The organism is Mycobacterium sp. (genome assembly GCF_052143115.1).
Lineage (GTDB): Bacteria > Actinomycetota > Actinomycetes > Mycobacteriales > Mycobacteriaceae > Mycobacterium.
Window position 1 is genome coordinate 1 of record NZ_JBKQTQ010000282.1, and the last position, 55302, is coordinate 55302.

Annotated in this window: 60 protein-coding genes and 2 pseudogenes (1 of these 62 only partly in view); 40 read left to right on the forward strand and 22 right to left on the reverse strand. The window is 65.7% G+C overall.

The features are described 5' to 3' along the window. On the forward strand, window positions 1–399 hold a 399-nt coding region (locus ACLQI9_RS27370; protein WP_442392428.1), incomplete at its 5' end, for an MMPL family transporter. Window positions 400–461: 62 nt separating this feature from the next. Here the strand turns inward: ACLQI9_RS27370 and ACLQI9_RS27375 are convergent. The 4 genes from ACLQI9_RS27375 to ACLQI9_RS27390 all read right to left on the reverse strand — a co-directional run bounded on the left by ACLQI9_RS27375 (window position 462) and on the right by ACLQI9_RS27390 (window position 4337). Beyond that, window positions 462–863 carry a nuclear transport factor 2 family protein gene (locus ACLQI9_RS27375; RefSeq protein WP_424075999.1) on the reverse strand — a complete coding sequence of 134 codons (402 nt, stop codon included), beginning with the start codon at window positions 861–863 and terminating at the stop codon, window positions 462–464. Continuing rightward, on the reverse strand, window positions 812–1273 hold the full coding sequence (locus tag ACLQI9_RS27380; RefSeq protein WP_424076000.1) for a DUF5078 domain-containing protein: 462 nt from the start codon (window positions 1271–1273) through the stop codon (window positions 812–814). Before ACLQI9_RS27380 ends, ACLQI9_RS27375 begins: the two co-directional genes overlap by 52 nt. A gap of 65 nt (window positions 1274–1338) precedes the next feature. Further along, window positions 1339–2262, reverse strand: coding sequence for a crotonase/enoyl-CoA hydratase family protein (locus ACLQI9_RS27385; protein ID WP_424076001.1), 924 nt, complete (start codon window positions 2260–2262; stop codon window positions 1339–1341). Between the two features lie 32 nt (window positions 2263–2294). Then, window positions 2295–4337 (reverse strand): prolyl oligopeptidase family serine peptidase, encoded by a 2043-nt coding sequence (locus tag ACLQI9_RS27390; protein ID WP_424076002.1) that lies wholly within the window; start codon window positions 4335–4337, stop codon window positions 2295–2297. Window positions 4338–4411: 74 nt separating this feature from the next. On the opposite strand from ACLQI9_RS27390, the gene exaC reads away from it, so the two are divergent. The 6 genes from exaC to ACLQI9_RS27420 are packed head-to-tail and all read left to right on the forward strand — an operon-like array spanning window position 4412 to window position 8968. Continuing rightward, on the forward strand, window positions 4412–5935 hold the full coding sequence (exaC, locus tag ACLQI9_RS27395; protein ID WP_442392429.1) for an acetaldehyde dehydrogenase ExaC: 1524 nt from the start codon (window positions 4412–4414) through the stop codon (window positions 5933–5935). Next, window positions 5935–6417 (forward strand): DUF779 domain-containing protein, encoded by a 483-nt coding sequence (locus ACLQI9_RS27400; RefSeq protein ID WP_424076004.1) that lies wholly within the window; start codon window positions 5935–5937, stop codon window positions 6415–6417. Before exaC ends, ACLQI9_RS27400 begins: the two co-directional genes overlap by 1 nt. A 21-nt stretch (window positions 6418–6438) precedes the next feature. Then, a complete protein-coding gene (locus ACLQI9_RS27405; RefSeq protein ID WP_424076005.1) occupies window positions 6439–6717 on the forward strand; it encodes a putative holin in 279 nt (92 codons plus the stop codon). After that, complete coding sequence (locus ACLQI9_RS27410) at window positions 6707–7246, forward strand: hypothetical protein (RefSeq protein WP_424076025.1); 540 nt, start codon at window positions 6707–6709, stop codon at window positions 7244–7246. Before ACLQI9_RS27405 ends, ACLQI9_RS27410 begins: the two co-directional genes overlap by 11 nt. A 34-nt stretch (window positions 7247–7280) precedes the next feature. Further along, window positions 7281–8684: a dihydrolipoyl dehydrogenase gene (gene lpdA / locus ACLQI9_RS27415; RefSeq protein ID WP_442392430.1), complete on the forward strand. Its 1404-nt coding sequence runs from the start codon at window positions 7281–7283 to the stop codon at window positions 8682–8684. Between the two features lie 8 nt (window positions 8685–8692). After that, entirely contained in the window at window positions 8693–8968 is a 276-nt protein-coding gene (locus ACLQI9_RS27420) for a hypothetical protein (RefSeq protein ID WP_424076007.1), read from the forward strand. 3 nt (window positions 8969–8971) lie between these two features. Here the strand turns inward: ACLQI9_RS27420 and ACLQI9_RS27425 are convergent, their stop codons facing one another. Both ACLQI9_RS27425 and ramB read right to left on the reverse strand, forming a co-directional pair. Then, window positions 8972–9538 carry a carboxymuconolactone decarboxylase family protein gene (locus ACLQI9_RS27425; protein ID WP_424076008.1) on the reverse strand — a complete coding sequence of 189 codons (567 nt, stop codon included), beginning with the start codon at window positions 9536–9538 and terminating at the stop codon, window positions 8972–8974. Continuing rightward, complete coding sequence (ramB, locus tag ACLQI9_RS27430; RefSeq protein WP_442392431.1) at window positions 9535–10950, reverse strand: acetate metabolism transcriptional regulator RamB; 1416 nt, start codon at window positions 10948–10950, stop codon at window positions 9535–9537. Before ramB ends, ACLQI9_RS27425 begins: the two co-directional genes overlap by 4 nt. A gap of 141 nt (window positions 10951–11091) precedes the next feature. On the opposite strand from ramB, the gene ACLQI9_RS27435 reads away from it, so the two are divergent. The 4 genes and pseudogenes from ACLQI9_RS27435 (at window position 11092) to ACLQI9_RS27450 (ending at window position 15438) form a co-directional block, all read left to right on the forward strand. Continuing rightward, on the forward strand, window positions 11092–11895 hold the full coding sequence (locus ACLQI9_RS27435; RefSeq protein ID WP_424076010.1) for an acyl-ACP thioesterase domain-containing protein: 804 nt from the start codon (window positions 11092–11094) through the stop codon (window positions 11893–11895). A 268-nt stretch (window positions 11896–12163) separates the two neighbouring features. Then, entirely contained in the window at window positions 12164–13450 is a 1287-nt protein-coding gene (aceA, locus tag ACLQI9_RS27440; protein WP_442392432.1) for an isocitrate lyase, read from the forward strand. 103 nt (window positions 13451–13553) lie between these two features. Continuing rightward, window positions 13554–14435 (forward strand): 3-hydroxybutyryl-CoA dehydrogenase, encoded by an 882-nt coding sequence (locus ACLQI9_RS27445; protein WP_442385331.1) that lies wholly within the window; start codon window positions 13554–13556, stop codon window positions 14433–14435. A 141-nt stretch (window positions 14436–14576) separates the two neighbouring features. Further along, window positions 14577–15438 (forward strand): annotated as a pseudogene (locus tag ACLQI9_RS27450) (cyclopropane mycolic acid synthase family methyltransferase). A gap of 12 nt (window positions 15439–15450) precedes the next feature. Here the strand turns inward: ACLQI9_RS27450 and ACLQI9_RS27455 are convergent. Next, window positions 15451–16365 (reverse strand): cyclopropane mycolic acid synthase family methyltransferase, encoded by a 915-nt coding sequence (locus tag ACLQI9_RS27455; protein WP_442385333.1) that lies wholly within the window; start codon window positions 16363–16365, stop codon window positions 15451–15453. Window positions 16366–16541: 176 nt separating this feature from the next. On the opposite strand from ACLQI9_RS27455, the gene kasB reads away from it, so the two are divergent. Both kasB and ACLQI9_RS27465 read left to right on the forward strand, forming a co-directional pair. Beyond that, window positions 16542–17792: a 3-oxoacyl-ACP synthase KasB gene (kasB, locus tag ACLQI9_RS27460; protein ID WP_442392433.1), complete on the forward strand. Its 1251-nt coding sequence runs from the start codon at window positions 16542–16544 to the stop codon at window positions 17790–17792. 395 nt (window positions 17793–18187) lie between these two features. Continuing rightward, window positions 18188–19048, forward strand: coding sequence for a cyclopropane mycolic acid synthase family methyltransferase (locus tag ACLQI9_RS27465; protein ID WP_442385337.1), 861 nt, complete (start codon window positions 18188–18190; stop codon window positions 19046–19048). Window positions 19049–19140: 92 nt separating this feature from the next. Here the strand turns inward: ACLQI9_RS27465 and ACLQI9_RS27470 are convergent, their stop codons facing one another. Together ACLQI9_RS27470 and ACLQI9_RS27475 are read right to left on the reverse strand one after the other, a co-directional pair. Next, window positions 19141–20202, reverse strand: coding sequence for a prenyltransferase (locus ACLQI9_RS27470; protein WP_442385339.1), 1062 nt, complete (start codon window positions 20200–20202; stop codon window positions 19141–19143). A gap of 2 nt (window positions 20203–20204) precedes the next feature. Then, on the reverse strand, window positions 20205–20906 hold the full coding sequence (locus ACLQI9_RS27475) for a TetR/AcrR family transcriptional regulator (RefSeq protein ID WP_442392434.1): 702 nt from the start codon (window positions 20904–20906) through the stop codon (window positions 20205–20207). Between the two features lie 222 nt (window positions 20907–21128). On the opposite strand from ACLQI9_RS27475, the gene ACLQI9_RS27480 reads away from it, so the two are divergent. From ACLQI9_RS27480 to deoC, 6 genes are all read left to right on the forward strand, one after another. Then, window positions 21129–22520 (forward strand): DUF445 domain-containing protein, encoded by a 1392-nt coding sequence (locus ACLQI9_RS27480; RefSeq protein ID WP_442385387.1) that lies wholly within the window; start codon window positions 21129–21131, stop codon window positions 22518–22520. A gap of 83 nt (window positions 22521–22603) precedes the next feature. Then, window positions 22604–22996 carry a helix-turn-helix domain-containing protein gene (locus ACLQI9_RS27485; protein WP_424080347.1) on the forward strand — a complete coding sequence of 131 codons (393 nt, stop codon included), beginning with the start codon at window positions 22604–22606 and terminating at the stop codon, window positions 22994–22996. A 79-nt stretch (window positions 22997–23075) separates the two neighbouring features. Beyond that, complete coding sequence (gene hbhA / locus ACLQI9_RS27490) at window positions 23076–23651, forward strand: heparin-binding hemagglutinin HbhA (protein ID WP_442392435.1); 576 nt, start codon at window positions 23076–23078, stop codon at window positions 23649–23651. Between the two features lie 132 nt (window positions 23652–23783). Continuing rightward, window positions 23784–24047: a DUF2516 family protein gene (locus tag ACLQI9_RS27495; protein ID WP_442385389.1), complete on the forward strand. Its 264-nt coding sequence runs from the start codon at window positions 23784–23786 to the stop codon at window positions 24045–24047. Window positions 24048–24051: 4 nt separating this feature from the next. Continuing rightward, window positions 24052–24492, forward strand: coding sequence for a DUF2599 domain-containing protein (locus ACLQI9_RS27500; protein ID WP_442385345.1), 441 nt, complete (start codon window positions 24052–24054; stop codon window positions 24490–24492). After that, window positions 24492–25163, forward strand: a complete 672-nt coding sequence (gene deoC, locus ACLQI9_RS27505; protein WP_442385347.1) for a deoxyribose-phosphate aldolase — start codon at window positions 24492–24494, stop codon at window positions 25161–25163. Before ACLQI9_RS27500 ends, deoC begins: the two co-directional genes overlap by 1 nt. Window positions 25164–25231: 68 nt before the next feature. Here the strand turns inward: deoC and ACLQI9_RS27510 are convergent, their stop codons facing one another. Genes ACLQI9_RS27510 through ACLQI9_RS27520 form a run of 3 tightly spaced genes read right to left on the reverse strand, consistent with a single transcriptional unit; the run spans window position 25232 to window position 28179 of the window. Continuing rightward, window positions 25232–26323 (reverse strand): LmeA family phospholipid-binding protein, encoded by a 1092-nt coding sequence (locus ACLQI9_RS27510; RefSeq protein WP_442385349.1) that lies wholly within the window; start codon window positions 26321–26323, stop codon window positions 25232–25234. Between the two features lie 15 nt (window positions 26324–26338). After that, the gene (locus ACLQI9_RS27515; RefSeq protein ID WP_442385351.1) at window positions 26339–27346 is read right to left on the reverse strand and encodes an LmeA family phospholipid-binding protein; all 1008 of its coding nucleotides are present in this window, start codon (window positions 27344–27346) and stop codon (window positions 26339–26341) included. Further along, the gene (locus tag ACLQI9_RS27520) at window positions 27343–28179 is read right to left on the reverse strand and encodes a carbon-nitrogen hydrolase family protein (protein ID WP_442392436.1); all 837 of its coding nucleotides are present in this window, start codon (window positions 28177–28179) and stop codon (window positions 27343–27345) included. The genes ACLQI9_RS27515 and ACLQI9_RS27520 overlap by 4 nt, the downstream gene beginning before the upstream one ends. A 113-nt stretch (window positions 28180–28292) precedes the next feature. Between ACLQI9_RS27520 and ACLQI9_RS27525 the strand changes: the two genes are divergently transcribed. After that, a complete protein-coding gene (locus ACLQI9_RS27525; protein WP_442385355.1) occupies window positions 28293–28805 on the forward strand; it encodes an SRPBCC family protein in 513 nt (170 codons plus the stop codon). Between the two features lie 11 nt (window positions 28806–28816). Here the strand turns inward: ACLQI9_RS27525 and ACLQI9_RS27530 are convergent, their stop codons facing one another. Next, window positions 28817–29341, reverse strand: a complete 525-nt coding sequence (locus ACLQI9_RS27530) for a DUF2505 domain-containing protein (protein WP_442385357.1) — start codon at window positions 29339–29341, stop codon at window positions 28817–28819. Between the two features lie 26 nt (window positions 29342–29367). Here ACLQI9_RS27530 and ACLQI9_RS27535 point away from each other — a divergent pair, with 26 nt between their 5' ends. Next, entirely contained in the window at window positions 29368–30444 is a 1077-nt protein-coding gene (locus tag ACLQI9_RS27535) for a UDP-N-acetylmuramate dehydrogenase (protein ID WP_442385359.1), read from the forward strand. Between the two features lie 15 nt (window positions 30445–30459). Further along, a complete protein-coding gene (locus ACLQI9_RS27540) occupies window positions 30460–31803 on the forward strand; it encodes a L,D-transpeptidase (protein WP_442385361.1) in 1344 nt (447 codons plus the stop codon). Here ACLQI9_RS27540 and ACLQI9_RS27545 read toward each other — a convergent pair. Further along, on the reverse strand, window positions 31781–32521 hold the full coding sequence (locus ACLQI9_RS27545) for an SDR family NAD(P)-dependent oxidoreductase (RefSeq protein WP_442385363.1): 741 nt from the start codon (window positions 32519–32521) through the stop codon (window positions 31781–31783). The two genes, ACLQI9_RS27540 and ACLQI9_RS27545, sit on opposite strands and share 23 nt — an antisense overlap. Before the next feature lie 190 nt (window positions 32522–32711). On the opposite strand from ACLQI9_RS27545, the gene ACLQI9_RS27550 reads away from it, so the two are divergent. From ACLQI9_RS27550 to ACLQI9_RS27560, 3 genes are all read left to right on the forward strand, one after another. Beyond that, complete coding sequence (locus ACLQI9_RS27550; RefSeq protein ID WP_442392437.1) at window positions 32712–34019, forward strand: ROK family protein; 1308 nt, start codon at window positions 32712–32714, stop codon at window positions 34017–34019. Between the two features lie 46 nt (window positions 34020–34065). Beyond that, window positions 34066–35409 (forward strand): D-inositol-3-phosphate glycosyltransferase, encoded by a 1344-nt coding sequence (mshA, locus tag ACLQI9_RS27555; protein ID WP_442392438.1) that lies wholly within the window; start codon window positions 34066–34068, stop codon window positions 35407–35409. Window positions 35410–35497: 88 nt separating this feature from the next. Next, window positions 35498–36007, forward strand: a complete 510-nt coding sequence (locus tag ACLQI9_RS27560; protein WP_442392445.1) for a YbjN domain-containing protein — start codon at window positions 35498–35500, stop codon at window positions 36005–36007. Here ACLQI9_RS27560 and ACLQI9_RS27565 read toward each other — a convergent pair. The 3 genes from ACLQI9_RS27565 to ACLQI9_RS27575 are packed head-to-tail and all read right to left on the reverse strand — an operon-like array spanning window position 36004 to window position 38461. Then, the gene (locus tag ACLQI9_RS27565; RefSeq protein ID WP_442392439.1) at window positions 36004–36789 is read right to left on the reverse strand and encodes a TetR/AcrR family transcriptional regulator; all 786 of its coding nucleotides are present in this window, start codon (window positions 36787–36789) and stop codon (window positions 36004–36006) included. The two genes, ACLQI9_RS27560 and ACLQI9_RS27565, sit on opposite strands and share 4 nt — an antisense overlap. A 20-nt stretch (window positions 36790–36809) precedes the next feature. Next, on the reverse strand, window positions 36810–37202 hold the full coding sequence (locus tag ACLQI9_RS27570) for a nitroreductase family deazaflavin-dependent oxidoreductase (protein ID WP_442392440.1): 393 nt from the start codon (window positions 37200–37202) through the stop codon (window positions 36810–36812). Between the two features lie 5 nt (window positions 37203–37207). Beyond that, window positions 37208–38461 (reverse strand): FAD-dependent oxidoreductase, encoded by a 1254-nt coding sequence (locus ACLQI9_RS27575; protein WP_442392441.1) that lies wholly within the window; start codon window positions 38459–38461, stop codon window positions 37208–37210. Window positions 38462–38605: 144 nt separating this feature from the next. Between ACLQI9_RS27575 and ACLQI9_RS27580 the strand changes: the two genes are divergently transcribed. From ACLQI9_RS27580 to regX, 3 genes are all read left to right on the forward strand, one after another. After that, window positions 38606–39358, forward strand: coding sequence for a phosphoglyceromutase (locus ACLQI9_RS27580; protein ID WP_442385377.1), 753 nt, complete (start codon window positions 38606–38608; stop codon window positions 39356–39358). Between the two features lie 130 nt (window positions 39359–39488). Next, entirely contained in the window at window positions 39489–40715 is a 1227-nt protein-coding gene (locus tag ACLQI9_RS27585) for a sensor histidine kinase (protein WP_442385379.1), read from the forward strand. Between the two features lie 84 nt (window positions 40716–40799). Further along, the gene (gene regX / locus ACLQI9_RS27590; protein WP_442385381.1) at window positions 40800–41483 is read left to right on the forward strand and encodes a two-component sensory transduction protein RegX; all 684 of its coding nucleotides are present in this window, start codon (window positions 40800–40802) and stop codon (window positions 41481–41483) included. Between the two features lie 16 nt (window positions 41484–41499). On the opposite strand, the gene ACLQI9_RS27595 is transcribed toward regX, so the two are convergent. Beyond that, entirely contained in the window at window positions 41500–42405 is a 906-nt protein-coding gene (locus ACLQI9_RS27595) for a DUF445 domain-containing protein (RefSeq protein WP_442385383.1), read from the reverse strand. A gap of 35 nt (window positions 42406–42440) precedes the next feature. On the opposite strand from ACLQI9_RS27595, the gene ACLQI9_RS27600 reads away from it, so the two are divergent. Beyond that, a complete protein-coding gene (locus ACLQI9_RS27600) occupies window positions 42441–42896 on the forward strand; it encodes an oxygenase MpaB family protein (RefSeq protein WP_442385391.1) in 456 nt (151 codons plus the stop codon). Window positions 42897–42931: 35 nt separating this feature from the next. Here ACLQI9_RS27600 and ACLQI9_RS27605 read toward each other — a convergent pair whose 3' ends face one another. After that, complete coding sequence (locus ACLQI9_RS27605) at window positions 42932–43726, reverse strand: hypothetical protein (protein WP_442385385.1); 795 nt, start codon at window positions 43724–43726, stop codon at window positions 42932–42934. A 221-nt stretch (window positions 43727–43947) separates the two neighbouring features. Here ACLQI9_RS27605 and ACLQI9_RS27610 point away from each other — a divergent pair, with 221 nt between their 5' ends. From ACLQI9_RS27610 to ACLQI9_RS27650, 9 genes are all read left to right on the forward strand, one after another. Beyond that, window positions 43948–44967 carry a Ppx/GppA phosphatase family protein gene (locus ACLQI9_RS27610; protein WP_442379676.1) on the forward strand — a complete coding sequence of 340 codons (1020 nt, stop codon included), beginning with the start codon at window positions 43948–43950 and terminating at the stop codon, window positions 44965–44967. Next, a complete protein-coding gene (locus ACLQI9_RS27615; RefSeq protein WP_442392442.1) occupies window positions 44964–45968 on the forward strand; it encodes a hypothetical protein in 1005 nt (334 codons plus the stop codon). Before ACLQI9_RS27610 ends, ACLQI9_RS27615 begins: the two co-directional genes overlap by 4 nt. An 18-nt stretch (window positions 45969–45986) precedes the next feature. Next, window positions 45987–46829 carry a sugar phosphate isomerase/epimerase family protein gene (locus ACLQI9_RS27620; protein ID WP_442379680.1) on the forward strand — a complete coding sequence of 281 codons (843 nt, stop codon included), beginning with the start codon at window positions 45987–45989 and terminating at the stop codon, window positions 46827–46829. A gap of 25 nt (window positions 46830–46854) precedes the next feature. Continuing rightward, entirely contained in the window at window positions 46855–47715 is an 861-nt protein-coding gene (locus ACLQI9_RS27625; protein WP_442392443.1) for a thioesterase family protein, read from the forward strand. 144 nt (window positions 47716–47859) lie between these two features. Next, entirely contained in the window at window positions 47860–48735 is an 876-nt protein-coding gene (gene proC / locus ACLQI9_RS27630) for a pyrroline-5-carboxylate reductase (protein ID WP_442379682.1), read from the forward strand. 138 nt (window positions 48736–48873) lie between these two features. Next, entirely contained in the window at window positions 48874–49110 is a 237-nt protein-coding gene (locus ACLQI9_RS27635) for a cell division/environmental response transcriptional regulator (protein ID WP_442379683.1), read from the forward strand. 213 nt (window positions 49111–49323) lie between these two features. Beyond that, window positions 49324–49425 carry a 30S ribosomal protein bS22 gene (locus ACLQI9_RS27640; protein WP_003402602.1) on the forward strand — a complete coding sequence of 34 codons (102 nt, stop codon included), beginning with the start codon at window positions 49324–49326 and terminating at the stop codon, window positions 49423–49425. A 146-nt stretch (window positions 49426–49571) separates the two neighbouring features. After that, complete coding sequence (locus ACLQI9_RS27645; RefSeq protein ID WP_442379713.1) at window positions 49572–50630, forward strand: SDR family oxidoreductase; 1059 nt, start codon at window positions 49572–49574, stop codon at window positions 50628–50630. Between the two features lie 22 nt (window positions 50631–50652). After that, window positions 50653–51720, forward strand: a complete 1068-nt coding sequence (locus tag ACLQI9_RS27650) for a lysophospholipid acyltransferase family protein (RefSeq protein WP_442379685.1) — start codon at window positions 50653–50655, stop codon at window positions 51718–51720. Window positions 51721–51724: 4 nt separating this feature from the next. Here ACLQI9_RS27650 and ACLQI9_RS27655 read toward each other — a convergent pair. From ACLQI9_RS27655 to ACLQI9_RS27665, 3 genes and pseudogenes are all read right to left on the reverse strand, one after another. Continuing rightward, a pseudogene (locus tag ACLQI9_RS27655) lies at window positions 51725–52597 on the reverse strand (cyclopropane mycolic acid synthase family methyltransferase). Beyond that, a complete protein-coding gene (locus ACLQI9_RS27660; RefSeq protein ID WP_442379689.1) occupies window positions 52594–53145 on the reverse strand; it encodes an FAS1-like dehydratase domain-containing protein in 552 nt (183 codons plus the stop codon). The pseudogene ACLQI9_RS27655 and the gene ACLQI9_RS27660 overlap by 4 nt, the downstream one beginning before the upstream one ends. A 42-nt stretch (window positions 53146–53187) precedes the next feature. Beyond that, window positions 53188–54090 carry an HAD family hydrolase gene (locus tag ACLQI9_RS27665; protein WP_442390681.1) on the reverse strand — a complete coding sequence of 301 codons (903 nt, stop codon included), beginning with the start codon at window positions 54088–54090 and terminating at the stop codon, window positions 53188–53190. Between the two features lie 118 nt (window positions 54091–54208). On the opposite strand from ACLQI9_RS27665, the gene ACLQI9_RS27670 reads away from it, so the two are divergent. Together ACLQI9_RS27670 and ACLQI9_RS27675 are read left to right on the forward strand one after the other, a co-directional pair. Then, window positions 54209–54472 carry a glutaredoxin family protein gene (locus tag ACLQI9_RS27670; RefSeq protein WP_442392444.1) on the forward strand — a complete coding sequence of 88 codons (264 nt, stop codon included), beginning with the start codon at window positions 54209–54211 and terminating at the stop codon, window positions 54470–54472. A 107-nt stretch (window positions 54473–54579) separates the two neighbouring features. Next, window positions 54580–55302, forward strand: the 5' portion of a protein-coding gene (locus ACLQI9_RS27675) for a glutamyl-tRNA reductase (protein WP_442379693.1). The gene runs 642 nt beyond the window's last position; 723 of the gene's 1365 nt are visible here — the first part of the coding sequence; the start codon lies at window positions 54580–54582; its stop codon lies off the right edge, out of view.

Here is a 55302-nt window from a genome sequence, read left to right on the forward strand (position 1 = left end):
GCCGGAATAAAGACCGGAATCATCCGGTCGATGGCCGGCACCGGCGCCGTGGTGACGTCTGCCGGTCAGGTGTTCGCCGCCACCATGTCGACGTTTGCGATCAGCCCGCTGCGGGTCATGGGGCAGGTGGGTACCACCATCGCTTTGGGTCTCCTGTTCGACACGTTGATCGTGCGCTCGTTCATGATGCCGTCCGTCGCTGCGCTGATGGGGCGCTGGTTCTGGTGGCCTCAAAAAGTGCGCACTCGCCCCGCCAGCGGGCTACTTCGACCGTTCGGGCCGCGCCCCGTGGTTCGCGCGCTGCTGCTGCCGCCGGAATACGGCGGCACATATCGCAATGGCGAAGCGTCCGCTTCGGCCAGCACGGATCGGTTCCCGGCGAGCGCGCCGCACTACTGACGGCGGGTGAGGAATAGGTTGGGAGAATCCATCAGCAATCTGAGTTGTTACAGATTCGGCGATCAGGTTCGGTAGGTCCCGTGACCTTCGATCACCAGGCCGTCGTCGAATCGCAGCACCTCACTGACCAGACCGTCGTCTTGGTTGCGGTAGGCGATGACGACGGTGTCGATGCCTTGGTAGACACCTTCGACGGTGAACCGGAGATCCGGGCTGCGTGACAGGGCCACGGTCCAGTAGTGGCGCAGGGCCTGTTTGCCACGAACGACGCCATGGGTGTCCGGTAGGAGCCGGGCGGCCACCGGCGAGGTGAAGACGACGTCATCGTGGAAGTGCTCGAGCACGGCCTCCACGTCGTGCGCGTTCCACGCCGCAACCCACTGCCGGCTGAAGGCAATCGGATCGAGCGGGATCAGGCAGTCCAGTCCCAGACCGACATGTCGCCCTTGGGGTACTGCTCGCACACGTCGGTGGCCTTGGCGACGACACCCTTGTTGTTGAAGAAGATCTTCGCCCAGTTACCCCAGTGCGTTGCCATCTGCTCGTAGTAGATGTTCGTCGCGGTGTCCTCGGAGTACTGCCTGCGGCCGGCGGAGTCCAGGGAGTAGAACCAGTGGATGCGGTCGATCGCGCCCTGCTGGATGTCCGCTGGCCGGTTGTGGAAGTCGATCATGTACCGCTGGTAGTAGATCGGGCTGGTGTCCCTGGCGGCGGCCAGGTACTGCTCCGCGTCGCAGGTGGTTGCGATCTGCCGACGCGGAATCGGAAAGTCTTCCGTGGAATCGGCCACGGCGGTCTTCGGGAAAACCGCAGCAGCGAGGGCGAGGGAAAGAAAAACAGCGCCTGCACGCAGGCTGTTACTAAGCCGAGACATAGTGTTCACCGTAACACTTTCAGGGCCCGGATGGGCCGCCGGGGCGATATTCGTAGTCCATCTCACTATCCGTCGCTATCAGGCACGATGACGTGTGTGGGATCCGGCCGCAGCTCCGGTGGGGCCTGGCTGTAGTCCCCGAACGGGCCGTCGCGGCGCGCGACCGCGGCGCGAGCACCTTGGGTTTGCGCGGTGCGGATGAAGTCGAGCGCCTCGGGGGTATTGCGCATCAGGCCGTCGACAATGCCGCCCAGCATCTGGGTGGACGCCAGGCCCATGTTCTCGTAGGCCTGGTTGACGATCAGCTTTTGCGCGCGCAACTGGGACATCGGAATCTGGGATAGCTCGGCCGCGATCTCGGCGACGCGCGCTTCGAGGCGCTCGAACGGCACCGCCTCGTTGATCAGCTCGATCTCGGCGGCCTGCACGCCGGTCAGCGGCCGGCCGGTCAGCGCGTGCCACTTGGCCTTGGCGAGGCTCAGCCGGTACATCCACATGCCGGTCAGATAGGCCCCCCACATCCGGCTGTACGGGGTGCCGATCACGGCGTCGGTGCTGGCGATCACGATATCGGCGCACAGCGCGTAGTCGCTGCCTCCCCCGACACACCAGCCGTGCAACTGGGCGATCACCGGTTTGGTGGCCCGCCAGATCGCCATGAACTTCTGATGTGGTCCCGTCGGGGCGGTAACCATCGCGAAATCCTTGCCCGGATCCCACTGCCCGTCGGTGTTCATATAGTCATCCCACTGCTGGAAGCCGTCGCCGAAGTCGTAGCCGGCGCAGAACGCGCGACCGGCGCCGCGCAACACGATGACCTTGATGTCGTTGTCGCGCTCGGCCAGCCCGATCGCCGCCTCGATCTCGTCGGGCATGGGCGGGACGATGGTGTTGAGCTGCTCCGGACGGTTCAAGGTGATGGTGGCGACCGGACCGGCCGTGGTGTAAAGCAGCGTTTCGAATTGAGGTGTCGGCTTGGGACTAGACATAGCCGAAGCGAAGCCGCCACCCGACTCGGGTGTCAAGTGCCGGCCAGCATCCGCCATAGGAACGAGTTACTCAGCGCCGACTTGAAGGCGAGCTGTTCGTTATCCGCCGCGCCGGCGTGGCCGCCCTCGATGTTCTCGTAGAGCCAGACCCGATAACCCGCCGCTTCCAGGGCCGCCGTCATCTTGCGGGCGTGGCCTGGATGCACCCGGTCGTCGCGGGTGGACGTGCTGAACAGGACCGGCGGGTACTGCCGGCCGGTCGAAATGTTTTGGTACGGCGAGTATTCCGAAATGAACTTCCACTCGTCGGGATTGTCCGGGTCGCCGTATTCGGCCACCCAGGAGGCGCCGGCCAGCAGCAGGTGGTAACGCTTCATGTCCAGCAGCGGCACGTCGCAGACCAGCGCACCGAATTTCTCCGGATATTTGGTCAGCATGATGCCCATCAGCAGGCCGCCGTTGCTGCCGCCCCGAGCGCCGAGCTGCGCGACGGTGGTGATGCCGCGGTTGACCAAATCGTCGGCCACCGCGGCGAAGTCCTCTGCCACCTTGTGCCGGCCCTCGCGCACCGTCTGGGTGTGCCAGCTCGGCCCGTACTCGCCACCGCCGCGGATATTGGCCAGCACGTAGGTGCCCCCGCGGGCCAGCCACAACCGGCCCAGCACACCGCTGTAACTCGGCGTGTAGGACGTCTCGAACCCGCCGTAGCCGTAGAGCAGGGTGGGGCCCGGCCCCCTGGAATCACCGACGCCATCGGGCCGTACGACAAAGTAGGGGATCGAGGTGCCGTCCTTGGAGGCGACGAAATGCTGTGTGACGGTGATATTTTCGGCGTCGAAGAAGGCCGGCGCGGATTTGATCTGGTCCAGTTGTCCGTCACCCGTGCCGCGCATCAACCGCGACGGCGTCTCGAATCCGCTGGAATCGAGGAAGAATTCGTCGCCGGTGTCATCGGCCGAGACGATGACGGTGTTGGTGGCGTCCGGGATGCCCGGCACCGGCGCGCGCTGCCAACTGCCGGGTGTGACGATCTCGACGCGGCTGGCCACGTCGGCCAGTGTCACCATCAGCAGGCGGTCCCGGGTCCACGCATAGTGGTTCAGCGCGGTGTGCTCGTCTGGCTCGAACACCACCTGCAATTCCGCTGTGCCGGCGAGGAATTCGTCATGGTTGGCGGCCAGCAGCGAGCCCGCGGGGTAAGTGGCGCCACCGACGGTCCAATCACTGCGCAGCTCGATCAAGATGCACTCGCGGTGCAGCGACACACCGGCGTCGGTGGGTGCGTCGATGCGAGTCAGCTCCGAGCCCCGCAGCTCGTACAGCTCGTCGTTCCAGAAGTCGATGGCCCGTCCCACCACGGTTCGCTCGAAGCCCGGTGTGCGATCCACCGACACGAAGGCTCGCACCTCGGAGCGTTGCACCTCGAACACGGTCTCCGCGTCGGCCAACGGTGTGCCGCGACGCCAACGCTTGATCAGCCGCGGATAGCCCGATTCGGTCAGCGAGTCGGCGCCGAAGTCGGTGCCCACCAGCACGGTGTCCGGGTCGGCCCAGGCTACTTGCGACTTGGCCTCTGCCAGCTCGAACCCGCCGACCACGAATTCGCGTGTCTGCATGTCGAATTCACGCCAGACGGCCGCGTCCGAGCCGCCCGGGGACAGGACGACCAGCGCTCGCGTCAGATCAGGTTCGAGGACGTTGGCGCCGCCCCATACCCATTTTTGATCGTCAGCTCGACCGAGTTCATCGACATCTATCAGCACATCCCACTCGGGGGAGTCGGCGCGGTAGCTGTCCAGCGTGGTGCGTCGCCACAGCCCGCGAGGGTTGGTGGCATCGCGCCAAAAGTTGTAGAGGTATTCGCCGCGGCGGGTCACATACGGAATGCGGGCATCGGTGTCGAGCACCTCAAGTGCCTCGGCGCGCATCTGTTCGAACAGCGCACCGCCGAACTCCGCCAGCGTCGGATCGTTGTGGGCGCGCACCCAATCCAGTGCCTTGTCGTCGGTGACTTCTTCTAGCCACAGGTACGGGTCTTGGGGCGCCTCAGGGGTCCGGGAAGGCTTGGAAGGCATGGAAGCCATTGTGCGGGCGACGGTAGTGTGAGATGTATTACATCGATTGACGACTAAATCCGAGGAGCCGAGCCATGACTGTTTTCGCACGTCCGGGTTCCGCCGGGGCACTGATGTCCTACGAATCGCGATACGACAATTTCATCGGCGGCGAGTGGGTGGCACCTGCCAAGGGGCTGTACTTCGAGAACCCGACCCCGGTGACCGGCCAGACATTCTGCGAAGTGGCGCGCTCCGACGAGGCCGACGTCGACGAGGCGCTCGACGCCGCGCACGCCGCGGCGCAGGCGTGGGGCAAGACCGCCCCGGCCGAGCGCGCGTCGATCCTGAACAAGATCGCCGACCGCATCGAAGAAAACACCGAAGCGCTGGCGGTGGCCGAGGTCTGGGACAACGGCAAACCGGTCCGGGAGGCGCTGGCCGCCGACATCCCGCTGGCCGCCGACCATTTCCGGTATTTCGCCGCGGCGATCCGCGCCCAGGAGGGTTCGCTGAGCCAGATCGACGAGGACACCGTCGCCTATCACTTCCACGAACCGCTCGGGGTGGTGGCACAGATCATCCCGTGGAACTTCCCGATCCTGATGGGCGCATGGAAACTGGCGCCCGCGCTGGCTGCCGGCAACACGGTAGTTCTCAAACCCGCCGAGCAGACGCCGGCCTCGATCCTGTACCTGATGTCGCTGATCGGCGACCTGCTGCCGGCCGGGGTGGTCAACGTCGTCAGCGGTTTCGGCGTGGAAGCCGGCAAGCCGCTGGCATCCAGCGATCGCATCGCCAAGGTCTCGTTCACCGGGGAAACCACGACCGGGCGACTTATCATGCAATACGCGTCGCACAACCTGATCCCGGTCACCCTCGAACTCGGCGGCAAGAGCCCCAACATCTTCTTCTCCGACGTGATGGCGGCCAACGACGACTTCCAGGACAAGGCGCTGGAAGGGTTCACCATGTTCGCCCTCAACCAGGGTGAGGTGTGCACCTGCCCGTCGCGCAGCCTGATCCAGTCCGACATCCATGACGAGTTCCTGGAACTGGCGGCGATCCGTACCAAGGCCGTCCGGCAGGGCGACCCGCTGGACATCGCGACCATGCTGGGTTCCCAGGCATCCAACGACCAGCTGGAAAAGATCTTGTCCTACATCGAAATCGGCAAGGAAGAGGGCGCCAAGCTGATCACCGGCGGCGAGCGCGCCGAGCTGGGTGGCGACCTGTCCGGCGGCTACTACGTGCAGCCGACGATCTTTGCCGGCAACAACAAGATGCGCATCTTCCAGGAGGAGATCTTCGGCCCCGTCGTTGCCGTCACGTCCTTTACCGACTACCCCGACGCGATGGGCATCGCCAACGACACCCTCTACGGTCTGGGCGCGGGCGTGTGGAGCCGCGACGGCAACACCGCCTACCGCGCCGGCCGCGACATCAAGGCCGGCCGGGTGTGGGTCAACTGCTACCACGTGTACCCGCCGCACGCGGCGTTCGGCGGCTACAAGCAATCCGGTTTCGGCCGGGAGACCCACAAGATGGCGCTCGACCACTACCAGCAGACGAAGAACCTGCTGGTGTCCTACGCCGACAAGGCGCAGGGCTTCTTCTGATGAGCGCTCCGGCCGGTGCGGTTATCACCGTCGCCGCCGCCGAATTGCTGACCCGACTGCAGGACCGCCACGGCCCGGTGATGTTCCACCAGTCCGGCGGCTGCTGCGACGGATCATCGCCGATGTGCTACCCGCTCGGGGACTTCTTGGTCGGCGACCGCGATGTGCTGCTCGGTGTCCTCAATGTGGGCAACGTGGGCCCGAAAGACTCAGCGGGCGTGCCGGTGTGGATCTCCGGTCCGCAATATCAGGTCTGGAAGCACACCCAGCTCGTCATCGACGTAGTGCCGGGCCGCGGTGGCGGGTTCAGCCTGGAGGCCCCCGAGGGCGTCCGGTTCCTCAGCCGTGGCCGGGTCTTTACCGATGCCGAAAAAGCGCTGATAGAGGCCGTGCCGGTGATCACCGGCGCCGCCTATGAGCGTGGCGAACGGCCATCGAATCGTGGCCAGGTTGTAGCCGACAACGCGCCAGGAACGTGCTGATGCCGCAGTAAGGTCGCGAGGGTGATTCCACTTCCGCGCGCCTGGCTGCTGGCCAGCGCCATGCTGATCGGCAGCGCGGTGGGGCTGTTGGCGGGAGTGGCATCCACCGCGCTGTTGCATGGGCGCGTCCGCCCGGACGTCGCCATCGCGCTGGTGGTCGGGATTCCCAGCGTCATCGGGGTGGTGTCGATCCTGCTTTCCGGGCGCCGCTGGGTCACGATGCTGGGCGCGTTCTTGCTTGCGCTGGCGCCCGGCTGGTTGGGGGTGCTAGTTGCCCTTCGGGTGGTCTCTGGTGGCTGATAAGGATCTCGATTCCGACCCGGGAACCGCGGCGTTCGTGCCCGATTTTGACGATACGGGTGAGGACTCGGTGCCCTTCGTGCCCAACTTTGACGACACCGGCTCGCAGCCGTTGCCACGGGTCACGGAGTCGACGCCGAAGGACGAGCCCGAGCACGAATCGGAAGGCGAATCGAGCGCCGCGCCCGTCGCCGTGCCCGGCCGATACCAGTACGTGAAGTGGTGGAAGCTGTTGCTGGTGCTCCTCGGCGTGTGGTTCGCCGCGGCGGAGGTGGGGCTGAGTCTGTTCTATTGGTGGTATCACACGGTCGACAAGACGGCGGCGGTGTACATGGTCCTGGTCTACGTCGTCGCGTGTGTCGTCGCGGGCGTGATACTGGCGATGGTCCAGGGCCGGCCGATGATGTCGGCGCTGGCGCTCGGGGTGATGTCGGGGCCGTTTGCGTCCGTTGCCGCGGCGGCGCCGCTCTACGGCTACTACTACTGCGAGCGGGTGGGCCACTGCCTGGGCGGCCTCATTCCCTATTGAGCTTCCCGGCTACCCGGCCATTAGGGTAGTGCGCGTGACCCACTATGACGTCGTCGTCCTTGGAGCAGGTCCCGGCGGATACGTCGCCGCTATCCGCGCCGCGCAGCTCGGCCTGAACACCGCGGTCGTCGAACCGAAGTACTGGGGCGGAGTCTGCCTCAACGTCGGCTGCATCCCGTCCAAGGCACTGCTGCGCAACGCCGAACTGGCCCACATCTTCACCAAGGAAGCCAAGACTTTTGGCATCAGCGGCGACGCGACTTTCGACTACGGGGCCGCCTTCGACCGCAGCCGCAAGGTGGCCGAAGGCCGCGTCGCCGGCGTGCATTTCCTGATGAAGAAGAACAAGATCACCGAGATCGATGGCTACGGCAGATTCACCGACCCGCGCACGCTGGCCGTCGAACTCAATGACGGTGGAACCGAGACGGTCACGGTCGACAACGTGATCATCGCGACCGGCAGCAGCACCCGACTGGTTCCGGGCACCTCGCTGTCGGAAAACGTGGTCACCTACGAGGAACAGATCCTGTCGCGGGAGCTGCCGGAATCGATCATCATCGCTGGCGCGGGGGCCATCGGCATGGAGTTCGGCTACGTGCTGAAGAACTACGGCGTCGACGTGACCATCGTGGAATTCCTGCCGCGCGCGCTGCCCAACGAGGACGCCGAGGTGTCCAAGGAGATCGAGAAACAGTTCAAGAAGCTTGGTGTCAAAATCCTCACCGGAACCAAGGTGGAGTCCATCACCGACAGCGGCTCCGAAGGCTCCGGAGTCACCGTGGTGGTGAGCAAGGACGGCAACGCGCAGGAGCTCAAGGCCGATAAGGTGTTGCAGGCCATCGGGTTCGCACCCAACGTCGAGGGCTACGGACTGGATAAAGCCGGCGTCGCGCTAACCGAGCGCAAAGCCATCGGCATCACCGACTACATGCGCACCAACGTCGACCACATCTACGCCATCGGCGACGTCACCGGGCTGCTGCAGCTGGCACATGTCGCCGAGGCCCAAGGCGTGGTAGCAGCCGAAACCATCGCCGGCGCAGAGACGTTGGCGCTCGGCGACTATCGGATGTTGCCCCGCGCGACGTTCTGCCAGCCCAACGTCGCCAGCTTCGGGCTCACCGAAGAGCAAGCCCGCGACGAAGGTTACGACGTCGTGGTGGCCAAGTTTCCGTTCACCGCCAACGCCAAAGCGCACGGCGTCGGCGATCCCAGTGGTTTCGTCAAGCTCGTCGCCGACGCCAAATACGGCGAGCTGCTGGGTGGGCACCTGATCGGCCACGACGTCTCCGAGCTGCTGCCGGAGCTCACGCTGGCGCAGAAATGGGACCTGACCGCCAACGAGCTGGCCCGCAATGTGCACACCCATCCGACGATGTCCGAGGCGCTGCAGGAATGCTTCCACGGCCTGATCGGCCACATGATCAACTTCTGAACCGGCAGATGAAGACCAGCGACAGCATTGTGAGTGCCATCGGCGGCGTCGTCGTCGGTTATGTGCTGTGGCTGATTGCCATTTCGATCGGAGACGACGTCACGACCGTGAGCCGGTGGAGCCTGTTGGTGTTGCTGGGGTCGGCCGTGCTGGCGGTCTGTGCGGGGGTGTGGGGCTGGTCGATGCGCCGGCGCGGCAAATATGCCGGGGCGGCGTTTGCGTTCAGCCTGCCGATACTTCCGGTGCTGCTGACGCTGGCCGTGCTGACCAATCTCTACATCTGACGATCACCGCGGGTTGTCCAGCGGTATCTCGAGCGCGGACATCGTCGCGGCCAGCCCATCGTATTGACTTGCAAGCAAACAGAATTCGATCAGTTGGCGCCGATCCAGGTGGCTGGCCAGCTGCTGCCAGGTCGCGTCGGTGATCGTGCGGTCCGTGACGAACTCATCCGTGGCCTTCAGCAGCGTCTGTTGCCGGTCGGTGAGGGCCCCGGGACCCGCTTCGGAACCGGCTGCAGCGTCCGGCCAAGCGAAAATCGCGGCCTGCGTGTCGGCGTCCAGACCCGCCTTGCGCGCCATCCGCCGATGGTGCTGCAGCTCGTATTCGCAGGCGCGCAGATGTCCGACGCGCAGAATCACCAACTCGGTATCGACCGTGGGCAGTCGCCCCCGCAGCAGCCGGCCGCTGTAGATCGACCAGGTCCAGAACAGCAGCTGGCGCTGACCCAACGTGGTGAACAGATGCATCTCCGGCGCCCGCACCTGACGTGCGGCCAGCTTCGCGAGCACCCAGTTGACCGGACCCAGTTCGCGGAAACGGCCCGACGGGATACGGCCTTGCGGGGCGCTCACGGTTGCTTCACCAGATACGGGGACACGGTGCTGCGGTGCTCGTCGATATCGAGGGCGCGTCCCAAGGCGGGGAACGCCCGCTGGGGACACTTGTCCCGTTCGCAGACACGGCAACCCGCGCCGATCGGTGTCGCGATATCGCCTGACAAGTCGAGTCCTTCCGAGTAGGCGAGCCGGTGGGCGTGGCGAAGTTCGCAACCCAGCCCGATCGCGAAGGTCTTACCGGGCTGACCATATCGGGCAGGGCGGCGCTCCACGGTACGGGCCACCCACATGTAGTTGCGGCCGTCGGGCATCTGGGCGATCTGCACCAGGATCTTGCCCGGGTTGGCGAAGGTTTCGTAGACGTTCCACAACGGGCAGGTGCCGCCGCTGGAAGAGAAGTGAAAACCCGTGGCGGACTGACGTTTTGACATGTTGCCGGCCCGGTCCACCCGGATGAACGAGAACGGCACACCCCGTATGGTCGGCCGTTGCAGCGTCGACAGCCGGTGCGCGATGGTCTCGTAGCTGACCGAGTAGAAGGCTGACAGCCGTTCGACGTCGTAGCGGAAATTCTCGGCGACGTCGTGGAACTGGCGGTAGGGCAGCACCGCGGCGGCGGCGAAGTAATTGGCCAAACCCAGCCGGGCCAGGGTGCGCGACTCGGCACTGGTGAACTTGCCCTCTTCCACCATGCTGTCGATGAGATCGCCGAACTCGAGATAGGCCAACTCGGCGGCCATCTTGAAGACCTGCTGACCCGCCGACAGGTGACTGCTGATTTCCAGGGTGTTGGTCTTGGAGTCGTAGCGGTGCAACACGCTGTCGCCGAGATCGATCCGCCGGTTGATCCGCACCCCGTGCACCTCGGTAAGCCGGCGGGTCAATTCGCGGGCCAGGTCGCCATGGTGCAGCCGCATCTGGATCGTCAGGTCTTCGGCGGCGGTGTCCAGCTGGTGCAGGTAGTTCTGCCGTTGGTAGAAGTAGTCGCGCACCTCTTCATGGGGCATGGTGATCGAGCCGCTGCCACTGCCGTCGAAGAAGCGCTCCTCGGTGGCAGCGGCCAGCTGCGCGGTGGTGATCCGGTAGCGCCGGTGCAGATTGACCACCGCGCGGGCCAGGGCCGGGTGGGCGCTGACCATCTCGGCGACTTCCGGCGGGTCGACGTCGATATCCAGATCGCGGTCCATCGTCACCTCCCGCAGCTCGGCGACCAGCCGGGTGTCGTCCTGGGAGGCGAAGAACGTCGCGTCCACCCCGAACACCTCGGTGATCCGGAGCAACACGGCCACCGTCAGCGGGCGGACGTCGTGCTCGATCTGGTTGAGGTAACTCGGAGAGATCTCCAGCATTTGGGCCAGTGCCGCCTGGCTGAACCCGCGCTCGCTGCGCAGTTGGCGCACGCGCGAGCCGACGAATGTTTTGGACACTTAACTAAGCGTACCTGTCTGTGAAGACCTGGTTCGCAGAGTTGGCATTGGCAGCTGGGTTGGTGTTTGTCCGACGTCATTGGCATGATTCGCATCGGGCACCCCCGGGGTAAACCCGGGGCGCCAACGAGGGGAGTGGCCGTGAGCCTGGACAAAGAAATGATGCCGGTGCCCGACGGCCACCCCGATGTGTTCGACCGCGAATGGCCGCTGCGCATGGGTGATATCGACCGCACCGGCCGGCTCCGCTTGGACGCGGCCTGCCGGCACATCCAGGACATCGGCCAGGACCAACTGCGCGAGATGGGTTTCGAGGAGACCCATCCGCTCTGGATCGTTCGGCGCACCATGGTCGACCTGATCCGCCCGATCGAATTCCGCGACATGTTGCGGATGCGGCGCTGGTGTTCGGGCACCTCGAACCGCTGGTGTGAGATGCGGGTCCGCATCGACGGACGCAAGGGCGGCCTGATCGAATCCGAGGCGTTCTGGATCCATGTGAACAAGGAAACCGAGATGCCGTCGCGCATCGCCGACGACTTCCTGGAGGGGCTGTTCCGGACCACTTCCGTTGACCGGCTGCGGTGGAAGGGCTATGTGAAGCCGGGCAGCCGCGACCAACCGTCCGAAGCGACGGAAATCCACGAGTTCCCGGTCCGCGTCACCGACATCGACCTGTTCGACCACGTGAACAACTCGGTGTACTGGAGCGTCATCGAGGATTACCTGGCGTCTCACCCCGACCTGCTGACGGACCCGCTGCGGGTGGCGATCGAGCACGAGGCACCGGTGGCGCTGGGCGACAAGCTGGACGTCATCTCGCACGTTCACCCGGCCGGCTCGACCGATCAATTCGGTGCCAGCCTGACCGATCGCCCTGTTATAACGCTCACATATGCGGTAGGCGACGAGACGAAAGCCGTCGCCGTGCTGTTCGCACTCTAACCGGACAAGCGTCCTGGTAAATCACCCATTGACCTGCGAGTTTTGATTACTGGCCGGTAGCTTCTGAAACGGTTCAGCTGTAACCCACCTTCGCAAGATTTGCAAAACCCCCGAAAGTCGTTGCCGAAATTGGCAATTGAAATGGCTGGCCAGGGGGAACACGCTGTGTCATCGTCGAGTTAGCACAGCAGTGAAGATAGCCGTTGGCAACCGCCGAAAAGGCGGTCAGGCCTCGGTGATCACGAGGAAACCGTTAAGGAGCAACCCAATGTCTAACGTTGGCACGCCTAAGAGCGCCGAGCAGATCCAGCACGACTGGGACACCAACCCGCGCTGGAAGGACGTCACCCGTACCTACAAAGCCGCCGACGTCGTTGCGCTGCAGGGCAGCGTGGTCGAGGAGCACACCCTGGCCCACCGCGGCGCAGAGGTGCTGTGGAACCAGCTGCTCGACTTGGAGTTCGTCAACGCGCTCGGCGCGCTGACCGGCAACATGGCGGTGCAGCAGGTGCGCGCCGGCCTGAAGGCCATCTACCTGTCGGGTTGGCAGGTCGCTGGCGACGCGAACCTGTCCGGCCACACCTACCCCGACCAGAGCCTGTACCCGGCCAACTCGGTGCCGCAGGTGGTGCGCCGCATCAACAACGCGCTGGTGCGCGCCGACGAGATCGCCAAGGTCGAAGGCGACACGTCCGTCGAGAACTGGCTCGCCCCGATCGTCGCGGATGGTGAGGCCGGCTTCGGTGGCGCCCTCAACGTCTACGAGCTGCAGAAGGCCATGATCGCCGCCGGTGTGGCCGGTTCGCACTGGGAGGACCAGCTGGCTTCGGAGAAGAAGTGCGGTCACCTCGGTGGCAAGGTGCTGATCCCGACCCAGCAGCACATCCGCACGCTGACCTCCGCCCGGTTGGCGGCCGACGTCGCCGGCGTGCCGACGGTCGTCATCGCGCGCACCGACGCCGAGGCGGCCACGCTGATCACCTCCGACGTCGACGAGCGCGACCGTCCGTTCATCACCGGTGAGCGCACCGCCGAGGGCTTCTACCGGGTGAAGAACGGCCTGGAGCCGTGCATCGCTCGCGCCAAGGCCTACGCTCCGTACTCCGACCTGATCTGGATGGAGACCGGCACGCCGGACCTGGAGTTGGCGCGCAAGTTCGCCGAGGGCGTCAAGAGCGAGTTCCCGGACCAGATGCTGGCGTACAACTGCTCGCCGTCGTTCAACTGGCGCAAGCACCTCGACGACTCGACTATCTCGAGGTTCCAAAAAGAGCTTGGCGCAATGGGATTCAAGTTCCAGTTCATCACGCTGGCCGGATTCCACGCGCTGAACTACTCGATGTTCGACCTGGCCTACGGTTACGCCCGCAACCAGATGAGCGCCTACGTCGAGCTGCAGGAGCGCGAGTTCGCCGCCGAGGAGCGGGGCTACACCGCGACCAAGCACCAGCGTGAGGTCGGTGCCGGTTACTTCGACCGCATCGCCACCACGGTGGACCCGACCTCGTCGACGACCGCTCTGGCCGGCTCGACCGAAGAGGGTCAGTTCCACTGAGGACGAGCGGCTGGATGAGCTTCTGAGCGGCTTGATCCCGCGAAGTTGACAGCACAGGCCCCGCCCGGCGAACCTGGGCGGGGCCTGTTGCCGTCCGCCGGGCATGGGACCGCGGAGCCTAAGGAGAAACGTGTCAATCGAACGGGTAGGAGTCATCGGGGCCGGCCAAATGGGTGCCGGCATCGCTGAAGTATCGGCCCGCGCAGGGGTTGACGTGCTCGTCTACGAGCCGACCGAGGCCTTAACCACCGCCGGGCGCAATCGGATCGTCAAATCGGTCGAGCGCGGTGTCAGCGCGGGAAAGATCACCGAGCGGGAGCGCGACGCCGCCGTCGGTAAGCTGAAATTCACCACCGATCTCGCCGGGCTAGCCGATCGACAGTTGGTCATCGAGGCCGTGCTCGAGGACGAGGACGTCAAAACCGGCATCTTCGCCGAACTGGATCGGGTGATCACCGACCCCGATGCGGTCCTGGCGTCCAATACGTCGAGCATTCCGATCATGAAGCTGGCTGCCGCTACCGCCAATCCGGGCCGGGTGCTGGGATTGCATTTCTTCAACCCCGTTCCGGTGCTGCCGCTGGTGGAGTTGGTCAGCACGCTGGTCACCAACGAAGCCGCGGCCGCTCGCACCGAGGAATTCGCCAGCGCGGTGTTGAAAAAGCAAGTGGTGCGGTGCTCGGACCGATCCGGCTTCGTGGTGAATGCATTGCTGGTGCCCTACTTGCTTTCGGCGATCCGGATGGTCGAGGGTGGTTTTGCCACCGTCGAAGATGTCGACAAGGCGGTTGTTGCCGGGCTGTCGCATCCCATGGGGCCACTGCGATTGTCCGATCTGATCGGCCTCGACACCTTGAACCTGATCGCGGACAAGATGTTCCAAGAGTTCAAAGATCCGCAATGCGCTGCGCCGCCGCTTTTGCTGCGGATGGTGGAGGCAGGTTTGCTGGGGAAGAAATCCGGCAAGGGCTTCTACACGTACTGAGGTTCTACTAACCTCATCCGGCGCCCGTCCGGCGCCCGAGTTGCGGTGGGCAACACAATCTTTCCGAGTGCGCGGTCTGTTGCACCTGCGGTAAAGTGCATTCACAGGACGGGGCTGAAACTCTGATAGGCCGCGGGTGGAATGACCAAGTCACGACCGTTCTACGAAGAAATCGCAGGCGATCTACGACATTTCTGACGAGTTCTTCGCATTGTTTCTTGACCCCACCATGACCTACACGTGCGCCTACTTCGAGCGCGACGACATGACCCTCGAAGAAGCCCAAAATGCCACGCTGGATCTGGCGTTGAACAAGCTGAACCTCAAGCGGGAATGACGCTGCTCGACGTCGGCTGCGGGTGGGGCGGGGCGTTGGTCCGAGCGGTGGAGAAGTACGACGTCAACGTCATCGGCATCACGCTCAGCCGCAATCAGTCCAAGTACAGCCAGGCCAAGCTGGGCCAGTATCCCGACCGAACGCACGGTGGAGGCGCGGCTGCAGGGCTGGGAAGAGTTCGACGAGAAAGTCGACCGGATCATCACCGTCGAGGCCTTCGACGCGTTCAAAGAAGGAGCGCTATCCGGCATTCTTCGAACGCGCCTACGAAATAATGCCCGACGACGGTCGGATGCTATTGCACAGCATATTCACGCACCCCTGGACCTATTGGCATGAGCACGGCATCCCGGTAGCGATGAGCGACCTGAGATTCATGCGTTTTATCCAGCATGAAATCTTTCCTGGTGGCCAACTTCCGGCTAAAGAGGACATCCTCGAGTTTTCCCAGGCTGGCGGCTTTTCCACCGAGCAGATCGATATGCTGCGTCCGCACTATGCGCGGACCCCGGACACCTGGGCGGCCAATCTGCAGGCAACCGTGACCGCGCGATAGCCGTCCAGTCCGAAGAAGTTTACGAACGCTACCTGCGCTACCTGACGGGCTGTGCCGACTTCTTCCGCCGCGGAATCACTGAGGTCGCACAGTTCACCCTGACTAAGTAGCCAGCACGGCGACTAGGCGGCTGGTTTCTCCATGGTGAACTGGCACACGTTGGTGTAGCCGTCGCGGAACAGTTCTCGGCAGCCGGTCAGGTACTTCAGGAAGGTGTTGTATTCGTCTTCGCCTTTCAGCGCGATCGCCTCGTCCTTATGCGCTTCCAGTGCCGTGGCCCAGGTGTCCAAGGTGCGCACGTAGTTGTGACCGATCATGTGGTGGCGGGTGATATCGAAACCGGCCGCGGTCGCGTAATCGTCGACAACAGAGATCATCGGCAACCGGCCGCCGGGGTAAATCTCTTTCCGGATGAAGTTGATGAACCGTATCAGCGACATCGTCCGCTTCAACCCCAGCTGCTCGCCCTCTTCTGCAGTGGGCACCACGATCGAGTGCAGCAGCATGACGCCGTCGTCGGGTAGCACGTTGTAACACATCTTGAAAAAGTCGGCATATCGCTCGTAAGTGCCTATGCCGTCGGCGAAGTGCTCGAATGCGCCCAGCGACACGATGCGGTCGACCGGTTCGTCAAACTCCTCCCAGCCGTGCAGCCGCACGTCTTTGCTGCGCGGAGAGTCCACTTCGGCGAACTTCTGTTTGTTGTGAGCCAGCTGGTTTTCGCTCAAGGTCAACCCGATGACGTTGACGTCGTACTTTTCGATCGCCCGCCGCATGGTGGAACCCCAGCCACAGCCGATGTCGAGCAGCGTCATACCGGGTTGCAGCCCCAGCTTGCCCAGCGACAGGTCGATCTTGGCCAGCTGGGCCTCTTGCAAGGTCATGTCGTCGCGCTCGAAGTACGCGCAGCTGTAGGTCATTGACGGGTCGAGCCACAGCTTGAAGAAGTCGTTGGACCGGTCGTAGTGCGACTTGATGTTGTCCACATCTGGCTTCAGAGCCGTCTCACCTGTGTTTTCGCTTCCGCGGGCCATCATGGCAAACTTATACCCCTCCTCAGGCCGCTGCAATCGCTGCCGACGGCCTAGCTATGGCTGTGTTCAGTCTCCTGCGGCCTGGTTGGGACCGGATCTAGGCTTTATTCGGAGTCGCGAGGATATCAGACTGGTGGAAGGGGGCTTTGAAGCCTCAGAGGTGGGAACGAAGCAACGCCATGCCGCAGTTCTCGACCGGAGACGGTTTCCCTGATGTGGTTGTCACCGGCATCGCGATGACGACTGCGCTGGCTACCGACGCTGACAACACCTGGAAGAAGCTGCTGGACGGACAGAGCGGGATCCGCAAGCTCGACGATCCCTTCATCGAGCAGTTCGACCTCCCGGTTCGCATCGGTGGGCACTTGGTCGAGGATTTCGACCATGAGCTGACGCGAGTGGAACTGCACCGGTACCTGTTTCTGCAGAAGATGTCGACCAGGGTCGGCCGACGGGTCTGGGCGAACGCCGGCTCGCCCGACATCGACACCAACCGGTTGATGGTTTCTATCGGCACCGGGATGGGCTCGACCGAGGAATGGATCTCTGCCTACGACGACATCCGCGAACGCGGTATCAGGGCGATTTCCCCGTTGGGTGTGCAGAAGGCCATGCCCAACGCCGCGGCCGCGGCTGTCGGGCTGGAACGTGGTGCCAAAGCGGGGATTACCACCCCGGTGTCTGCTTGTGCCTCAGGGGCCGAGGCCATCGCCCAGGCGTGGCGCAACATCGTGCTCGGCGAGGCCGACATCGCGATCTGCGGCGGCGTCGAGACCAGGATCGAAGCCGTTCCCATCGCAACCTTCGCTCAGCTGGATCTGGTATCGACGAACAACGACGATCCCGCCGGCGCGTGCCGCCCGTTCGACAGGGACCGGGACGGCTTTGTGTTCGGCGAAGCGGGAGCGCTGATGGTCGTCGAGACCGAGGACCACGCAAAAGCCCACGGCGCCAACATCATTGGTCGACTGATGGGCGCCGGCATCACTTCAGACGGCCACCACATCGTGGCGCCCGATCCCAATGGCGAACGGGCCGGCCACGCGATCGCCCGGGCGATCGAGCTTGCCGGGTTGACTCCCGGTGACATCGATCACATCAACGCGCACGCCACCGGCACCACCGACGGCGACCTGGCCGAAGGGAAGGCGATAAACAACGCGTTGGGCACCCACCGGCCGGCGGTCTACGCGCCGAAGGCGGCGCTTGGTCATTCTGTTGGCGCCGTCGGCGCGGTGGAGTCGATTCTGACCGTGTTGGCGCAGCGGGACGGCGTCATCCCGCCGACGTTGAACTTACGCAATCTGGATCCGGAGGTCGATCTGGATGTGGTGGCCGATGAGCCGCGCGCCGGCGACTACACGTATGCGATCAACAATTCCTTCAGTTTCGGCGGCCATAACGTCGCTTTGGCCTTCGGCCGATACTGACGGTGAGGCCGCTATCCCATCGTTTCGCTGGGTATACCTCCGCGGGTAAGCGTCAAAGATCGTCGAATTCTCTTGCGTGGCAGGCTTTTCGGTGAAGGAGATTCAACATCTCAGCACCCTCACCGAGACAGGCCTTCGGCGGCTCCGCGCCGTCCGACGGCGGATCAAGCGCGAACGGCCACAAGCGGTCTGGTTGCGACCCGGCGCCCGCCAGTTCCCGGTGACCGGGCGCCTGGCAGCCGGGCCTGATACACTACCCGCTTGAATGTAAGGCCAAGGCCGGGTTCGCACATTGCTTCTGCTGAGCGATACGGCAGCTGCCTAGTAGCACGTTATGTCGGGTAAGCGTGCTGGACGTCAGATCGACCATGTTAAAGGTGAGGTAGCTGCCGCAAATGTCAGAGTTGGCGCCGTTCTACACAGAGTCGCAATCGATCTACGATATTTCGGACGAGTTCTTCTCGTTATTCCTTGACCGCACCATGGGATACACCTGCGCATACTTCGAGCGCGATGATATGAGCCTCGAAGAGGCGCAAAACGCCAAATTCGATCTGGCGCTGGGCAAGCTCAACCTCGAGCCGGGCATGACGTTGCTGGACATCGGCTGCGGGTGGGGCGGCGCGATGCACCGCGCGATTGAGAAGTATGACGTCAACGTCATCGGCATCACGCTCAGCCGCAACCAGTGCGAGTACAGCAAGGCCAGGCTGGCCAAGATCCCGACGGGACGCAATGTTGAGGTGCGGCTGCAGGGCTGGGAAGAGTTCGACGAAAAGGTCGACCGGATCGTCACCATCGGCGCCTTCGAAGCGTTCAAAGCCGTGCGGTACCCTGCCTTCTTCCGCCGGGCGTACGAGATTCTTCCCGATGACGGCCGGATGTTGCTGCACACCATACTGGCGCACACGCCCAAGTACTTCCGAGACAACGGCATTGCGGTGACAATCAGCGACCTCAAGTTCATGCGGTTTATCGGGAAAGAGATCTTCCCTGGCGGCGAGTTACCCGCCGTCGAAGATCTTCTCGACTTGTCAGAGGCCACCGACTTCTCCGTGGAGCGGATCCAATTGCTCGGCCCGCATTACGCACGCACGTTGGACATATGGGCGGCCAATCTGCGGGCCAACCGGGAACGCGCCATCCTCAACCAGTCCGAGGAAGTCTACGACCGCTACATGCGATACCTGACCGGCTGCGCGGATTTCTTCCGGCGTGGCATCACCAACATCGGTCAGTTCACCCTGACCAAATAGCCGTCGACGCCTCTAGAGTCCCTTGGCGAGCGGTCTCAGAGGTGGGACAGTTCACCCTCGTGAAGGGATAGCGGGCCGAGCTCGTCCCAGGGCTACCCCGACATCTGCCAATACACGTGCGAGAAGGCGCCCAGGTAGCCCAGTAAATCGGACTGCAGCAGCGCGGCGATCGCCAGGCCCACCACGAGCAATGCCCCAGCTTGGCGCACGTGCACCCAGGCCAGCGCTGCGTACCACAGTGGCCACACCGGGAAGTTGCCCGGCGGCTCTTCCGGCGGCGGGCGCCGGAAATACGGCCAGATCTTGACCAGCCGCGGCAGCGCCGCGACGACAAGCAGCGCCGGCCACGGCATCGCCTTGGCCAGCACCGCCGCCACAACCAGCAGGTAGAACCCGACCATCATCCCGAGCGTCACCGCGCGAGCACGGGCTTCCCCGAAGATCACCGGCAGCGTGCGGATGCCAAGGGGCTCGTCGTAGGGGATTTTGTCGATGTGCTTGCCCATCAACACCGTCGTGCACAGCAGCCCGTAGGGCAGCGACGCGAGTAGGACGTTCCAGCCGACGTTGCCGACCGCGGAGTAGTACGTTCCGCACACCATCAGCGGACCCCAGACCACGAACACATCCGGCTCGCCGAGGCCACGCTTCTTGAGTCGTACCGGCGGCGCGGTATAGGCGACGCTGAGCAGGAAACCCGACAACGCGAATGCCACCACGGGCCAACCGCGTGCCCAGGTCAGCACGATCAGGATCGCCAGGTCGGCCAGGTTCACCACGGCGATAGCGGTGAGCAGGGTGCGGCGGCTGACCAGCCCCGACAGGACCGGGTGCGGGGCGTAAAGAGCGCGGGGGTAACTGGCGCTGTCGGTGCCGGTCTGGGTGTCGAAAAGGTCGTTCATCAAGTTATTGACGGTGTGCGCCAACAGGATTCCGACGATTGCGAGAACGAGCCAGCGCCAATCGAATCCGGGTCGGCCGACCGCCAGCAGCGCTGCGACCAAGCCGGCGAACAGGGTCATCGGCAACACCGCGGCGCGGGTGACGACGATCCAGCGGGTGACGAAGTCGACCGGCCCGTCCGGCGGCGGGTTGGTGGTGCGCAGGGCATAGCCCCAGGAGCTGAGCCGGGAGCGGACCGTCACGTGAGTCATGTTCAGAAACCTAGCGGCGGCACGATCGGCGACGGGTGCGGTTGCCCACGGAATTTGTCCAGCGAGCCGGCCACCTCGACGATCCCGCAGAGCGCGCTCCAGCTCAGCATGGTCAGGTAGTCGATCAGCTCGTCGGCACTCATCCGCGGTTCCAGTAGCCACGAGTGGGTGGCCAGCTGGACGCCGCCGACGGTGTGGTACGCCCACGGGTCCACCCCGCCGACGTCCATCCCGGCCGCTTTCATGCGGCGGCGCAACACCACCGCGAGCATGCGGGCGATGATCCGCTCGGAGTCCGCGATCACCTTGCTCTTGCTGGCCGAACTGTTGGCCATCACGAACCGGTACGGCTCCGGTTCGTTCGCCACGGTGTGCACGTACACCCGGATGATCTCCCGGGTGAGATCGAAACCGTCCAGATTCGACGACAGCGCGGCCGCCATGTTGGGGATCAGCGTGATCTGCGCGAACCGCATCATCACCGCGGTCGTCAGGTCGTTCTTGTCGACGAAGTAGCGGTAGAGCACGGTCTTGGAGACGCCGATTTCGCTGGCAATCTCGTCCATGCTCACGAAGCGACCACGGCGCCGGATGGTGTCGATTGTCCCGTCGATCAGCTCATTGCGGCGTTCCACCTTGTGCTGGTGCCAACGTCGCTTCCGACCATCGGTTTTTACCGTCCCCGCGGGGACCTGCTTTGCCACTATCGCTGATTCCCATCAACTCACTTGACTATTGTCATAGTACGGCTTACTGATGCGGATTTCTCGGCCCGCACCTCCTATTACGGAGCTTGGCCATCGAAGCGGTAACAGTTACCGCACCCGTTCGTCCTGCTTTCGGCACAGGCGGATAGTGCCCCGCAGGGCGCGCATTGTCGCCGAACAGCAGCGCGGATAGCGGATGATGGTGTGGTGGCACTGGGACTGAACGACAGACCCAATCCGGGACCCAAGCACCGAGCCGATTCGCGAGGCCCACGGGTGGCGCGGAGGGACCTGGCAACGCTGCCGTCGCCGGAGCCTGGCAAACCCTCCTCCTTCGCCGAGTCGTTCGCCGGGGCCGATCCGCAGGCTGATGCCGAGCGAGGTAGGGCGCTGCGCCGAATGAAAGTGGTGGCGCTGAGCTTTCTGGTCGGCGCCACCGCGGTGTTCCTGGGCTGCCGGTGGGCGCAGTCGGCCGGCGTCGCTGCCACCTGGGTGGGTTATGTGGGGGCCGCCGGGGAAGCCGGCATGGTCGGCGCGTTAGCGGACTGGTTCGCGGTGACGGCGCTGTTCAAGCACCCGCTCGGGATCCCGATACCGCATACCGCGATCATCAAACGCAAGAAGGACCAGCTGGGCGAGGGCCTGGGAACCTTCGTGCGGGAGAACTTCCTTTCACCGCAGGTCGTGGAGACCAAGCTGCGCGACGCAGAGATTCCAAGCCGGCTGGGCAAGTGGCTGTCCGAGATGTCGCATGCCCAGCGAGTGGCCGCCGAGAGTGCGACCGTGCTGCGGGTCATGGTGGAACTGCTGCGCGACGACGACGTTCAGCACGTCATCGACCGGATGATCGTGCGGCGCATCGCCGAGCCGCAGTGGGGTCCGCCGGTGGGCCGGGTGTTGGCCACCTTGCTGGCCGAGCACCGGCAGGAGGCCCTGATCCAGTTGCTGGCCGACCGCGCATTTCAGTGGTCGCTGAACGCCGGAGAGGTCATCCAGCGGGTAGTCGAGCGTGATTCGCCGAGCTGGTCGCCGAGATTCATCGACCACCTCGTCGGCGACCGTATCCACCGCGAGCTGATGGATTTCACCGACAAGGTGCGCCGCAACCCGGATCACGAGCTGCGCCGGTCGGCGACCCGGTTTCTGTTCGAATTCGCCGACGACCTGCAGCATGACGAGGCGACGATCGCGCGGGCTGAGGCGGTCAAAGAGCAGTTGATGGCCCGCGAGGAGGTCACCAACGCGGCCGCCACGGCCTGGAAGACGCTGAAACGCCTGGTGCTCGAGGGTGTGGACGACCCTTCCAGCGCCTTGCGCACCCGTGTTACCGATGCGGTGGTGCAGATCGGCGAATCGCTGCGCGACGACGCCGACCTGCGGGACAAGGTGGACAGCTGGATCGTGCGGGCTGCCGAGCACTTGGTCGCCCAGTATGGGGTCGAGATCACCGCGATTATTACCGACACCATCGAGCGCTGGGACGCCGACGAGGCCAGCCGGCGCATCGAACTGCACGTGGGCCGTGACCTGCAGTTTATTCGGATCAACGGCACGGTGGTGGGGTCGCTTGCCGGGTTGGTCATCTACGCGATCGCGCAGCTGCTGTTCTGAGAATTGCTAACTAGTGCTTGCAAAAGTTAGCACTAGGTTTTACTGTGGGGCACGTCAGCACCAATCCGACGCAAGGAGTCGCCATGCCGCAGGAGGAAAAGCTTTCCGCTGTGGTGTCTACCGCTGCGTCCGACATCGGCAGCTTCATCAGGACGCAGCGTGAGGCGGCGCAAGTATCGGTGCGACAGTTGGCGGAAAAAGCCGGTGTCAGCAATCCCTACCTCAGCCAGATCGAGCGCGGGTTGCGTAAACCTTCCGCTGATGTGCTCAACCAGATCGCCAAGGCGCTGCGGGTCTCCGCCGAGGTTCTCTACGTGCAGGCCGGGATTCTCGAGCCCAGCGCGAGCAGCGAAGTCCGCGACGCCATCATCACCGACACGGCGATCACCGAGCGGCAGAAACAGGTCCTGCTGGACATCTACACGTCGTTCGTCCAGCAGAACGAAGCTGCCCGTGAGGAGACTGCACCTGCCTAGACCCTCGCTTAACCCTGCTAGCTCGTGATTGAGCATTGCCAACCATTGACCCACACGAAAAACCACGAAAGGAAACAAGATGGCGGAAAACACGACCATTGACGACCTGAAGGCCCCGCTGCTCGCCGCGCTGGGCGCCGCCGACCTGGCCCTCGCCACGGTCAACGACCTGCTCACTGAGCTGCGTGAGCGCGCCGAAGAGACTCGCACCGACACCCGCAGCCGGGTCGAGGAGAGCCGGGCTCGCCTGACCAAGCTGCAGGAGGACCTGCCCGAGCAGCTGCGCGAGCTGCGCGAGCGGTTCACCACTGAGGAGCTGCGTAGCGCCGCGGAAGGCTACGTCGAGGCGGCGACGTCTCGGTACAACGAGCTGGTCGAGCGCGGCGAGGCTGCCCTGGAACGGCTGCGCAGCCAGTCCGGCTTGGACGACGCGTCGGCGCGTGCCGAGGGCTACGTCGACCAGGCGGTCGAGTTGACCCAGGAGGCGTTGGGCACCGTTGCGTCGCAGACCCGCGCGGTCGGCGAGCGTGCCGCCAAGCTGGTCGGCATCGAGCTGCCCAAGAAGGCTGCGGCCAAGAAGCCTGCGGCCAAGAAGGCTGCGGCCAAGAAGGCTCCGGCCAAGAAGGCTGCGGCCAAGAAGGTCACCCAGAAGTAAGGACGCGGTCTGCGCTGCCCGGCAAGGGCAGCGCGGACCTGCTTACACCTCAGACTCCGAGTCGCCCGATTGGGCGGCTCGGAGTCGACGTTTTCGGCGCCGCCCCCGTACGCTTACTTTGTGAACGACCTAATGCTTACCGTCGTCTTCGTCTTGCAGGTTGCGGTGGCGATGACAGCGCTCTACGCCTTTGTGCACGCGGCGATGCAGCGGCCCGACGCCTACACCGCCGCCAACAAGATGACCAAGCCGGTGTGGTTGCTGATCCTGGGCGCTGCAGTGCCGCTGACGATGCTGCTCAGCGCGTTGGGGGCGGCGATCGGGGCCTGCGCGGCGGGTGTCTACCTGGTCGATGTTCGACCGAAACTTCTTGAGATTCAGGGCAAGTCGCGATAACGGTATGCGAGTTCTGACCCTCGCGGCGGCCGCAGTCGTCGCGCTGTTGGGGGCGGTTCCCGCGTCCGCCGATCCGGGCGCCGCAGGGGCAACCGCGCCGTCCTACCCGCCGCCGTTCGTCGACCATGTTTTTTGGACCCAGTGGTCCCAGCGGAATCATCTGCCTAGCCTGCGGGTGTATCCGACGGCGTCCGGGCGTGCGGCCGCCAGGCAACTCGGTTCGGCGGGGCCTGACGCCGACGAGGCCTGGTCCGAGGTGCTCGCGCTGGCTCCGGATGCCGACACCCCCGGCATGCGCGAGCAGTTCCTGTGCCATTGGGAGTTGGCCGAAGTTCTCCAACCCGGCAAGGCCAGCTGGAATCTCGAGCCGTGGCGGCCGGTCGTCGACGCCACCACGATGATCGGCTCCGGATGCAACCCCGGCGGTTCCGAAGAGGGCTTCTGATGCCGGGCCGAGCAACCCGCGAGCAAGTAGCGGCCCTCGTCGACCACACCCTGCTCAAGCCCGAGGCCACTGCCGCTGAGGTGGCCGCGGTCGCCGCCGAAGCCGCAGCACTGGGCGTCTACGCCGTCTGCGTCTCGCCGTCGATGGTGCCCAACGCGAACACCGCGGGAGTGCGGGTCGCCGCGGTGGCGGGCTTCCCGTCCGGTAAGCACCTACCCGAGATGAAGGCACGGGAGGCGGCGCTGGCCGTGGCATCCGGGGCTAGTGAGATCGACATGGTCATCGACATCGGCGCCGCGGTTGCCGGTGACGTCGACGCGGTGCGATCAGAGATCGCGGCGGTGCGGGCCGCGATACCCAGCGCCGTGCTCAAGGTGATCGTCGAGTCGGCGGCGCTGCTGACACTGGCCGACGAACAAACCCTGGCCGACGTCTGTCGCGCCGCCGAAGACTCCGGCGCGGATTTCGTGAAGACCTCGACGGGTTTTCATCCGGCCGGTGGGGCGTCGGTGGCCGCTGTCGCGCTGATGGCCGACGCCGTCGGCGGACGGCTGGGGGTCAAGGCCAGCGGCGGGATCCGCACTGCCGCCGATGCGCTGGCGATGCTTGACGCTGGCGCCACCCGGCTAGGGCTGTCGGGCACCCGCGCGGTCCTCGACGGTCTGGACTGAGGCCGACTGCCCGGCTCCTCAGCGGGCCGCTTCGCGGTCCCGCATCGTCGACCGGGCTGAGGCCGCCGTCAGAGGTTGGCGAAACAGGGATCCTGACTGCCGCCGGCGGGGATGGTGGCGTTGCTGGACGAGAAGCTGCCCTCGACCCCGGTGCTGGTGACCTTCACGCTGTCGGCGTGAATGCCCAGTGGATAGTTCTGGGTCGCTTTCGACGTGAGGTCGTCCAAGTCCTTTTGCACCGTAGTCGTGGACATCTTGGAACCGAGTGCAGTCAGGCTGACTATTTGCAGCGACAGCCCGTTGTTGACGATCTGCGGCTTGACGGTGGCGCTGTCGAACGTCCCCTTCAGCGAAACGGTGCCGTCACCGGGATTGGTGCTGACGTCGCCGGTGACAAACTCGCCCAGCACCGGGATGGCGTCCTGGATCGACTGCTTGATGCCATCCGCGGACCAGGTGATGGTGCCGTTCAGCGACCCGATCGTGCCCTGAGAGTTGTTGGTGTTGTTGAGTTTTACGTCCCGGATGTCCAGGCTCACCTTCATGCCTTTGGCCGACCGCACCTGATTGCCCGCGGTCTGCACGGAGATGTCGGTGTAGTGACGGGTGAGGTATTGCCACAGCACCGGCGGGCTTCCGGCGAAGGACACGCTGGCGCCGTCCTGCACCTCGCACCGCACCGCGCTTGCCACCTTGCTGCTCGCCAGATGGCGGGTGTAGAGCTCGGCGCCGATCGCACCAGCGAGGACCAGCAGCACCACGATCACCAGAATCAACAGGATCGCCGTCCGGTTACCGAAGAACCCGGGCTTGCCGGCTATCGGCGCGTCGTTGGACGGCGGCGGCGTGGCTATCCGAGTGGTGGTGGTGTGTTCGTGTGGATGCGGAGGCGGCGGACCGGGCTGACGCGGCTGCGCATTGGGCGGCAGACCAGGTTGTTGTGGCGGCCGATTCGGCGGCCCGGGCTGCTGTGGCCGGGGGACGTCACGGATGCCTGGATCCGGCGTGCGGCCGCCGTGGCGGATCTGGCGAGTCGGATATTCCGACGGTGGCGGTGGCTGACGGCGTGGCGGTACGCCGCGGTTGGGGGGTCCGGCCGGCCTGCGTGGACCGGCGCCTTCCGACGGGTCACCGCCCGAGGGCCCTCGCGGATTCACCATCAGTGCGATCGTTCCTTAAACATGGGCGAAGCAGGGATCGGTCTGGGCGGCCGGGATCGAAGCGTCGCGCGTCGAAAAGCGCGCCACCACACCGCCATTGGTGACATTCACGCTGTCGGCGTGAATGCCGAGCGGATAGTCTTTGGCCAGGTTCGACGTGAAGGTGTCCAGCGCCGCTTGAGCGGTCTCGTGCGGCACCGTGGCGCCCATCGCGGTGACGTTGACAACCTCCAGCGACAACCCGCTGCCGGCGATCTGCGGCTTGACGGTCACACTGCCCAGGCCCAGCGCGCCGCTGAGTTCGATGGTGCCGGCACCGGGGTTGGTGCTGACGCTGTTGACCAGGCCACCCACGAACGGAACGGAACCCTGCACGGTTTCCTTGATGCCGTCCGATGTCCAGGTGATGGTGGCATCCAGTTCGCCGATGGTGCCCTTCGAGTCGCCGCTGCCGTGCAGGTCGACGTTGTTGATGTTGATGTCAGCCGTCATGCCTTTGGCGTCGCGGAGCTGGTGCCCCGCGGTGTGGATGGAGATGTCGCGGTAGTGACCGGCGAAGTGTTGCAACAGGAACGGGCTGGGGCCGAAGGACACTTTGGCCTGGTCCTGCACCACGCATTCGGTGGCCGCGGCCACGACCTTGTTGGCGCGGTTGCGCGCATACAGCTCGCCTCCGATCAAGCCGGCGACGGCTAAGGCGGCCACGATGACCAGGATCAGGATGATCGACACCGGGTCGCCGATGAAGCGGCGTTTGGTTTTCACGGGAGCTGGCGGGTCCTGCGACGGTGGCTGGCCGTACGGCGACGCAGCCGGGTATTCCTGTGTGGGTAACGGCAGGGTCTGCTGCGGCGCCTGCGCCGGTGGTTCATACGCGTGATCAAAATGCGGCCCGCCGTGACTCGGAGCGGTCTGTGTGGTTGGCGATCCGGCCTGCGGCGCCGGCCGAGTAGACGGGCTCTGGCTGCCCGGACGAGCCCATATCGACGGGTCCTGGTGCGGAGGTCCCTGCGGATTCGTCACCTGGGCGATTCTGCCTTATCAGCATGAGCGAACGCTGAGTGGTTGCGCAGCACCGCGATCGTCTCGCGTGCCTTCGCCACCCGATCGAGGTCGATAACGGTGACCAGCAACTGCGGGTCGGCTCCCGCCGACGCCACGACGTCGCCGAAGGGCGAAACCACCAGGCTGCCGCCCACCCCGGTCGGCGCGCTCGAGGCTAGTGGCTCACCCGGATCGGCCTGCCCGGCCGCGGCGATGTAGCTGGTGGAGTCCAGTGCCCGCGCGCGGGCCAGCAGCGTCCACTGCTCCAGCTTCCCGGGGCCCGCAGCCCACGACGCGCTGACGGTGATCAGCTGGGCGCCGCGGCGCGCCAGCGTGGTGAAGAGCTCGGGGAAGCGGATGTCGTAGCAGGTGGTCAACCCCACCCCGACGCCGTCGACGGTGATTACCACCGGCTCGCGGCCCGGTGCGACCGTGCGTGACTCGGTGAAGCCGAACGCGTCGTAGAGGTGGATCTTGTGATAGTGGGTGTCCGGCTGATTAAGGTTGCCCGGACCCACTGGACCCACTGCCAGCAGCGTGTTAAGGACCCGCCCCCCTTCAGCCGGAGTGAACATGCCCACGATCACGGTGATGTCGGTATCGGCCGCGATCCGGCGTACGCCGTCGGCCCACGGGCCGTCGACCGGCTCGGCGATCGGTGCCAGCGGAACCCCGAACCGACACATGGTGGCTTCCGGGAACATCACCAACCGCGCGCCGGCGTCGGCGGCCCGCCCGGCGTAGTCCCGCACCAGCTGCAGGTTGTCGGCCGGGTCGGTGCCGCTGAGGATCTGCGCCACCGCAATCCGCATGACCGCCAGCCTAGGGGCGATCGCAAGCGCGGCGTCACTCCAGCGTGACGCTCGGCGATGAACGCCACTCCAGCGTGACGCTCGGGGAGCTGGGCGCGGGGTGATCGCACCGGATGCCAGAATTCACTGACCTAGCCGAAGAGAGGAACCATGACGGTGAACAACTGGGTATTCGGGAGCGTGGCGGGCCGATGATCGAGTTCACTCTCACGCGAACCACAACGGCGCCGATCGAGACAGTGTTCGACGCCCTCACTGACCACCGCGCGATCGCGGGCTACACGCGGGCGTGTCGTCGCAGCACGCTAGATCGCGAGGGAATCCCCGCGCCGAACGGTGTCGGCGCGGTCAGACGCCTCGAAGCGCTCGGACCCGCAATCGTCGAAGAGATCATCGAGTATCAGCGGCCCAACGGCTACGCGTACAAGTTGGTCTCCGGCGCGCCAGTCCGGGATCACGTTGGCACGATCGAGTTGCGCGAAGCCGGCACTGGAACCGCGGTCAGTTGGCACCTACGGTCTACGCCCAAGATCCCTGGTCTTGATCGGCTGTTATCACCGGTGCTGAAGAGGGTCATCGGCGAACTCTTCAACGGCGCCATCGACGCCGCAGAAGGCCGCGCCTGAGCGCGATCTTGCTAAGCGGGTTCGCCGATCCACGTGGTGGTGAAACGCTGCTCGGCGATCAGCAACTCGACGAGTTGGTTGCCGATGAAGTCCTCCAGCTTGCCGCCGACCAGCGGAATGCGCACCTCGACGGTCGCCCGGAGCTTCATCCGCGCGCCGCCAGTTTCCGCCACCGGCTCCAACACCGCGGTGCCGGTCAACGACGCCGGCGCATCGAGGATCGAGCCGGTGATGGTCGCGGTCGCCGAGCCGTTGGTCACCGGCTCCCATTTCTCCTCGCGGCGGATGCGCAGATCGCCGCGGTGGAATTGGGTGATTAAGCCCGGGAGCCGGTCACTGCGCAGCACCTGGGTGGTGATCACGTCGATACTGCCGTCAGTTCCGGATGGACCGCCAAGTTGCATCGAATCCAGCGTGGTGTCGTCGGCGCCCGAATCGGCGAGTCGGGCCAGCCAGTATTCCTCGTCGCTGAAGGCCCGGAGAACCTCTTCGACGGTGACCCCGTAATCGGTGGACATGTCGAACGAACGCGGCATAGCAGGTCAGGCTACCGTCAAGGCCCATGGGGCAAGGCGGTGTGGGAACACTTTTCGCCGGTGCGCGCGTCGACGAAGCGGTGCCGCTGGCGCCGCTGACCACCTTGCGGGTCGGTCCGGTCGCGCCGCGGGTCATCACCTGCACCAGCACCGAGCAGGTGGTCACCACGCTGCGCCAACTCGACAGCGAGGGTTGCCGGCCGCTGCTGGTGCTGGCCGGCGGCTCGAATCTGGTGATCGCCGACACGCTGGCGGATCTGACCGTAGTGCGACTGGCCGCCGCCAACATCAGCGTCGACGGCAACATTGTGCGGGCCGAGGCCGGGGCAGTGTGGGACGACGTGGTGGTCGCGGCTATCGCCGCGGGCCTGGGTGGGCTGGAGTGCCTGTCGGGCATCCCCGGCTCGGCGGGCGCGACCCCGGTGCAGAACGTCGGCGCGTATGGCGCCGAGGTGGCCGACACCATCACCCGGGTCCGGCTGTTGGACCGGCGCAGCGGCATAGTGCGCTGGGCGCCGCCCAGCGAAGTGGGGTTCGGGTATCGCACCAGCGTGCTCAAACACTCCGACGGGGCAATCGTTTTGGAGGTGGAGTTCGGGCTGGACGCGTCGGGTCGCAGCGCGCCGCTGCGCTACGCCGAATTGGTCACGGCGCTGGACGCGACGGCCGGGGAGCGCACGGATCCCGCGGCGGTCCGCCAGGCCGTGCTGGGGTTGCGCGCCCGGAAGGGCATGGTGCTCGACCCGGCCGACCACGACACCTGGAGCGTGGGCTCGTTCTTCACCAATCCGGTTGTCGCGCCGGACTTTTACCAGCAGCTCGCTGACAGCGTCGACCACCCGGTACCGCACTATCCCGCTCCCGACGGCGTCAAGCTGGCCGCCGGCTGGCTGGTTGAGCAAGCGGGGTTCGGCAAAGGCTATCCAGACGACCTGACCGCGCGGTGTCGGCTGTCCACCAAGCATGCGCTTGCTTTGACCAATCGCGGCGGAGCCAGCGCCGACGACGTGGTGGCGTTGGCGCGCACCGTGCGAGACGGAGTCCGTGATGTGTTTGGTGTCACACTGATACCCGAGCCGGTGCTGGTCGGCTGCGTTCTGTGACCAGCGCGTGCGCGAGTGGGGTCATTTTCGCCGGTATCTTGTTGTGTCGTGGACACAGCGCGCAGCCTCACGCCGGTCACCCGGCGCCGGGCCCTGACGACCCTGGCGGTCGGCGTCTTCGCGCCCAACGTGTTGGCCGCCTGCTTCGGCGGGTCGAGCAAACAATCGGAGAAGGCCAAGCCGCCGCCGGAAGCCAGTGTGACGTTCCGGCCGGCCGACAAAACCACCGATGTGCTGCCCACCACGGCGATCAGTGTCGAGGTCCGCGACGGCTGGTTCCAGCACGTCGCGTTGACCAATTCGTCCGGCAAAGTGGTTGCAGGCGCACTCAACCGGGACCGCACCATCTACTCCGTCAGCGAGCCGCTCGGCTACGACGCCACCTACACCTGGAGCGGATCGGTGGTCGGCCACGACGGCAAGGCGGTCCCGGTGAAGGGCAAGCTCACCACGGTCTCGCCCACCAAGGTGATCGATGGCGGGTTCCAGCTCGCCGACGGGCAGACCGTCGGGGTCGCGGCGCCGATCATCATCCAGTTCGACGCGCCGATCGCCGACAAGGCCGCCGTCGAGCGGGCGCTGAAGGTGACCACCGAGCCGCCCGTCGAGGGCAGTTGGGCGTGGCTGCCCGACGAAGTCGGGGGCGCCCGCGTGCACTGGCGCAGCCGCGAGTACTACCCGGCCGGCACCAAGGTCAACGTCGACGCCAAACTGTACGGGCTGGCGTTCGGTGACGGCGCATACGGCAAGCAGGACATGAGCCTGAGCTTCGACATCGGTCGCCGTCAGGTGGTCAAGGCCGAAGTCTCGTCACATCGCATCCAGGTGGTCCGCGACGAGGGCGTGATCATGGACTTCCCGTGCAGCTACGGCGAAGCCGACAAAGCCCGTAACGTCACGCGCAACGGCATCCACGTGGTCAGCGAGAAGTACTCCGACTTCTACATGTCCAACCCGGCCGCCGGCTACAACCACATCCACGAACGCTGGGCGGTGCGCATCTCCAACAACGGCGAGTTCATCCACGCCAACCCGTCCAGCGCCGGCGCCCAGGGCAACACCAACGTCACCAACGGCTGCATCAACCTGTCGACGGGTGATGCGCAGCAGTACTTCGGCAGCGCGATCTACGGCGACCCGGTCGAGGTGACCGGCAGCACGATCGAGCTGTCCTACTCCGACGGCGACATCTGGGACTGGGCCGTCGACTGGGACACCTGGGTGGGCATGTCGGCGCTGCCGCCGCCCAGCGGAGCCAAGCCGTCGCCGGTGTCGATACCCCGCAGCGCCCCGGCCACCCCCCACGACGCGCCGACGTTGTCGGGCACCCCGACGACTAGCGCCCGACCCGGCGGGTAGTTGTGGCTTGATCGCGCGGCCGGATGACGATCTGGTCGATGTTGACGTGCGACGGCCGGGACGCCACAAATCCGATCACCTCGGCGATGTCGGCGGCCACCAGCGGCGTCATGCCCGCATAGACGGCGTCGGCGCGCGGCTGGTCACCGCCGAAGCGGACCAGTGAGAACTCGGTCTCGACCGCTCCGGGAGCAATCTCGGTGAGCCGCACCGGTTTTCCCAACAGTTCGCCACGAAGCGTGCGGTGCAGCGCGCCCTGCGCGTGTTTGGCCGAGGTGTAGCCGGCGCCGCCGTCATAAATCTCAATTGCCGCAACCGAGGTGACGGTGACGATCAGACCGTCGCCGGAGTCGATCAGTTTGGGCAGCAGCGCACGGGTCACCCGCAGGGTGCCCAGCACGTTGGTCTCCCACATCCACCGCCAGTGCTCCAGATCGGCGTCGGCGACCGGCTCCAGGCCCTTGGCGCCGCCGGCATTGTTGACCAGCACGTCGACCCGGCTCAGCCGGCCGGCCAGCGCGTCAACGGTCGCACCATCAGTGACGTCGGCCACAATCGCGGTTCCGCCGATCTCGGCGGCCAGCGCATTGATCCGGTCGGCCCGGCGTGCCACTGCCACCACGTGAAAGCCTTGCGCAGCAAGGGTTCTCGCGGTTGCCTCACCGATACCGGCGCTGGCGCCGGTGATCACTGCGACCCGTTGCTCAGCAGTTGTCATCTGAATAACTCTAATAAGCGTGCTAAATTCCTGGTGTGTACTCCAGTGCCTTGTTCGGCTACACGTCCGCGTGTCTGTTCGCGGACTGCGCGTGTTGTTGCCGCGCAGCTAGCCGCGCCTGAGCGAACCGCAAGCGCTCGCGACGGTGCGGTCCAAGACCGCCATCGGAACTCGGACAAGGACACCCCACGTGCGCTCAACCACTCTCACCTCCCACTCCCATAGTCATCCTGGCCAGTCGCAAGGCCGGAACGGCGCTCGATCACCCCGGCGGCACCGAGTCGTCGCGCCCTTGTTGCAGCTCTCCGACGCCGCCGCTTCGTCGGTCTTTCGAGCGGTGCGGCTCCGCGGCCCGATTGGCCGCGACGTCATCGCGCAGGTCACATCGCTGTCCATTGCGACGGTAAACCGCCAGGTCACAGCCCTACTGGACGCCGGCCTTCTCCGGGAACGCGCCGACCTGGCGATCTCCGGTGCGATCGGCCGTCCCCGGGTGCCGGTCGAGGTCAACCACGAGCCGTTCCTGACGCTGGGCATCCACATCGGGGCACGAACCACCAGCATCGTGGCCACCGACCTGTTCGGCCGCACCCTCGACGCCGTCGAGACCCCGACACCGCGAAGTGCCCAGGGTCCGGCCCTGGCCTCGCTGGCCGACGGCGCACGGCGGTACCTCAGGCGGTGGCACCGCCGGCGGGCGCTGTGGGTCGGGGTGGCAATCGGCGGCATCGTCGACGGCACCAGCGGGCACGTCGACCATGCCCGGCTGGGCTGGCGGGACGCGCCGGTCGGACCGGTGTTCGCCGAAGCGCTGGGCCTGCCGGTGTCGGTGGCATGCCACGTTGACGCGATGGCCGCGGCAGAACTGCTGCTCGGCATGCGGCGGTTCGCGCCCAACTCGACCAGCCTGTATGTCTACGCGCGCGAGACGGTGGGCTATGCACTGTCGATCGGCGGGCGGGTACACAGTCCGGCCAGCGGACCGGGCACCATCGCCAACCTGCCCGCGCAATCGGAGCTGCTCGGCGGTTCCGGGCTGTTGGAATCCACCGTCAGCGACGAGGCCGTGCTTGCCGCGGCGCGCCGGATGCGCATCCTGCCGGCCCGTAACGGCGGGTCCGGTGCCACCGTCACCGAGCTGCTGCGCGCGGCGCGCAGCGGCAACGAGCAGGCCCAAGAACTCCTCGCCGAGCGGGCCAGGGTGCTCGGTGAAGCGGTTGCGCTGCTACGCGACCTGCTCAATCCCGACGACCTGGTCGTCGGCGGGCAGGCGTTCACCGAATACCCGGAGGGCATGCAGCACGTGGAGGCGGCGTTCGCCGCACGCTCGGTGCTGCCACCGCGCGACATCCGGGTCACCGCCTTCAGCAACCGGGTACAGGAGGCCGGAGCCGGCATCGTGTCGCTGGCCGGGCTGTACGCCGATCCGCTCGGGGCCATGCGCCGTGCCCAACCGCCGGTAGTCGCGCTGCAGGTCGCCACCGAGACACCCGCCTGACCTGCGTCTTCGGAGGACGTCCGAGCAGTCCTGCAAAGATGACAATGTGGCCCCCACTGACTTATCTCGGCTGGACACCTCCGAGCTGACCGATCCGCGCCGGGTCGCGGTGCTGGCGGTGCACACCTCGCCGTTGGCCCAGCCGGGGATCGGGGACGCCGGTGGGATGAACGTCTACGTGCTGCAGAGCGCGCTGCATCTCGCTCGCCGGGGCGTGGAGGTGGAGATCTTCACCCGGGCCACCGCGTCCACCGATCCGCCTATCGTGCGGGTGGCACCCGGTGTTCTGGTGCGCAACGTGGTGGCCGGGCCTTTCGAAGGCCTGGACAAATACGATCTGCCGACTCAGCTGTGTGCGTTCGCCGCCGGAGTGCTGCGTGCCGAAGCCGCCCACGAACCCGGCTATTACGACATCGTGCACTCGCATTATTGGCTGTCCGGTCAGGTCGGCTGGCTGGCCCGCGACCGCTGGTCGGTGCCCTTGGTGCACACCGCGCACACGCTTGCCGCGGTGAAGAACGCCGCGCTGGCCGAAGGTGACACACCTGAGCCGCCGCTGCGCACGGTTGGCGAGCAGCAGGTTGTCGACGAAGCCGACCGGCTGATCGCCAACACCGAAGACGAAGCCAGACAACTGGTTTCGCTGTACCACGCCGACCCCGCCCGGATCGACGTCGCCCACCCCGGTGTCGACCTGGACGTGTTTCGGCCCGGTGACCGCCGCGCCGCCAGGGCCAGCTTGGGGCTACCGCCCGACGAGGATGTGGTGGCTTTCGTCGGGCGGATCCAACCGCTCAAGGGGCCCGACGTTTTGCTGCGCGCGGCCGCCAAACTGCAGCGGGTGCACGTCGTGGTCGCCGGCGGACCGTCGGGTAGCGGACGGGCCGCGCCGGACGGCCTTGTTCGACTCACCGACGAATTGGGTATCACCGCCCGGGTGACGTTCCTGCCGCCGCAGTCGCGGGAAGATTTGGTGCGACTGTTCCAGGCCGTCAACCTGGTCGCGGTGCCCAGCTATTCGGAGTCCTTCGGTCTGGTCGCCCTGGAGGCGCAGGCGTGCGGGACACCGGTGGTGGCGGCCGCGGTCGGCGGGTTGCCGGTGGCGGTGCGCGACGGGGTCAGCGGCACGCTGGTGGCCGGTCACGACGTCGACCGGTGGGCGGAGGCCATCGACGAGCTGTTCCGGCTCGGCGCCGGGCCGCGGGCCTGGGCGATGCGTCGCTCGGCGGTCCAGCACGCCGCGACGTTCTCATGGGACAACACCGTCGATGCGCTGCTGGCCAGCTACCGGCGTGCGATCAGCGGTTTCGCGGCCCGTCGCTCGGTGCGCGACCTGGCATCGGCGCGCCGAGGGCGGCGACGGCCATCGCGAAGGGAGGCGTGGGCATGACCTGCGCCGACGACGATGATGCCGGCGGAGCCGGGATCGAGGAGTGGCGCCAGTGACCTCAGCGGACGAGGATCGTGGGGCGGCGCCGGTGACGCACGTCCAGCAGCTCATCGAGGACACGCTCGACGCCAGCAACCTGACGTATTCACGGCATCCCGGCGCGCACGGCGGGTTGCCGGGACTGATCGTGGAGCTGCCCGGCGAACGCAGGCTCAAGACCAACACGATCCTGAGCATCGGCGAGCATTCGGTGCGCATCGAGGCGTTTGTGTGCCGCAGGCCCGACGAGAATCACGAGGGCGTTTACCGATTTCTGCTCAAACGCAACCGCCGCCTGTACGGCGTGGCCTACACGTTGGACAACGTCGGCGACATCTACCTAGTGGGTCGCAGGGCGTTGGCGTCGGTGGACGCCGCCGAGATCGACCGGGTGCTCGGGCAGGTGCTCGAAGCGGTGGATACCGACTTCAACACGTTGCTGGAGTTGGGTTTTCGGTCGTCGATCCAAAAGGAATGGGAGTGGCGGGTCTCTCGCGGTGAGTCGCTGAAGAACCTGCAAGCGTTCGCGCATCTCATCGACGAAGACGACGACGGCTAAGTCGCGACCGCGCGCAGGAACGCGTCGGCGAACACCACGCACGCATCGTTCAACTCAGGCAGCTCGACCTCGGGGATGTTATCGGCGGCCGGCCGAACCATGGTGTGGACGGCGATCGGCGCAAGCATCTGCTGGATGAGCAACGGCAGCGGCAGATCTCGGATACGACCGGCGGTAATTTCGCCAGCCAGCCACTGGCCCACGCCGGCGAGCATGCGTGGCACGTGGTATTGCATGAGGGCCTGCACCGCGGGTGAGGTCGGACGGGCCAGCCCTTCGGCGAGCATCGCCGGCGCCACCCGCGGTTCGCGGCTGAACGCCTCGGCCAGTACCCGGTAGATTCGATGCACGGTTTCGCTGAGCTCGGCATTCGCGTCAGAGACCGCCTCGTCGAGATCCAGGATCGGACCGTAGCGGTCAAAGACCTTGCGGAGCAACTCATCGCGGCCGCCGAATACCGCATACAAGCTGTGTACTGAGCAATCTGCTTGCGCTGCAACCGCTTCCAATGTCACGTCGGCCAGGCCGCGGTCGCTGATCAGCGACGCCGCCGCAAGCACCGCGCGTTCCCGAACCGGTGGCCGGCCACCCGGCTCCACCCCAGCGGCGCGCACGGCCTCGTCCAACGGCTGCCGGGAGCCATTCAACCGCCGGATCAGCGTGCTACGCGACATCCCGGCCTCACGCGCGATCGCGACCAAGGGTACATCGGCGACGTCCCTGCCGAGATTCTCAGCGGCTCGCAGGGCGGCCTCGACGACGTCGGCGGGGACGTCGCTCATCGTTGGCACAGACATGGTCGCTAGCGCCGATCATCGAGCGGGGCGACGTCGAACAGCAGAAATTCGTCGATGCCCACCGCACGCATCTCCAGTGATGCCAACGCCGGCAAGAGTTGCAGAGCCTCGCGTCCAACCCGGCGCGGCCGGGTGATCCGATATCGACGACCGGCTCGCGTCATCTCGCCACCGCCGGCGGCTACCAGGTTGAGCCCAAACGGGGCATTGTGGTCGTAGGCCAACCCGACCACCCACCCCTCGGGCGTGGCGTAGGCCTGCACCGGGGTGTCGTAGGACCGCCCGCTGCGTCTGCCCCTGTGGTGCAGTACGGCAAGGGGCGGTACGCGGCGAGTCAGTGGCAGGACAAGCGGGTTCAGCAGTCGCGGCAAGGCGGCCATCTGACGCGGAAATGCCATGAGCGTCAATCCTTTTCGTTGGCAGGCACCGGGATTTCCTGCGTCGCCCGGCGGGCGAACTGTGGAGCGTGTTCAGGTCTGATGCCGACCCCCATCACGTAAGCGGGGATCACCGACAGCTGCGGAAAGCGGGCAAGCACGCGCAGCAGCTTGTTGGGCGCGGGCGTCCGACCGGTTGTCATAGCGCGGTTCATGCCCGCGTGCAGGAAACGTTGCAAGGTCTGAATGGCCACCGTGGGCAGCTCGCGGCGGCGCTGCACCGCGGCCAGGTCTTTCTCGGTTACGCGATGGTCGCGAAGCGGTTGAGCGAGCAGCCTCGCCGCGGCCACGGCGTCCTGGACGGCCACATTGATGCCGACACCCCCGGCCGGCGACATGGCGTGCGCGGCGTCGCCGATGCACAGCAGCCCTTCCCGATACCAGCGCCGCAGCCGGTTCAGCCGGATTTCCAAAAGCTTGACGTCATCCATGGATTCGAGGCCGTTAACGGCGTCGGATAGTTCGGGTATGGCGGTGACGATGTCTCGGCGCAGCGCCTCGATGCCCCGGGCCCGCAGTTGGGCGTCAGCGCCTTTGCGGAGAAAGTAGCCGGTTTGCAGGCAGTCCTTGCGCGGAATGACGCCGAGGAACAAGCCGTCCTTGAACCGGGGCAGCAACGTGTCTCCGACACCTGCGGCCTTCGGAAGCCGAAACCACCAGACGTCGCCGTTGACCCGGTACTCCTTCGGGATGAGCCCGCTCTCGCGCCGGCACAGCGACCAGCGCCCGTCGCACGCGATCGTCAGGTCGGCCCGCAGTTCACCGGGCCCATCGCGGCTCTCATAGCGCACGCCGACGACCCGGTCCGCCTCGTACAGCAGCCCGGTGACGTCGTGGCTCATGCGCAGCGTGAACGTCGACTCCTTTCGCCCGGCGTCGGCCAGCAGGTCGAGCAGGTCCCATTGCGGCACCATGGCGATATAGCGGTGCGGCATGCGCAGCCGGGTGAAATCGATGATCGGCGCCTTACGGCCATCGGGCAGGTCTAGTCCCCATCCCTCGAGCCGCGTGTGCGGCAACGCGTTGAACTGTTCGTAGAGGCCGAGCTTATCCAGCAGCCGCAGTGTCGAGGGGTGCACCGTGTCGCCCCGGAAATCTCTGAGGAAGTCCGCATGCTTCTCCAGCACGGTGACTTCCACGCCGCCGCGGGCCAGCAACAAACCCGCCACCATGCCGGCAGGACCGCCGCCCACGATTAGGCATGTCGTCTTCTCGCTCATCGAATTCTCCTCACAGCTGAGTTTGATACTCGATTACGGCATAACTGTATACCTGTATCAACGCTGGACGGACGTAGTGTGACACACCTCACCGCGGATCGGTGCCGTGGCAGGCCCTCCGGCGAGGGTGAGAGACTTACCACCATGGGGAACGCGGTTGCCACGCTGGTGCTGCTCCGCCACGGCGAGAGCGAATGGAACGCGAGTAATCAGTTCACCGGCTGGGTCGACGTCGACCTGACCGCCAAGGGCCGTGGCGAGGCGGTGCGCAGTGGCGAGCTGATCGCCGAGCACAATCTGCTGCCGGACGTGGTCTACACCTCACTGCTGCGGCGGGCCATCACCAGCGCAAACCTGGCGCTGGACACCGCCGACCGGCTGTGGATCCCGGTGCGGCGCAGCTGGCGGCTCAACGAACGGCATTACGGCGCGCTGCAGGGTCTGGACAAGGCCGAGATCAAGGACCGCTACGGCGAGGAGCAGTTCATGGCGTGGCGGCGCAGCTACGACACCCCGCCGCCGCCGATCGAGGCGGGCAGCAAGTTCAGCCAGGACGCCGACCGCCGCTACGCCGACATCGGCGGCGGGCCGCTGACCGAATGCCTGGCCGACGTGGTGGCCCGGTTCTTGCCGTACTTCACCGACGTCATCGTGCCGGATCTGCGGGTCGGCAAGACGGTGCTGATCGCCGCGCACGGCAACTCGCTGCGCGCCCTGGTCAAGTACTTGGATGGGATGTCCGACGACGACGTCGTGAGCCTGAACATCCCCACCGGCATTCCGTTGCGCTACGACCTGGACGCCGACATGAAGCCAACGGTCATCGGCGGCGGCTATCTCGATCCGGAAGCCGCCGCCGCGGGCGCGGCGGCGGTGGCCAGCCAGGGCGCCCGATAGCCCCTCATTCCTGGCAAAAGGGAAAACGTGACGTGAACGGCCGTAGAACACCTGTCTCGTTGCGTGTGACATGTCCGATTTTGGCCTTGCGCTGCTGGGTTGGCGTTCACCGGATTTGTAGGATTTTTACGTGACCGTGTTCTCGGCCCTGTCACTGGCCGGGGTGTTGTTTCTCGTGGCATTGGCCGTCGGTGTCACCGCCGGCGCACGGCTGGCGCCCCGGGCCCTGGAGCGACGCCAGCGGGTGGCCGTCGAGGCGGCCGGGATCACCGTCGCGCAGATGTTGGACCGCATCGTTGCGCTGATGCCGCTGGGCACCGCCGTCGTGGACGGTCACCGCGACGTGGTCTATCACAACAGCCGGGCCAAAGAGCTCGGCTTGGTGCGCGAGCGTCAGCTCGACGACGAGGCCTGGAAGGCAGCGCGCAAGGCGCTGGCTGACGGCGCTGACGTCGAATTCGACCTACTGCCGGGCAAGCGGCTGGTACCGGGACGATCGGGCCTGTCGGTGCACGGTCAGGCCCGGCTGCTGAGCGAGGAGGACCGCCGGTTCGCCGTGGTCTTCGTCTACGACCACTCCGAATACGCGCGGATGGAGGCCACCAGGCGCGACTTCGTGGCCAACGTCAGCCATGAGCTCAAGACCCCCGTCGGCGCGATGGCCGTGCTCGCCGAGGCCCTGCTGGCATCCGCGGACGACCCCGAGACGGTGCGGCGGTTCGGGGAGAAGGTGCTGGTGGAGGCTAACCGGCTGGGCGGCATGGTCACCGAGCTGATCGAGCTGTCGCGGCTGCAGGGCGCCGAGCGGTTGCCCGACATGGGCGCCGTCGACGTCGATACCGTGGTGTCCGAAGCGATTTCACGCCACAAGGTGCCCGCCGACAACGCCGATATCACGGTCTGCACCGACGACCCGAGCGGCCTGCGGATGCACGGTGAACAGGCCCTGTTGGTCACTGCGCTGGCCAACCTGGTGTCCAACGCGATCGCATATTCGCCGCGCGGCTCGCTGGTGTCCATCAGCCGCCGTCGCCGCGGTGAGAACATCGAGATCGCCGTCACCGACCGGGGCATCGGGATCGCCCGCAAAGACCAGGAGCGGGTCTTTGAGCGGTTTTTCCGCGCCGACAAGGCGCGCTCGCGGGCCACCGGCGGCACCGGGTTGGGCCTTGCCATCGTCAAGCACGTCGCGGCCAATCACAACGGCACCATCGGGTTGTGGAGCCAGCTGGGAACCGGGTCGACGTTCACCCTGTCCATCCCGGCATATGACGTCGAGTGCGAACAACCGGACCGACCGCCCGAGCGCGAAATCCGGCCCAAGGTGCCCCAACGAGAGGAAGAAATACATCGATGACCCGAGCCCGTGACGATGCAGAGCGAAGCGATGAGGAGGAACGGCTCCGATGACCAGTGTGCCGATCATGGAGGAGTGGCGGTCGTGACCAGTGTGCTGATCGTGGAGGACGAAGAGTCGCTGGCTGATCCGCTGGCGTTTCTGCTCCGCAAAGAAGGCTTCGAGGCCACCGTGGTGACCGACGGCCCTTCTGCGCTGGCCGAGTTCGATCGGGCCGGCGCCGATATCGTGCTGCTCGATCTGATGCTGCCGGGGATGTCCGGTACCGATGTGTGCAAGCAGCTGCGAAGCCGTTCCAGCGTGCCGGTGATCATGGTGACCGCGCGTGACAGCGAGATCGACAAGGTCGTCGGCCTGGAGCTGGGCGCCGATGACTATGTGACCAAGCCGTATTCGGCGCGTGAGCTAATTGCCCGGATCCGGGCCGTGCTGCGCCGCCGCGGCGACGACGACTCCGAGATCGCCGACGGCGTGCTGGAATCCGGGCCGGTAAGAATGGACGTCGAACGCCACGTCGTCTCAGTTAACGGTGATCCGATCACGTTGCCGCTCAAGGAATTTGATTTACTCGAGTACCTGATGCGCAACAGCGGCCGGGTGCTGACTCGCGGGCAGCTGATCGATCGCGTCTGGGGCGCCGACTATGTCGGCGACACCAAGACACTCGACGTCCACGTCAAACGCCTGCGGTCCAAAATCGAAGCTGACCCCGCCAATCCGATACACCTGGTGACGGTCCGCGGCCTGGGCTACAAACTGGAGAGCTGACCTCGCCTGCCATTACCTAGCGGCCGAAGTGTTCGACGAGGACTACTTGCAGCTCTCCGACCAGGAAGCCGAGCACGGCGCCGACGGTGACCATGAGCATCTCGTCATCCTTGAAGACGGGTCGAAGGATGGCTTCGTACTGGTCCGGGGTCAGTTTGTTCATCTTCTCGACGATGAGGTTCTCGATGTCGAGGGTCTTTGCGGCGTAGTCCTTGGCTTCCTGCAGCGTTTCCGGTAGGCGCTCGAGGACCATCTGGACGATGGTCCCTTTCACGTCGCGGTAGCGCTTGGTGCCGATCGCGAGTGTGATCAGGGGCTTGGCGAACCCAGCCTGCGCGTCGAGCGCTGCGGACAGCTCCTTATCGACGGCTGCGAAGAGGCGTTCGGAGGTGGGGCCGTGCAGGATGGCTTCCAAGAGCACATCGGCGGAGAAGAGGTCGTTGGCCAGAATGTGAGCGTAGTCGCGGGTTACGTTGTTCCGCTGGGCGTGCAGCACGCCGTGTACCGGGATGAAACCCAGCAGCTTCTTCGGCTCGCGGGGGATGAAGATCAGGTTGAGGGCCAGCCAGTCGCTGGCGAAACCGGTGACGAACCCGAACCCGGGCATGATCCAGGGGTTGTGGAAGAAGCCCCAGGCGACCATCTGCACCAGGCCAATTGCGAAGCCGAAGTAAATGCCGCTGCGGCGGATGAACTTCATCGCCGCCCCGCCCAGGCCCTTCATCAGCTCGTTGAGCTGAGTCTTGTTCTTCACCAGGGTCGTAACGGCGAGGTACTGCAGGTCAACGAATCGTGACAGATCGGTTTTCATCTCCGCGAGCAGGTTGTTGACGACCCCGGGAGCCGCGGCGTGCACACGCGCCAGCACAGCGTTGCGGCCCGCCGCCGGCAGCGAGTCCCACAGGCCCTGGGCCGTTATCACCGGCGGAAGAGGCGCGGTTCTGGGCCGAGTCGCAGATCGCGGCGGAGCTTCAGACTTGCAAATCCACCGATGTGCCGGGCTCCCGCGACGAGGTCCGCCAGTACTTCGCGGACGTGCGCGACCGATTGTGTACGTCCGAACACGCTGACCGGGCAATGCGCTATCTGCTGTGGACGCCACGCAGCAAGGGCCTGAGGCTGTGGGGTGGCAGCCGTCTGATGGCCCCTGCGGCGATCGCGATGCTGCCGATGTGGATGCGCCACCTCGGCGGGTTCGATCAGCCCGCCGAGGTCGACGCCGCTATCGTTCCGACCGCGCGGATGGCCGTGCGTGCGATGTCGCTTGGCAATTCCAGGCCCATGCTCGCGGTCGCGCGCTGGCTCGTCCCGCACACCGCGGAGGTCTACGCGCAGCACCTCGCCGCAGGCACGCCCGCCGCTCCGCGCACCGTCACGCCCGCCGAGGCCCGAGAGACGCTGGCCTGCAGCTAGTCACGAGCGGCGACGGATAAGCCTCAGCGCCAGCGCTATTCAGCCGCACGCGTTGCCGGGTGGACCGCGATGAGCCCTAATGCGCTGCGCCGCCTGCACATTGCGGCCAGCTCTGAGTAGGCCTTTTCACCGAGCAGTTCGGTGAGCTCGGCCCCGAGGCTCACCCATACCTGCTCCGCGCCAACGTGGGCGGCCGGATCACCGGTGCAGTACCAGTGCAGGTCGGCGCCGCCGGCGCCCCAGCCGCGGCGGTCGTATTCGGTGACAGTCGTTTTCAGGATTTCCGTGCCGTCCGGGCGGGTCACCCATTCCTGGCTGCGCCGGATGGGCAACTGCCAGCAGACGTCGGGTTTCATCGTGTGCGGTGCCACACCGAGCCGCAGCGCTTTGGTGTGGAGCGCACAGCCCGGCCCGGAGTGGAACCCGGGCCGGTTCAAGAAGATGCATGCGCCCTTGTGTTTGCGGGTGCGGAACTGCTCTTCGCCCTCGTGCTCGTCGAGTTCGAGATAGCCCTTGCGGCTCAAGCCTTTTTCGCGGAACTGCCAATCCTCGTCGGTGAGCTTGGACACAGCGTCGTCCAGCCGGGCCCGGTCGTCGTCGTCGGACAAAAACGCCCCGTGCGAGCAACATCCGTCGTCGGGACGTCCTTCTACGGTGCCTTGGCAGGCCGGGGTGCCGAACACACACGTCCAGCGGGAGAGCAGCCAGGTCAGGTCCGCGGCAATCAGATGCTCGGGATTATCCGGGTCATAGAACTCCACCCATTCGCGGGCGAAGTCCAATTCGACTTCACCGGGATGGTTTGGCTGCGAATTTGCCACAGTTTGCACGGTAGACCAATCCAACGCTGCGACGGCTCACCCACTCCGGTTAATTCGCCCACCTCCTTCCCCGACCGCTACGCGGTCTGCATCGTCGCAGGGCGAGATGAATTGCCCGGCTCCTCCTCAGACCGCTACGCGGTCTGCATCGTCGCAGGGCGAGATGAATTGCCCGGCTCCTCCTCAGACCGCTACGCGGTCTGCATCGTCGCAGGGCTAAGTTGTGTTTCGTGCGATTAGGAGTGCTCGACGTCGGCAGCAACACGGTCAATCTGCTAGTGGTGGACGCCCGCCGCGGCGGACACCCGACGCCAATGAGCTCGACCAAGGCCACCTTGCGGCTGGCCGAGTCGATCGATAGCTCCGGCAAAATCACCCGGCGCGGTGCCGACAAGCTGATCGAGACGATCGACGAGTTCGAAAAAATCGCGGACAGCTCGGGCTGCGCCGAGCTGATGGCATTCGCGACTTCGGCGGTCCGCGACGCCAAGAACTCCGAGGACGTGCTGGCCCGGGTCCGCAAAGAGACCGGTGTCGACCTAAAGGTCCTGCGCGGTGTTGACGAGTCGCGGCTGACATTCCTGGCGGTACGTCGCTGGTATGGATGGAGCGCAGGCCGGATCATCAACCTAGACATCGGGGGCGGCTCGCTGGAGTTGTCCAACGGCGTCGACGAAGAACCCGAAGTCGCCTTGTCCCTGCCTTTGGGCGCCGGGCGGCTGACCCGCGAATGGCTCAACGACGACCCGCCCGGCCGGCGCCGGGTAGCGATGCTGCGCGACTGGCTCGACGCCGAGCTGGCCGAAGCCAGCGCCAAAATGCTCGACGCCGGCACGCCCGACCTTGCGGTGGCAACGTCGAAAACTTTCCGCTCACTGGCCCGGCTGACCGGTGCGGCGCCATCGGCCGCGGGACCGCGCGTGAAGAGGACGCTCACCGAGAATGGCCTCAGACAACTCATATCTTTCATCTCTAGGATGACGACCGCTGACCGTGCTGAACTGGAAGGAGTGAGCGCCGAGCGAGCGCCACAGATCGTGGCGGGGGCTTTGGTCGCAGAGGCAAGTATGCGAGCGCTGTCGATAGAAACGGTGGACATTTGTCCGTGGGCGCTACGAGAAGGCCTTATTTTGCGCAAACTCGATAGCGAAGCTGACGGAACTGCCCTCGTTGAGGTTTCTGTGCGGGATGCTGGTAGCCAGCGAGTTGATCGGAATGCAGTTGACCGATCGAGAGGCGACACACGATGACCGGATCACACGACAACACAAGACCCATCTCGGTCGCTGAGTTGCTGGCCAAAAACGGCACGATCGGTGCCCCGGTTCCCAACCGCCGTCGCCGTCGCCGCGGCAACTCCGACGCGGTGACCGTCGCCGAGCTGACCGGCGAGATCCCGGTCATCGACGAGGACATCGAACCCGACGCGACCGGCCACTCGGATCCGCAATCACATGCCCACCGCGCCAACGGATCTGCTCGGCTCGACGAGGTGGCTGACGATGAGTCCGCCCCCGCCGAAAAGCCGCCCTACTGGTCTGAACCCGAGCCGCGGTGGCCGGAATCCCCGCCGCCTCGACCGCGCGAATCACGGCCCGATTCGCGGGAATCGCGCCCCGAGCGCAGCCCACATCCGCTGCCGTCGCGCAACAACGTCCGGGTGGACGCCAGCCGTTCCGAGGGCGCGGAAGACCAGTCTGCGGACCGGTCCGGTGCCGAGGGGATGAACCCGGACCCGCTGGAGGACTACGCGGGGATGTCGGTGGACGTGATGGACACCGACGTGCGCGACGCCGAACTCGCGAACGAAGACTCCGCCTATGTGCGCTCATATTTGCGTTCGTCGGCTGGTCGGTCGCGCGGCAAGGACGCCGCTGATGACACCGACTACCGGGACGTCGCCGGCATCCACGACGAGGAGGACTCCCCGGAGGATGTCGCCGACGATCTCCACGATGGGGTCGAGGATTCCTCCGCGTGGTCCCGCGCCGAGAGCATGCGGCTCGGCGGAATGGTTGTGCTGCAGTCGATTCTGGCTGTTGGATTCGGTGCCGGGCTCTTCATCGCGTTCGACCAGCTGTGGCGGTGGAACAACATCGTGGCGCTGGTGCTGTCGGTGCTCGTCATCCTTGGCTTGGTGGTCGGCGTGCGGGTGGTCCGCAAAACCGAGGACATCGCCAGTACGTTGATCGGGGTGGCGGTGGGGGCGCTGGTCACGCTGGGGCCGTTAGCGTTGTTGCAATCCGGCTAGCCGCCCAGCGGAACCCGCGTGCGCCCCGCCATCAAGGTCGGTCTGTCGACGGCCTCGGTCTACCCGATAAGGACCGAGGCCGCTTTCGAGTATGCGGCCAAGCTCGGCTACGACGGCGTCGAGCTGATGGTGTGGGGCGAGTCGGTCAGCCAGGACATCGACGCGGTGGAGAAACTGTCGCGGCGCTACCGGATGCCGGTGCTGTCGGTGCACGCGCCGTGTCTGCTGATCTCGCAGCGGGTGTGGGGCGCCAACCCGATTCCCAAGCTCGAGCGCAGTGTGCGCGCCGCTGAACAGCTCGGCGCCCAAACGGTAGTTGTGCATCCGCCGTTCCGCTGGCAACGGCGCTACGTCGAGGGGTTCACCGAACAGGTCGCCGACTTGGAGGCATCCAGCGACGTGCTGGTAGCCGTCGAGAACATGTTCCCGTTCCGGACGGACCGGTTCTTCCGGGCCGAGCAGTTGAAGGAACGGATGCGCAGGCGCGGCGGCGGCCCAGGGCCCGGGATCTCGGCGTTCGCGCCGTCCTACGATCCGCTGGACGGCAACCATGCGCACTACACGCTGGACCTGTCGCACACCGCGACGGCGGGCACCGATGCGCTGGACATGGCGCGTCGGATGGGTTCGGGTCTGGTGCACTTGCACTTATGCGACGGCAGCGGGCTGCCGGCCGACGAACATTTGGCGCCGGGCCGGGGTAACCAACCGGTGGTCGAGGTGTGCGAGATGTTGGCCGGCGGCGACTTCGCCGGCCATGTTGTGCTGGAGGTCTCTACGTCCGGAGCGCGTTCGGCCCATGAGCGCGAGACCATGTTGGCCGATTCGTTGCAATTCGCCCGTACGCACCTGCTGCGCTGACGCCCGAAGGAAATCCCGCAAGTTCATGACCGCGTTATTCAGCCACGCGATGGCGCTGCGTGAGGTCGACCCCGGCGTCTTTGCCGGCGAGTTGAACAAACACTGGACCATCGGACCGAAGGTGCACGGCGGGGCAATGCTGGCGTTGTGCGCCAACGCCGCCCGCACTGCTCATGGCGGACCTTCGCCCGGTGACGACGCGGGCCTGCCGACGGCCCGAGGAGGCGCCGGGCAATCGAACTGGCAGCCGGTGGCGGTCTCGGGCAGCTTCCTGTGGGCGCCCGACCCCGGTCCGATGCGGCTGGTGACATCGATCCGCAAGCGCGGGCGGCGGATCCGCGTCGTCGACGTCGAGCTCAGCCAGGGCCATCGCACCGCCGTGCACGCCGTCGTCACACTCGGCGAGCCGGAGCACTTGGTGCCGCCGCTGTTGTCGGCCAATCCGGTGGTGGGCCTGATGGATCCCGAGCCGCCCGACGACGTCGCGCCGATCGGTCCGGGTCACCAGCTGGCCGGGCTGGTCCACCTGGCCGACGGCTGCGACGTGCGGCCGCTGGTCTCGACGCTGGGCCCCACCGATGGCCGGCCACCGGTGATCCAGATGTGGGTGCGGCCGCGCGGCCTGGCACCCGACGTACTGTTCGCGCTGATGTGCGGCGATGTGTCGGCGCCGGTGACGTTCGCCGTGAGCCGCACCGGCTGGGCGCCGACCGTGCAGCTCACCGCATACCTGCGCGCATTGCCGGCGGACGGCTGGTTGCGGGTGGTGTGCACCTGTATGCAGATCGGGCAGGACTGGTTCGACGAGGACCACACGGTTGTCGACTGTGAGGGCCGCATTGTGGTGCAGGCCCGCCAGTTGGCGATGGTCCCCCCGGCGCGCTAGTTCTCGCGGGCGACCCGCTGCGCCCGGCTTCGCCGCGCTTGCGATCGCCGGTGGTTCATCGGGCGACCCGCTGCGCCCGGCTTCGCCGCGCTTGCGATCGCCCGGTCCCCACGAAACTCGTGGGCTTCTGCCATGCTGTGCGGCATGGCCAGAATCGCGATCATCGGCGGCGGCAGCATGGGCGAAGCCCTGCTGTCGGGCCTGCTTCGGGCCGGACGTCAGGTCAAAGACATCGTGGTCGCCGAACGGCTGCCCGACCGCGCCCGGTACCTCGCCGAGACGTATTCGGTGCTGGTGGCATCGGTGCGGGACGCGGTGGAAAACGCGACGTTCGTCATCGTCGCCGTCAAACCCTCCGACGTCGGGTCGGTGGTCGGGGAGATCGCCCAAGTGGTCGCCGAGGCCCACGATGACAGCCCCGAGCAGGTGTTCATCACCGTCGCGGCGGGGGTCAACACGGCCTATCTGGAATCCAAGCTGCTGGCCGGGACGCCGGTGGTGCGGGTGATGCCGAACGCGCCGGCGTTGGTCGGCGCGGGTATCAGCGCGATGGCCAAGGGCCGCTTCGCAACCCCTGAGCAGCTCAAAGAGGTCGCCGCGCTGTTCGACTCGGTCGGCGCTGTGCTGACGGTTCCCGAGGAACAGCTGGACGCGGTGACCGCGGTGTCGGGTTCCGGTCCAGCGTATTTCTTCCTGATGGTCGAGGCTTTGGTGGACGCCGGGGTCGGGGTCGGGCTAAGCCGGTCGGTGTCCACCGAGCTGGTGGCGCAGACGATGGCCGGGTCGGCGGCGATGTTGCTGGACCGGATGGAGCAAGACCGCGGAACAGCCCGCGACACGGCCTCGGACCTGTCCCTGGACACCACTCCGGCGCGGCTGCGCGCCATTGTTACCTCGCCCGGCGGCACTACCGCTGCTGCGCTGCGGGAATTGGAAGGACGGGGTTTGCGGGCGGCTGTCGACGAGGCGGTGCGGGCCGCAAAAACCCGCTCTGAGCAGCTAAGAATTACATCAGAGTAATTTATAGAATTTTATTTATTTGCCCCCACCCGTCGCAGTAACCCCACTAGTCCCGCTATTCTCCTCTTGGTATGCACTTGTGGGTGCCAGCGGAGGGGAAGCCGCTGGGACTGCAGATGCCTGACTGATTGGGTTGCGATGACGTCTATGAACGGGCCATCGGCACGGGATGCCGGTTCCGCAGACGGCCAGCCGCCTCGGACGCAATTCCTCACTGTGGCCGAAGTGGCAGCGCTGATGCGAGTCAGCAAGATGACGGTCTACCGGCTGGTTCACAACGGTGAGCTGCCTGCAGTCCGGGTGGGGCGATCCTTCCGGGTGCACGCCAAGGCCGTCCACGACATGCTGGAGAGCTCTTACTTCGACGCCGGCTAGCGCCCGGGTGCGGGTCTGTCGTCACTCTGACGTGACGCCCGCGCTCGGTAGTCACGCTGACGTGACACTCGCCGGTCATCGGATACTGCCGGTGTGAGCCGTATCGGCCCACCGGTCATTTTGGTATTCGACGCATCCTCCCGGGTAGAGTGTTCGGGTTATTGCACACGGTCGGCCATGGCGGACTCAGGCCGCCACACAGATAGCGGAGTTATGGGTTCAGTAATCAAGAAGCGGCGCAAACGGATGTCGAAGAAGAAGCACCGCAAGCTGCTTCGCCGTACTCGGGTGCAGCGCAGAAAACTCGGAAAGTAACTTCCGTCAACGGCTGTCCGAGCTTGCAGGTCATGCGGCGGCAGCTGAGAGGTCGTTAGGCTAGCGGGGTGGATTCGTCGGGCGGTCAACCAGGTACCGGAACGGGCAGCCGGACAGGTGGCACCGGCAGTAACGCCGGCAATACCGTGCATTACCCGAAAGTTGTGCTGGTCACGGGCGCCTGCCGGTTCTTGGGCGGTTACCTGACGGCGCGGCTGGCGCAGAACCCATTGATAAACCGGGTCATCGCGGTGGACGCGGTTGCGCCCAGCAAGGACATGCTGCGCCGGATGGGCCGCGCCGAGTTCGTCCGCGCGGACATCCGCAACCCCTTTGTCGCCAAGGTGATTCGAAATGGCGATGTCGACACCGTGGTGCACGCCGCTGCGGCGTCGTTTGCGCCGCGGTCCGGTGGCGGCGCAGCGTTGAAGGAAATCAACGTGCTGGGCGCGATGCAGCTGTTCGCGGCCTGCCAGAAGGCGCCGTCGGTGCGTCGAGTCGTGCTGAAGTCGACATCAGAGGTCTACGGTTCCAGTCCGCACGATCCGGTGATGTTCACCGAAGACAGCAGCAGCCGTCGTCCGTTCCGGGAGGGCTTTCCCAAAGACAGCCTGGACATCGAGGGTTATACCCGCGGGCTCGGCCGGCGTCGGCCCGACATCGCGGTGACGATTCTGCGGCTGGCCAACATGATCGGTCCGGCGATGGAAACCACGCTGTCGCGATACCTGGCCGGACCGCTGGTCCCGACGGTGCTCGGCCGCGACGCGCGGCTGCAGCTGCTGCACGAGCAGGATGCGCTCGGCGCTTTGGAGCGCGCCGTGATGGCCGGCAAGGCAGGCACCTTCAATATCGGCGCCAGCGGCATCATCATGCTGTCGCAGGCGATCCGGCGAGCAGGCCGAGTGTCGGTGCCAGTGCCCGGATTCGGGCTGTGGGCGCTGGATTCACTGCGACGGGCCAACCACTACACCGAGATCAACCGTGAGCAACTCGACTACTTGAGCTATGGCCGTGTGATGGACATCACAAGGATGCGAACCGAGCTTGAATACCATCCCAAGTGGACTACTGCAGAGGCTTTTGACGATTACGTACGCGGCCGAGGTTTAACTCCCATTATCGATCCAGAGTGGGTACGCTCGATTGAAGGTCGGGCCGTAGCAGCAGCGCAGCGCTTAGGTGGCCGAACCAAAATCAACTAACGGGTGGGGGGAGGTTAACTTAATGGCGGGCGATTCGAAGGCGAAAGTCATTCCGCTGCACGCGAATTCAAATCGTGCAGCGGCGCAGCGACGCGCCGGCCAACGCACCCAGGCGTCTCGTCAGCATCCCTCGCTGCTTTCCGAACCGGGCAATCGGGCGTCGGCCGATCAGGTCGCCGCCGTTGTACGTGAGATCGACCACCACCGGCGCGCTTCAGGCGGCAAATCCGTAGCCGACCAGTCCGGCAACGAGCTGGCGCACAAGGTCAGTGCCGTCGCCGACTTCCTACGACACCGGCTTACCGGCGATTACAAGGTCGATGAGTTCGGGTTTGATCCGCATTTCAACGACGCAATCGTGCGGCCGCTGCTGAGGTTCTTTTTCAAGTCGTGGTTCCGGGTCGAGGTCAGCGGAATCGAGAACTTGCCCGAGTCCGGCGCGGCGTTGGTGGTGGCTAATCACGCCGGCGTGCTGCCGTTCGACGGGCTGATGGCCTCGGTGGCTGTTCATGACGAGCATCCGGCGCATCGTGACCTGCGGCTGCTGGCCGCCGATATGGTGTTCGACCTGCCGATGCTCGGCGACGCAGCCCGCAAGGCCGGCCACACCATGGCATGCACCGCCGACGCCCATCGGCTGCTCGCCTCCGGGGAACTGACCGCGGTGTTCCCCGAGGGATACAAAGGCCTGGGTAAGCGCTTCAAGGACCGCTACAAGCTGCAGCGGTTCGGGCGCGGTGGCTTCGTGGCGGCGGCGCTGCGCACCAAAGCCCCGATCGTGCCTTGCTCCATCGTGGGCTCCGAGGAGATCTACCCGATGCTGGCCGACGTCAGGCTGCTGGCGCGACTGTTCGGCTTGCCCTACTTCCCGATCACCCCGCTGTTCCCGCTGGCCGGGCCGGCCGGGCTGGTGCCGCTGCCGTCGAAGTGGCACATCGCGTTTGGTGAGCCGATTCCCACCGCGCACTACGAGAGTGCCGACGCCGACGATCCCATGGTCACCTTCGAGCTGACCGACCAGGTCCGCGAGACCATCCAGCAGACGCTCTACCAGCTGCTGGCCGGGCGCCGCAATATGTTCTTCGGCTGAGCCCCTACGCGGCCGGATTGACCAGTGTGAACTGGCAAACGTCGGTATTGCCCTTGCTGAACAGGTCGGCGCAGCCGGTCAGGTACCTGATGTAGCGCTCGTAGGCCTCTTCCGACTGGATCGCGATGGCCTCGTCCTTGCGCGCCTCCAGCGCGGCCGCCCAGATCTCCAGCGTGCGTGCGTAGTGCAGCCGCAGCGACTGAACGCGGGCCACCTCGAAGCCGGCCTTCTCCGCGTGCTCTTCGACAAGCGCCACCGAGGGCAGCCGGCCGCCGGGAAAGATCTCGTCCATCATGAATTTGACGAAACGGATAAGCGTCATCGTCAATCTGATTTGACGCTGCTCGAGTTCTTCGAGAGTGGGGATCACGATCGTGTGCAACAGCATCGTGCCGCCGGCCGGCAGCGCCTGGTAAGCCATCTTGAAGAAGTCGGGCTAGCGGTCGAATCCGAAGTGTTCGAACGCGCCGATCGGCACGATCCGGTCCACCGGCTCGTGGAACTGCTCCCAGCCTTCCAGCAGCACCTGCTTGGAACGTGGGCTGTCCAGCTCGTCCAACAACTTCTGCGCATGTGCGGCGTGGTTCTTGCTCAACGTCAAGCCGATCACGTTGACGTCGTAGCGCTCGATGGCGCGCCTCAACGTGGCGCCCCAGCCGCAGCCGACGTCGAGCAGCGTCATTCCGGGTTCTAGGCCCAGCTTGCCCAGCGACAGGTCGATCTTGGCCAGCTGGGCCTCTTCCAGCGTCATATCGTCGCGCTCGAAGTACGCGCAGCTGTAGGTGTGTGACGGATCGAGGAACAGCCCGTAGAAGTCGTCCGACAGGTCGTAGTGTGACTGGACGTCGTCGAAGTGTGGCGTGAGATTGGTGCTCATCGGTGTGACTCTCCCCCTAGAAGGTCCCGGCCGACACTAGCCCCGCCGCTGATGGATGCAATTGCGGCAATCGTCGCAGCTGCGTCGGCATCCGGGTTGGACGACTCGCCGAGCATCGTGACGATGCTGGTGATCACCGGGTTGGCGTCGGCGTCGGTGACCTCGCTGCGGATCTCGGCGATTACGGTGCCGTGTGATTCGATGACGTTGTCTAGGTAGGTGTCGAAGAACAGCCGGTCACCGGCCATGATCGGCCGGTGGTACACGAATTTCTGGTCCCTGTGCAGCACCCGCGCGAGGTTGATCGGGATGTCGAACTTGGTGAAGACGTCGAGCTGAACACGCCGTCCGGCGACCGCAAGGAAGGTGAGCGACGCCACAGTGCTGCCGTAACCGGCCTCTGCGGCCGACGCCTCAGAGTAGTGCGACGGATGGTCGTCCTTGACGGCCTGCGCGAACTCGCGGACCTTTTCGCGTCCGACGTCGAAGTAATCCGGGAACCGGTAGTGCGTTCCGATGAGTCCTTCGGCGCCTTCGGGAAGTGACATGCACTGATCTCCACTCTTAGGGATGCTCAGCGGCGCAGCTTATCAGCGCGATTGGCGTCGGGAGGCGACCGCGGCGAGTGCACCGCCCGCTGCCCCAAGCGCCAGGGCCGACGGCACGCCGATCCGGGCGGCCTTGCGCGCCGTTCGAAAGTCACGGATTTCCCAGCCGCGTTTGCGGGCCAGGTCGCGCAAGTGGCTGTCGGGGTTGATGGCGACAGCCGTCCCGACCAGGGAGAGCAGCGGCACATCGTTGAAGCTGTCGGAGTAGGCGGTACAGCGCTTGAGGTTGAGGCCCTCGCGGATGGCCAGCGAGCGCACCGCGTGCGCCTTGTCGGGGCCGTGCAGGATCTCGCCCACCAGCCTGCCGGTGAACACGCCGTCGACCGACTCGGCGACCGTGCCCAGCGCGCCGGTCAGTCCTAGCCGGCGGGCGATGGTTATCGCGAGTTCATAGGGCGTGGCGGTGACCAGCCAGACCTGCTGGCCTGCGTCGAGGTGCATCTGCGCCAGATCGCGAGTGCCCGTCCAGATCTTGTCCGCGATGATTTCGTCGAAGACCTCTTCGCCCAGCCGAACCAGCTCTTCGGTGGATCGGCCTTCGATGAAGGCCAGGGCCTTGCTTCGGCCCGCGGCGACGTCGTCGCTGTTTTCCCGTCCGATGAGCTGAAACTTGGCTTGCGCGTAGACAAACCCGAGCACGTCGCGATAGGTGAAGTACTTGCGCGCGGCCAGACCGCGGCCGAAATGTATGAGCGACGAACCCTGCACCAGGGTGTTGTCCACGTCGAAGAACGCCGCCGCAGTTAAGTCGACGGGCGGCTGCTCGGGCCCGGGGGCGGCGTCGGTATGGGCGTCCACCAGCGCACGGTCGGCGCTGGCGTTGGCGGCCAGCTCCTCCAGGTCCAGTTCATCCGGGTCAGGTCCTGCGTTGGGGCCGGGTTCCACGGTGTCCGGGCCGCCGGGAGCGCTCACAGTTCAACAGTATCCGCCGGGGAGCCGCGGAGCGTTCCGGCGGAGGCTACGTGGGGGAGCGAGCGGCGCTGCCCGCTGCCACACTGGGGCCATGAGCCGCCCACAGGTGCAGCTGTTGACCCGCGCCGGCTGCACGATCTGTGATCGCGTGCACGCGCAGCTCCACCAACTGGCCGCGGAACTCGACTTCGACCTGTCGACCACCGACGTAGACCAAGCCGCGGCAGCCGGCGACAGCGCCCTCCGCGCCGAGTTCGGTGACCGGCTGCCGGTGGTGCTGCTCGACGGCCGCGAGCACAGCTACTGGGAGGTCGACGAGCCCCGGCTGCGCAAAGACCTTGCCGGGCGCCTCTGACATCGGCTGACATCGGCGCAAATTTGGTGGCCCACCTGTTAAACGTCTACCGTGGGATCAAGTTCGATCACTGGTGATAGCAAGGGAGCGGGCCAGGTGATTCAGCCGTGAGCGTCCTGCTCTTTGGTGTGTCGCACCGCAGCGCGCCGGTCTCGGTTCTGGAGCAGCTAAGCACCGACGAATCCGACCAGATCAAGATCATCGACGAGATGATGCAATCACCGCTGGTGACCGAGGCCATGGTGCTGTCCACCTGCAACCGGGTCGAGGTCTACGCGGTGGTCGACGCCTTCCACGGCGGTCTGGCGGTCATCGGGCAGGTGCTCTCCGAGCATTCCGCGATGCCGTTGGGCGACTTGACCAAATACGCCTACGTCCGCTACAGCGAGGCCGCCGTCGAGCACCTGTTCGCGGTGGCCAGTGGCCTCGATTCCGCGGTGGTCGGCGAGCAGCAGGTGCTCGGCCAGGTCCGGCGGGCCTACGCCGCGGCCGAGGCCAACCGCACCGTCGGCCGGGTGCTGCATGAGCTGGCTCAGCGCGCGCTGGCGGTCGGCAAACGGGTGCACACCGATACCGCGATCGATGCCGCAGGCGCCTCGGTGGTCTCGGTTGCGCTGGGCATGGCCGACACGAAGCTGGGCGGCCTGAAAGGCAAGACCGCGGTGGTGGTCGGCGCAGGCGCGATGGGTGCCCTGTCGGCGGCTCACCTGGCCCGCGCCGGCGTCCGCGACATCCACGTCGTCAACCGGTCGCTGCCCCGTGCGCAACGGTTGGCCCGCAAGATCCGCGAATCGGGCGCCGGAGCCGAAGCGCTGAGCTTCGACCGGCTG

What these genes read in the sequence shown, in the direction of transcription:
- ACLQI9_RS27650 (WP_442379685.1), top strand. Translation starts at nt 50,653, where the DNA reads ATGGCGGGCGATTCGAAGGCGAAAGTCATTCCGCTGCACGCGAATTCA.
- ACLQI9_RS27545 (WP_442385363.1), bottom strand. Translation starts at nt 32,521, where the DNA reads ATGACAACTGCTGAGCAACGGGTCGCAGTGATCACCGGCGCCAGCGCC.
- ACLQI9_RS27455 (WP_442385333.1), bottom strand. Translation starts at nt 16,365, where the DNA reads ATGATGGCCCGCGGAAGCGAAAACACAGGTGAGACGGCTCTGAAGCCA.
- ACLQI9_RS27525 (WP_442385355.1), top strand. Translation starts at nt 28,293, where the DNA reads ATGCCAGAATTCACTGACCTAGCCGAAGAGAGGAACCATGACGGTGAA.
- ACLQI9_RS27625 (WP_442392443.1), top strand. Translation starts at nt 46,855, where the DNA reads ATGACCGCGTTATTCAGCCACGCGATGGCGCTGCGTGAGGTCGACCCC.
- ACLQI9_RS27485 (WP_424080347.1), top strand. Translation starts at nt 22,604, where the DNA reads ATGCCGCAGGAGGAAAAGCTTTCCGCTGTGGTGTCTACCGCTGCGTCC.
- hbhA (WP_442392435.1), top strand. Translation starts at nt 23,076, where the DNA reads ATGGCGGAAAACACGACCATTGACGACCTGAAGGCCCCGCTGCTCGCC.
- proC (WP_442379682.1), top strand. Translation starts at nt 47,860, where the DNA reads ATGGCCAGAATCGCGATCATCGGCGGCGGCAGCATGGGCGAAGCCCTG.
- ACLQI9_RS27570 (WP_442392440.1), bottom strand. Translation starts at nt 37,202, where the DNA reads ATGGCATTTCCGCGTCAGATGGCCGCCTTGCCGCGACTGCTGAACCCG.
- ACLQI9_RS27385 (WP_424076001.1), bottom strand. Translation starts at nt 2,262, where the DNA reads ATGTCTAGTCCCAAGCCGACACCTCAATTCGAAACGCTGCTTTACACC.
- ACLQI9_RS27535 (WP_442385359.1), top strand. Translation starts at nt 29,368, where the DNA reads ATGGGGCAAGGCGGTGTGGGAACACTTTTCGCCGGTGCGCGCGTCGAC.
- ACLQI9_RS27670 (WP_442392444.1), top strand. Translation starts at nt 54,209, where the DNA reads ATGAGCCGCCCACAGGTGCAGCTGTTGACCCGCGCCGGCTGCACGATC.
- ACLQI9_RS27510 (WP_442385349.1), bottom strand. Translation starts at nt 26,323, where the DNA reads ATGGTGAATCCGCGAGGGCCCTCGGGCGGTGACCCGTCGGAAGGCGCC.
- ACLQI9_RS27575 (WP_442392441.1), bottom strand. Translation starts at nt 38,461, where the DNA reads ATGAGCGAGAAGACGACATGCCTAATCGTGGGCGGCGGTCCTGCCGGC.
- ACLQI9_RS27420 (WP_424076007.1), top strand. Translation starts at nt 8,693, where the DNA reads ATGAAGACCAGCGACAGCATTGTGAGTGCCATCGGCGGCGTCGTCGTC.
- ACLQI9_RS27635 (WP_442379683.1), top strand. Translation starts at nt 48,874, where the DNA reads ATGACGTCTATGAACGGGCCATCGGCACGGGATGCCGGTTCCGCAGAC.
- exaC (WP_442392429.1), top strand. Translation starts at nt 4,412, where the DNA reads ATGACTGTTTTCGCACGTCCGGGTTCCGCCGGGGCACTGATGTCCTAC.
- deoC (WP_442385347.1), top strand. Translation starts at nt 24,492, where the DNA reads ATGCCGGGCCGAGCAACCCGCGAGCAAGTAGCGGCCCTCGTCGACCAC.
- ACLQI9_RS27640 (WP_003402602.1), top strand. Translation starts at nt 49,324, where the DNA reads ATGGGTTCAGTAATCAAGAAGCGGCGCAAACGGATGTCGAAGAAGAAG.
- ACLQI9_RS27580 (WP_442385377.1), top strand. Translation starts at nt 38,606, where the DNA reads ATGGGGAACGCGGTTGCCACGCTGGTGCTGCTCCGCCACGGCGAGAGC.
- ACLQI9_RS27615 (WP_442392442.1), top strand. Translation starts at nt 44,964, where the DNA reads ATGACCGGATCACACGACAACACAAGACCCATCTCGGTCGCTGAGTTG.
- ACLQI9_RS27500 (WP_442385345.1), top strand. Translation starts at nt 24,052, where the DNA reads ATGCGAGTTCTGACCCTCGCGGCGGCCGCAGTCGTCGCGCTGTTGGGG.
- ACLQI9_RS27520 (WP_442392436.1), bottom strand. Translation starts at nt 28,179, where the DNA reads ATGCGGATTGCGGTGGCGCAGATCCTCAGCGGCACCGACCCGGCCGAC.
- kasB (WP_442392433.1), top strand. Translation starts at nt 16,542, where the DNA reads ATGCCGCAGTTCTCGACCGGAGACGGTTTCCCTGATGTGGTTGTCACC.
- ACLQI9_RS27565 (WP_442392439.1), bottom strand. Translation starts at nt 36,789, where the DNA reads ATGAGCGACGTCCCCGCCGACGTCGTCGAGGCCGCCCTGCGAGCCGCT.
- ACLQI9_RS27470 (WP_442385339.1), bottom strand. Translation starts at nt 20,202, where the DNA reads ATGACTCACGTGACGGTCCGCTCCCGGCTCAGCTCCTGGGGCTATGCC.
- ACLQI9_RS27380 (WP_424076000.1), bottom strand. Translation starts at nt 1,273, where the DNA reads ATGTCTCGGCTTAGTAACAGCCTGCGTGCAGGCGCTGTTTTTCTTTCC.
- aceA (WP_442392432.1), top strand. Translation starts at nt 12,164, where the DNA reads ATGTCTAACGTTGGCACGCCTAAGAGCGCCGAGCAGATCCAGCACGAC.
- ACLQI9_RS27400 (WP_424076004.1), top strand. Translation starts at nt 5,935, where the DNA reads ATGAGCGCTCCGGCCGGTGCGGTTATCACCGTCGCCGCCGCCGAATTG.
- ACLQI9_RS27465 (WP_442385337.1), top strand. Translation starts at nt 18,188, where the DNA reads ATGTCAGAGTTGGCGCCGTTCTACACAGAGTCGCAATCGATCTACGAT.
- ACLQI9_RS27390 (WP_424076002.1), bottom strand. Translation starts at nt 4,337, where the DNA reads ATGCCTTCCAAGCCTTCCCGGACCCCTGAGGCGCCCCAAGACCCGTAC.
- ACLQI9_RS27530 (WP_442385357.1), bottom strand. Translation starts at nt 29,341, where the DNA reads ATGCCGCGTTCGTTCGACATGTCCACCGATTACGGGGTCACCGTCGAA.
- ACLQI9_RS27495 (WP_442385389.1), top strand. Translation starts at nt 23,784, where the DNA reads ATGCTTACCGTCGTCTTCGTCTTGCAGGTTGCGGTGGCGATGACAGCG.
- ACLQI9_RS27660 (WP_442379689.1), bottom strand. Translation starts at nt 53,145, where the DNA reads ATGTCACTTCCCGAAGGCGCCGAAGGACTCATCGGAACGCACTACCGG.
- ACLQI9_RS27445 (WP_442385331.1), top strand. Translation starts at nt 13,554, where the DNA reads ATGGGACCGCGGAGCCTAAGGAGAAACGTGTCAATCGAACGGGTAGGA.